This is a genomic window from Kitasatospora sp. NPDC048722, from assembly GCF_040650235.1.
Taxonomy (GTDB): domain Bacteria; phylum Actinomycetota; class Actinomycetes; order Streptomycetales; family Streptomycetaceae; genus Kitasatospora.
In genome coordinates this window covers 1-55,248 of sequence record NZ_JBEZGX010000038.1, presented here as the reverse complement: position 1 = coordinate 55,248, position 55,248 = coordinate 1, and the positions used below count along the sequence as shown (strand labels likewise).

The following is a 55,248-nucleotide window of genomic DNA, read 5'->3' as shown; positions in this document are numbered from 1 at the left end:
CGCGGCAGGTCGGTGATCGGTGCGAGCGCGACCGCGGCGTTGACGAGGCCGGCGGCGGCCGTCAGCAGGGCGAGCTGTCCGCCGGCGGAGTGGCCGACGGCGATCGACGGGAGGTCGGCGAGGGCGGGGCGCACGGCGTGGGCGGCGGCGACCGCGTCGAGGGCGTCGGTGAGGGTGTGCGGCCAGCCTCCGCCGTCGCCGCCGGTGCGGCGGTACTCGATGTTGGCCACGCACCAGCCGCGGCCGGCGAGGTCGGCGGCGAGGGCGTCCATGAGGTGGAGGTCGTGCCGGTCGCGCCACCAGCCGCCGTGCACGGTCACCGCCAGGCCCCGGGCGGGCGGCCCCTGCGGGTCCGCGTCCCACAGCTCGACGAAGTGGCTGGGTGCGCTTCCGTAGCGCACGACCTCACGCTTCTGCATCCGTTTTATCCCTCACCCACATAGACCAACGGCACGTCGGTGGCCAACGGTACCGCTCCTGGCGCGAAGCAGGTGGCGTCACACCACTAGGACGAATGCACGGGGGTTAGTACGATGTGCGGACCGCAAGGCACCAACCTGTAGATGGGAGGAACTACCCGTGACTGCAAGCATGTTGGAGATCCACGACGCCGGCCTGCTGGAGATCGACGAGGCGGGGATCGTGTTCGAAGACGAGTTCGACGCCGATCTCGCCCCGGCGGCCTGCCTCGCCGACCCGTTCGTGACCTGGGTTCCGACGCGGTTCCCGTGCGGGGGCGACTACTGACCCGCACGGCCCGTTCGACGGGACCGAAGCGGTCCGTCTGACCGGACGGGGGCAGCCCGTCCGACCGGACCGGGGCGGTCCGTTTGACCGGCGGGTGAGCGCCGTACTCCGGGTACGGGGGCGCTCACCCGCCCGGCTTTCCAAGGGGGTTCGGTGCGGGAGCACCCGGCGGATCACTTCGCGCAGCTCGCCCGCCTGGTCGCGCGGGTGCCGGAGGGCGGGGGACGGCGTCGTCTGCACGCGGACGGGCAGTGGCTGTACCTGCACGACCCCGCGATGCCCGCGCTCGCCCACGGCTGGAAGCTGCACGTCTCGGCCCGCGCCGCCCAACTCCCGCTCCTGCTGGACGTGGTGGTGCCGGTGCTGCTGCGCCGCACGTGCGACGCGAAGTTCGCGGCGGGCGCGGACGTGCTGGGCGCGACGAACTCCGGGGTGCACGGGGCGGCGGCCGTCGGCAAGGCCGTCACGGTGTATCCGCTTGAGGGTGAAGTCGTCGCTCTGGGTGAGGAGTTGGCGCGGCTGCTGGCGGGGTGGGACGGTCCGCGGGTGGTGAGCGACCGGCAGGTGCGCGCGGGTTCGCCGGTCTACTACCGCTACGGTCCGTTCCGCGCTCCGGAGGACCAGGACGTCGTGCTGATGAGCGGCCCGGACGGGCGGACGTTCCCGGGGCTCGCGCAGCCCTCGTACGCCCAACCGCCCTGGGCGGTGGACCCGTTCACCGCCGCCGCCGTCACCGTCGCCTCGCCGCCGAAGGACACGCGCGTGGGCGAGGGCCGTTACCGGATCACCGCGGGGATCAGCCGCGCGCCCGGTGGTCACGTCTACCGGGGTGTCGAACTGGCGAGCGGGCTGGGGGTGGTGGTCAAGCAGGCGCGGGCGTTCGTCGGGGAGGACGGCGAGGGCGTCGACGCGCGCGGGCGGCTGCGGCACGAGCGGCGGGTGCTGGCGGCGCTGGCGGGCGTGGCGGGGGTGCCGCGGCTGGTCGACTACTTCCGGCACGGCGCGGACGAGTACCTGGTGACGAGCGACTGCGGGCCGCGCGACCTGCGCCGCGACGTCCTCGCCCACGGGCCTTGCCCGGACGACGAGTCGGGCGGGCGCAGCTGGCGGACGGCGGCCCGTGCGCTGCTGCGGGTGCTGGAGGCGGTGCACGCGCGGGGCGTGGTGGTGTGCGACCTGAAGCCCGCGAACGTCGTGCGGGGCGGGGCGGCTTCGTGGTCGCTGGTGGACTTCGGGGTCAGCGCCCTGGACGGTGATCGCCCGGCCGGCGCGACCCCGGGCTACGGTCTGCCCGTCGCCTCGGCGCGTCCCCGGCCCGCCGATGACTACTACGCGTTGGGGACGACCCTGCACTTCGCGCTGACCGGGCTCGACCCGGTGGCGATCGGCCCGGACCCGGCCGCCTGCCGCGACCGCACCCTGGCCTGCCTGGCCGCCGCCCTGCCCGCCCCGGACCACCCGGCCCTCGCGGCGGTGGCGGGCCTGCTGAGCTTCGACGCCGGCGAGCGCACGGCGGCCGCGGCGGCCCTGCGGGAGGGCCGGCGCCCGGCCGTCCGCAAGGTCACCCGCCCCGTCGCCGACGGCCTCGGGGAGCTCGTCGCCCACACCGTCGACACCTGCGTGCGGATGGCCCGCGAGCTGCTCGACTCCCCTCCCGCCGCGCGCCGGCCGCGCACGCTGCTCTCGCTCTACGACGGCGCCGCCGGCCTCGGCCTCGAACTGCTCCAGCACGCCGACCAGCACCCCGACGCCCGCGAGACCGCCGCCGCCCTCGCCCGCTGGACGGCCGCGCACCCGGCGCTCGGGCTGCTCGGGCCCGGCCTGTACGACGGGCGTGCGGGCGTCGACCTGTTCCTCGCCCACGCCGCCGCCCGGCTGGGCACCCCGGAGCCCGGCTTCGCCGACGTCCCGGACCCGGGCGCCCTGGTGCCCACCGACCAGATCTCGGGCGCGGCCGGTATCGGCACCGCCCACCTGCTCATGGCCCGCCTCTGCGACGGCGCCCGTGCACAGCGGCACCTCGCCGTGGCCACCGCGTGCGCCCGCCGACTGATCGACGGCCCGCCGCAGGACCTGAAGGAGGAGCCCAACCCGGGCACCGCCGCCCTCGCCGAGGGTTTCGCCCACGGCCGCGCCGGTCTCGCCCACCTGCTCCTCGCCCTGCCCCGCCCCGACGCGGCGACGCAGGCGGCCGGGTGCGGCATCGTCGAGGGCCTGGCCGCCGAGCTGCCGCGCCTGCTCGCCGAGGCCGCCCGGCCGGGCGCCACCCGCCGCTGGGGCTCGTGGTGCCGCGGCCTGGCCGGGATCGGCACGGTGCTGCTCCAGGCGGGCCTGCGCCTGGGCGAGGACGCGTACGTGGGCCTGGCCGCCGAGGCGGCGGGGGCGTGCCGGGAGCTGGCGCCGCGGATGGGCCAGGTGGTGCAGTGCTGCGGCCTGGCCGGGGTCGGCGAGCTGTTCGTCGACCTGGCCTCGGCCACCGGTGAGGAGCGGCACCGGGAGGCCGCCGGACGGATCGCGGCCCTGGTCCTGTCGCGCGCCGGCGGCCCGCCCCACCGTCCGGTCTTCCCCGGCACGGCCCTGCTGACCGAGTCCTCCGCGTGGGCCACCGGAACGCCGGGCGTGCTCACCTTCCTGCGCCGCCTGCACCGCGGCACCGGCCCCCGCCCGGCCCTGCTGCCCGTCGCCTGACCGTCAGACCGTCAGACCGTCAGACCGCGGGCACGGGCACGGGGTGGACCTGCTGCCATCCGTCAACCGAACGGGTGAAGAAGATCGTCACCCGGTAGACCTCGCGCCGCCAGACCGAAGCGCCCGGCCCGTACTCGTGCAGTTCCTCCAGCGCCTCCTCCTTGGAGTCGTAGGAGTAGTTGCGTCCCTTGGCGTCCATGATCTTCCACTCGACACCCGGCATGCTCTCCAGGCCCATCGCCCGCCCCTTTCGATCTTGCTATCCGAACGCGAGGACCCTAGCGCCCACCGACCCCGGCACCGCACCCGGCTTTTCCACCCCGGCCGAACGCACCCCCCACCGGGCCGATTGTGCACTGACGACGATCACCCCTTAGCGTCGTCGCTGCACGCCGTGCCCACCGGGCCCGGCGGACGATCGCCGGGGGAACGACCTTTGGAGGCAAGACCGTTGGGGGCACGACCGTTGGGCGAAAAGCCGATGACGCGTGGGCGCCGTCCCGCCCGGGCCGCGGCGGCACTGGGCCTGGCCGCCGCACTGCTGGCGACGAGCGCCGGCTGCGCCGCACCGCGGGCCGACGACCGCTCCGAGGAGGCCGCACCCGCGCCCACCGCGCCGGCCGCCGCCCCCGCGAGCGCGGACCCGGCCCACCCCCTCGCCGTCGTCTACCGGGGCCCCGCCGCGTGCGACGGCTGCTCCGAGGCCGCGCAGGACCTGCTGGAGCGCAACGGCTTCACCGTCCGCTTCATCGGCCCCGACGAGGACCTGCGCTTCGGCCCCTCCGCGCTGGCCGGCGCCGCCCTGTACGTCCAGCCGGGCGGCACCAACGGCCAGGAGGTCACCACCGCGTGGGGCCTGCTGCGCCGCACCCCGGGATTCCGCCCCGAGCTGATCCGCGACTACGTGCGCGGCGGCGGCCGCTACCTGGGCATCTGCATGGGCGGCTACCTCGCCGGCGACCCGGGCTACGACCTCCTGCCGGGCGACTCCGGCGAGTACATCAAGACCCCCGGCGCGACCGTCACCGACGACGAGGACCGCCTCGTCGACGTCGCCTGGCGCGGGCAGCGGCAGCCGATGTACTTCCAGGACGGCCCCTACTTCGACGTCGACGGCCCCGGCGCCGACGTCCTGGCCCGCTACACCAACGACCGCATCGCCGCCGCCGTCACCACCTACGGCACCGGCCGCGTCGCCGTCAGCGGTCCCCACCCGGAGGCACCCGCCGACTGGTACCGCAGCTACCACCTGCCCGACGTCTCCGCCACGGGCCTGGGCCTGGGCGACGACCTGCTGAAGACGCTGGTGACTCCTCCCCCACCTGAAGTGGGGACTTCTCGCTAAGCCGGGTTGGCCTTGCGACGGACCAGCCCGGCCCGTAGAACGTTGATGGCTCCCACCGTGTCGGCGTGGTCCTTGTGGCCACAGGCGACGCAGTGGAACTTCTCCTGGGTGGGCCGGTTCTTCCCGGAGACGTGCTCGCATTCGGGACAGCTCCGGGAGGTGTTGCGGGGGTCCACTGCGATCACTTCCCGTCCGGCGCATTCTGCCTTGGCGGTGAGGATCGTGAGGAACACCCCCCATCCGGCGTCGGAGATCGAGCGGTTGAGTCCGGCCTTGGCCGCCGCGCCATCGGGCAGGAAGTTGCCCGGCTGTTCGGGGTCGGCTTTGGGCTTGGGCGCGCTTGTCGGCCGCCTTCCGGCCATGGCGTGGGTTCGGCACGAACTCGCCGTTGGAGTCGGCGAGGAAGTGGGCTATACCCACGTCGATGCCGACCACGGAGCCGGTCGGCTCCAGCGGCTCCGGCCGGGGCTGCTCGGCGGTGAGGATGACGTACCAGCGCTTGCCCCCGCGCTTGACCGCGATCGTCTTGACCGTGCCGGCCACCGGGCGGTGCCGGTGCACTTTGACGTGCCCGACGCCTTGCAACCGGACACGGGTCACCGGGTCGTACGGCGTGGCGTCCCACCGGCAGCCGTCGCCGTCCTTCGGCCACTCCACGGTGTCGAACCGCTTGTGCGAGCGGAAGCGCGGGAGCCGGGTGTCTCACCGGCCTTGACCCGGCGGAAGAACGCCTGGAACGCCTTGTCGAGACGGCGAAGGGTGGTCTGCTGCGAGGAGAACGACCAACGCCCCTGGTCGGGGTCGAAGGCGCGTATGTCCTCGAGCTGCGCGGACTGCCGTCCGTACGTGATGCTCGTCCTGGAGACGTGCCGGTAGGCGTCGCGACGCTCCTGCAACGCGGCGTTGTCCAGGCCGCAGTGGTCCCGCAGCATCGCGGACAGCGCCTGTTCCTGGCCCATGATGGGCCGCATCAGGAACTTGTACGCACGGATCATGCGGCCCACCCCCTCTCGGTGCTTCAAGCAGTACATCGAAGGACAGCAGCAACCCATCTGACCGTCACCCCGGAGCCGCAGCGAACCCCGCCGCTTCGCGGCTCCGGACCAAGGAAGCATTCCCTCCCGGCCAAGGCCGGGGATGCCCTGCAAGATCAGGGATGGTCAGCGCCTGCTGATCCAGCCGGGCGTGGTGGTAGACCTCCCCGACCGCCCACACGGTGCACGGCGTCGGCGCGTCCCACCAGCCCGTCGGTACCGCACGAACGGCGGCGAGCAGGTAGTCGTGCGCCTGGGCGAGCAGTTCGAACCCGTCGGCAGTGCCATCACGGTCCCCCGCTCCCCCGGCTTTCCCGGTTCGTTTCACCTTCCTGCGAAACCTTAACAACCGTCCCTGATACCCCATCAGTGCCGTTCGGCACATTCAGCCCCGATCCTGCCGGCGCCCCACCGGTCTAACGGCACACGTCCTGCTGCTGCCCGGCAACGACGGCCTGCGCGAGCTGGCCGAGGGCGTGGTCGAAGGAGGTGGAATCGGCGTGCGGCTTGGGCCGGATCGCGCCCTGGGCGAGGACGGTGGCGCTGACGATGTCCGTGCTGCTGCCCGCGCAGTACTCGGTGGCGCCGGACCCGCCGCCCCCGGTGATCGGCCCGCGCCCCACGAGGGCCCGCAGGTCGTGCCCGTCGGTGGCGGACGGCAGGTCGGGCCCGAGGCGGAACAGGACGATGCTGAGCGCCTCCTGGCCGTCGACGGAGATCGTGCAGGACGTCTGCGCACCCTGCCCGTTGGCCGCCGCCTGTGCCTTGCGCTCGTCGACGCCCGGACGGCCCTTGGGCAGCAGCGCGCCGAGCGGAGTGCCCTTGGCCCGGGACTGCCCGCACAGGGTCTGCGTGAGGTCGGACTCCCCGGCACCGAACGCCAGCAGGGTACCGCCGGTCCCGAGCCCGGCAACGACGAGCGCCCCGACGCCCAGTACCCAGGGCCGGCGCTCCGCGAGCCTCACCATGTCGCAGTTCCCTCACCGTTCGCACACATGATCGACGCGAAGCTTAAGCACGCTGCCCGCACAGAAGCAACGGCACGGCCCGCCCCGCCAGCGCCTCGGCCACACGGGCCGCCTGCGCGGGCGCCATGACGGCGGACAACTGCTTCACCGGCACGAAGCGCGCCCCCAGCAGCCCGCTGCGCTTCTGCGGCGCAACGACGGGCTGCGCGCCGGTGATCCCGCCGTCGAAAACGAGGCCGAGGCGCTCCAGGTAGCGGTCGGCGGGCGTGTAGTCGACGGCCAGCACGTCGGTGAGCCGCAGGGTGATGCCGGTCTGCTCGGCGAGGTGGCGGCCGGCGGCCAGGTGCGGCGGCTCGTCGGAGCGGGCGGCGCCGCCGGGCAGGATGAGCCCGTCCATGTAGTCGGGGTCGACGAGGAGGACGTCGCCGCGGGGGTTGCGGACGAGGACGAGGCAGCCGAGCCGGCACACGGGAGGCTTGGCGAGGAGGCGGGGGTCGCGCACGGGGTGCTACTTCCTGTTCCAGAAACACCAGTTGATCAGGGCGGCGAAGCCGAGCAGCCAGGCCAGACGGACGGCGAGTTCAGCCGTCATCGGCGGCGAGGCGCTCGAAGTGCAGCCCCTTGCGGAGCAGTTCGACGATCCGGACGACGTCGGAGGTACGGACGGCCCCGAGGGAGATCAGGTAGCACCCGGTGCGGCGCCCGAAGTCCCAGTCCACTTCGAGGGACGGCAACTTGGCCCCACCCAGCGCAAGAACCGCCGCCAAGTCATCAGCGACGAGGGCGGCTTCACGGCGCAGCTCGGCAGTCGCACGGTCGAGGATCGGCCCCATCACTCCCCCAGCCGCTTGTGGACCTCGAACCCCCGCCACGCCGAGAACGCGGCGCAGAACGAGCGGAAGGAGGCGAGTTCACCGGTCGAGCCGCAGCGCAGCCACTCCCCCGTGACCTCGTTCCGCACCCGGTAACACCGGGCATCGGGGTCCCAACGGACCCCGTAGCCATGGGACTTGGCAGGATCGATTGATCTGTCCATGAATGATCACTTTCCTTGCAGACATGCAGTCATGTGCGCCGATCCCGGATCGACTTCACTGTCCGTGTCTCAAGCGTCGCTCACTGCAGGTACGCTGACCAGCGTGGACGTGTGCCACGATCCGGCTGGACACAGTGGAGGGGCGCCATGGCGTTCGTGCCCAACGAGTTGGACCCCGGGCGCTCGGCCCGCGACCTTTTCGGCTGGGAGATGCGCGAGCATCGAAAGCACGCCGACAACATGTCCCTGGACCAACTGACGCAGATCATCGGCTGCATCTCCAAGGGTCACCTGGCTCGGATCGAGCGGGCCGAGTCGATGCCACCACCGGAGCTTCCAGCGCAACTTGACGCCGCCTTCGGAACAGACGGCCGCTTCGGCCGGATCTACCTCCTGGCCCGGAAGGAGAAGTTCCCCGGCAAGTACCGTGAGTGGTCCGAACTCGAAGCCTTGTCAGAAACCATCGAGGAGTACTCGGCCGCCACCATCCCGGGACTCCTGCAAACTCCCGAAGTCGCACGGTTCTCCCTTCTGGCAGGCCACCCACACGCGACCCCGACGGAGATCGACGCGAAGGTCGCAGCGCGGCTCAACCGCCAGAAGCGTCTGGCCTCCTCAGCGCCTCCGCACTGTTGGTTCATCCTTGACGAGTCCACCCTCCGTCGACCGGTCGGCAGCCTCGCGACGATGAGACGACAACTCGACGCCATCGCGATGGACAAGCGACCACACATCACCTTGCAAGTCCTGCCGTTCACCGCCGGAGCGCACGCCGAGATGGGAGGATCCCTCTTCCTCTACACGGTGCCCGGTCGACCGACCGTGGTCTGGGAGGAAGGTGCGAGAAGTGGTGAGCTCATCGCAGACGCCGTGGATGTCGCCGCACGCCGAAGGTCCTACGATCTGCTCAGGGCTATGGCCCTGTCGCCCCGGGAATCCCGGGCGATCATCAGGCGCATCTCGAAGGAGTACGGCCGTGCAGGCGAACCAGCAGGAGAGCTGGCGGAAGAGCAGCCATAGCAACAACGACGGCGGCGCCTGCGTCGAGGTGGATGACACACACCCCGGACGCGTCCGCGACAGCAAGGACCCCGACGGCCCCCGGCTCAATTTCACCCCGGCCGCCTGGCAGTCCTTCATCACCGCCATCCGCGCCGACGAGTTCAACGCCAGCTGACACCCCGGTGTCCAGCCCCGCCGCCCCGAGAGCCTCGGGGCGGCGGGGCCATTGCCACTCCCTGCCGCGCCCACCACAGGAGGTCGACCTCGCCGACTTCCCGCCCGCGGCTGCTGTGACGGTGGGGTCCCGGTGCGGGACCCCCGTGTGGCCGTCACTCCTGGAAGGGGCTCGGTTCCCGCGATACGCACCAACGACCTCGTCCACCGCGGTGCGGTGGCACTGGCGGTGGGCGGGGTCCTGCTGATGTCCTCGGCCTGCGGCGACGGCCAGGGCAAGGCCGCTGACACCGTCGCCTCCGGCATCCCCGGCGGGGCGGCGGCCACCGCGGCGACGCCGAGGACGTCGACCGCGGTGCTGGACGTGGAGCCGAAGGACGGGGCACTGGCAGTCGCACCGACCGGGCTCCACGTGAGCGTCTCCCACGGCAGGCTCACCGCCGTCGACGTGACCGACAAGGACGGCAAGCCCGTCCAGGGCTCGATCACCCCGGACGGCACCGGCTGGAAGCCCACCGCCGCGCTCGCCCCCGGCACGACGTACACGGTGAACGCCCAGGCGAAGGACGCCGACGGCCTGGTATCGGCGGCCACCAGCGCCTTCACCACCGCCTCCCCGGGCAAGCAGGTGTCCACCAACGACAACGTCGCCGACGGCCAGACCTACGGCGTGGGCATGATCGTCAAGGTGGACTTCAGCAGCAGGATCGTGGACAAGGACGCCGTCGCCAAGGCCATCACCTTCGAGAGCGACGACGGCACCGAGGTGAAGGGCCACTGGTTCGGCGACAACCGGATCGACTTCCGCCCGGCGCAGTTCTGGAAGCCGAACACCAAGGTCACCGTCCACTACCGGCTGAAGAACGTCGAAGTCGCCCCCGGCGTCTGGGGTGACGTCGACAAGGACGAGCCGTTCGTCATCGGCCGCTCCCAGGTCTCCACCGCGGACGCCGCCACGCACCGGATGACGATCGTGCGGGACGGCCGGTCCACCACCGTGCCCGCCACCCTCGGCGACGACAAGCACCCCTCCTGGGGCGGAACCATGGTCATCATGTCCAAGGAGAAGGTCACCCACATGAACTCCCAGACCGTCGGCCTGGGCAGCGAGTACGACATCCCCGCCGTCTCGCACGCGATGCGGCTGACGAGGAGGACGCGACCGGTACGAGCGCGGACCAGGTGCTGTGCACGAGCGTCTTCAAGTTCAACGACGGTGCCCAGATCGCCGTCGACGGCGTCATCCCGGTCCCGAAGGCGGGGGCCGACCCCCAGTCGTTCGACGCCATCGTCACCGGCGGCACCCTCAAGTTCGAGGGCATCACCGGCAGCGCCCGCTTCACCCCGCAGTCCGTCGGCGTCTACGACGTGTCCTTCAGCTGACCCCACGCACCGCGTTCGAGCGCCCGCGCACCCGGGCACGGACCTCCGTGCCGGGCGCGCGGGCGCTCACGCGCCGTCGACCAACGCAGCCAGCTCGGCGGCCGATTCGGGCGTCAGGCGGTAGAAGCCCTGGAGGCTGACGGCACGTTCGAGCCGGCCGTCGACGACGTACTTCAGGCCCCGGGTGCGGCCGCGCTGGTTGCGCCAGGTGAGGCGGGGCAGGAGGTCGCCGGGGACGGGCAGGTCGAAGCGCACGGGCGTCGCCTCGACGTGGACCACCTCGGCGCCGCAGCCGCCGAGCAGCGACCAGTCGTGGTGGCCGGGGAAGGGCCGCTCGCGCCAGGCCTGTGGGGCGGGGCCGCAGCACGCGCCCCGTTCGCGGTCGACGATCCGCATGCGGCTGACCACGAACACCTCGCACTGCTTGACCTGCACCGCGTACACCTCGTCCCCGGCGCGGGCGCCCGACCAGGCGGGCAGGGACGTGTGGACGCCGCTGAAAGCGACCGGGGGCCGCCGGCCCTCGAGGCCGGCCTTGCGCAGGTCGTTGCAGGTTCCCTGGGTCCACAGGACCGTGAAAGCGTCTGGCATGGCGGCGATCCTACGAACCGGGACCGACAACGAACTCCCCGATCCGGGCGGGGGTCTCCGCGGTGCCCGTGCGGACGAGGCCCGCCGGGCCCAGGGCGCGGGCCGCCTCGACGTGCCCGGGGATGTCGTCGATGAACAGCGCCTCCTCGGCCCGGGCGCCGGGCAGGCGCAGCGCCTCGGCGTGGAAGCGGGGGTCGGGTTCGGCGCAGCCGGCCCCGCAGGGCAGGACGACGGCGTCGACGGCGTCGAGGAGTCCGGCGCCGGTCATCCGGGTCACGTCATCCGGGTCCGGGCGTGTGGCCAGGCGTTGCCGACGACGGCGGTGCGGGCCGCGGAGCCGCGCAGGGCTTCCACCAGCGCGGTGTTCCAGACCACCCGCGCGTCCGGGTCGCCTACGACCCGGCGGCCCGCGCCGAACTGTGGCGCCGCAGCCTGGACCTGGTCGGCCACCCGGGGCTGTGAGGCGGCCCGCGGGCGGCGGCAGGAAAAATTTCTGCGCGCCCGCCGCGCGCACTAGTGCACCACTCGCCCCGCGCAGCCTGCGCAGCCGCCCCGCGGGCCTCGCCCGAGTGCCCTAGTGCACTAGTGCGGTGCCGCCATAGACCCTGCAGATAGGGCTTGTTGAGGGCGCTGCGTACGCCGTACATTCGAGGCATGGAGAACACCACCGCGCACACCGCGGACACCGACGGCAGCAGCAACGACGTCCTCATCTCCGGCGGCGGCATCGCCGGGCCCGTCCTCGCCCACTGGCTGCGCCGGGGCGGCTTCAACCCCGTCATCGTCGAGCGCGCCCCCGCTCCGCGCCCCGGCGGGCAGAACGTGGACCTGCGCGGTGCGGGCCGCACCGTCATCGAGCGGATGGGGCTCATGGAGCAGGCCCGCGCGCTCAACGTCGACCAGCGCGGGCTCGGACTCGTCGACCGCAAGGGGCGGCTGACGGCCCGGATGCCGGTCGAGCTGTTCGAGGGCGAGGGCATCGTCGCCGAGATCGAGATCCTGCGCGGCGACCTCGCCGACCTGCTGTACCGCTCCACCGCCCACGAGGTGGAGTACCTCTTCGACGACACCGTCACCGCCCTCGCCGAGGACGCGCACGGCGTCACCGTCACCTTCGAGAAGGCCGCCCCTCGGCGCTTCGCCCTGGTCATCGGCGCCGACGGGCTGCACTCGACGGTGCGCCGCCTCGCCTTCGGCGGCGACGACGGCCACTACAGGCCGCTCGGCGGCTACAACGCCTGGTTCACCGTCCGCGACGAGATCGACCTCGACGGCTGGTTCCTCATGTACAACGCGCCCGGCGGCCTGGTCGCCGGCGCCCGGCCCGGACGGCTGCCCGGCGAGATCAAGGCCTCGCTCGGCTTCCGCTCCGCGCCGCTGGGCCTCGACCGGCGCGACAGCGCCGCCCAGCAGCGCCTGCTCGCCGAGCGCTTCGCGGGAGCCGGCTGGGAGGTGGACCGGCTGCTGGCGGGCATGGCCCGCGCCGAGGACTTCTTCTTCGACTCCTACGGCCAGATCCACCTCGACCACTACACCCGCGGGCGCGTCGCCCTCGTCGGCGACGCCGGCTACTGCCCCAGCCCGCTCACCGGCCTGGGCACCAGCCTCGCCCTGGTCGGCGCCTACCTGCTGGCCGGCGAACTCGCCGCCGCCCGCGCCGCCGGCACCGGCCACCGCACCGCGTTCGCCCGCTACGAGGAGCTGATGCGCCCCTACGTCACCCGCTCCCAGGAACTGCCGCCCGGCGGCATGAACGGCTACGCCCCCAACAGCGCCACGATGATCCGCCTGCGCGCCGCCTCGATGCGGATGATGGGCCGCTGGCCGATGCGCACCATCCTGGCCGCCCAGTTCGCCAAGGCCGGCGACATCGACCTGCCCGACTACGCCCTCGCCACCGCCGCCTGATGCCACACCGGCCGGGGACGGACGGGAGCAGCGGAGCGCCGCCGCCACGGGGGTGCGGCGGCGCTCCGGCTCTGGCGAACGGCCCGCGCGCTCAGCCCTGTTCGGGATCTCGACGAAGCAGCCAGGCCCGAGCCTCCTCGCGCTCCACCCGCACCGCGCCCATAAACCACTCTTCCCTCGGGTCCCACACGCGGTTCGCCGCCGCTTCGAGCCTGCCGCGCACGGACTCCGTTTTCCCGGGGTCGGACACCGCGTGGAAGGCGATGCCGCTCTGCTCGGTCGTCCCGAGCACGGTGACGGAGCCGTCGAGGGAGAGCATCGCGAAGCCGGGCAGGCCGGGCCCGAAGCCGAGCAGGCGCTGGGGGTGGCCGAGTTCGTGCGTTCCGACGGTGACCGAGCAGCCGGCGCCCATCAGGTCCCAGCGCTCCAGCAGGCGCACGCGGCGCCACTGCTTGCGCCGGTGCCGGGACGCGGCCCGCGCGCTGGAGCGGTGGACGGGCAGGGCGAGCAGGAACTCGCGGTCGGCGCCGAACAGGCCGCAGGAGAAGGCCAGTTCGTACCAGCCCCGGTTGGCCCGCGCAACCAGGTCCGGTTCGTCGCTCTCGAAGTAGACCAGGCCCAGGTCCTCGGGGCCGGGGTCGCGGTGGAGCGCGAAACCCACCACGGACACCGGCAGGACCGTCTCCGGCACCCCGCCCTCCAGCACCTCCAGGCCCGCCCGCCGCAGCGGCGCGTCAACCGTGCGCCGCATCTCCTGCCTGCCCAACCATCACTCCCCGTCACGCCGTTCGAAGACCAAGACTAGTGGCGCGTCTCGGACCGGTTGGCCGGGCAATTGATCCTCTGCCATCGGACGGCCCGCTGGGCCGAGCCGGCCGACGTCCTACTCGCCGACCTCTCCGTCGATCGCCTCGCGGAGCAGGTCGGCGTGGCCGTTGTGGCGCGCGTACTCCTCGATCATGTGCGTGAGGACATAGCGGACCGAGATGACTTCGCCCCGGAAGTCCACCGTGTCGTCGAGGGACTCGACGGAGTCGGCAGCGGCGCGGGAGGCCTCGCACGCCTCGCGCCAGAACGCGAACGCCTCGTCCACGTCGGCGTCGGTCACCTGGAATTCGGCGAGCTCACCGTTGGTCCCGGGCCAAAGGGCCTTGCAGTCCTCGCCGTTCAGCACCATCCGGAACCAGCTCCGCTCCACCTCGGCCGCATGCCGTACGAGGCCGAGGAGGGACAGACTCGAGGTCGGAACCGCCTGCCGCTTCAGCTGTTCGCCGGTCAGCCCCCGGCACTTCATCGCGAGGGTGGCGCGCTGGTAGTCGAGGAACGCGGTCAGCGACGCACGGTCGCCGGCCACCTTGGACGGGTGCACGCGCTTGTCAGCACTCATCAGAGGATCATGGCAGAGGCCGGTGTCGCGGGCTTCCCCCGCCCGGAAGGTGGACGGGGAAGCGTGCCCGAGGCCACAGGGCCCAGAGGTTCATTCGCGTCACGATGGTGCTCGCCTGGTGTCGAACAGGAGCGATCCATCACCGACCGAGCGTCCGGGCCGAGCCACCAGTCAGCCCTCCGCGCGCCGGGTGCGGTGGGCGGCGACGCGCACCCGGGTCGCGCAGCGCGGGCTGCAGAAGCGGCGGGGGGTGCGGCGGCCGGTGTCGACGAAGTAGCGGCCGCAGCTGTCGGCGGCGCAGCGGCCCCAGGCGCAGCGGCCGCGTTCGGTGAGCCACAGGCCGAGGGCGAGGGCGCCGGTGGACAGCAGCCAGTGGGTGGGGCCGGCGTCGGGGGGTGCCTGGGTGTGCAGGGCCCAGGGGCGGCCGGGCAGGCGGACGAGGCGGGGGCGGGGCGGGTGGCGGTCGAGGAGGGTGTTGATGGCGTCGGCGGCGGTGTCCTGGTCGTCGAGGTCGAGGATGCGGGCCAGGTGGGCGGTGGCGGTGCGCAGTTCGCGGGCGTCGGCGTCGGTGCGGACGAGCGGGGGGCCGCCGTGGCGGGCGAGGAGGGCCCGGAGGTCGGCGGCGGGCAGGTCGGGGTCGTCGCGGACGGCGTTGGCGAGGTCGGCGAGGAAGTACAGGCCGCGGGGGCGGTCGTCCCGGGGGTCGCCGGGGGCGTCCGGGCTATTCGCTTGATCGTTCTCCACGTCACGATGGTAACGTCAAAACAACATGTTAAGCGTTACGAGAGAGCGAGGGTCCCGCATGCGCATCCCCGAGACGACGCCCGTCCTGGTGGTCGGCGGGGGCCCGGTCGGGCTGGCCCTGTCGCTCCTGCTGTCCGGGTACGGCGTGGAGCACCTGCTCGTCGAGGCCCACCCGGGCACTTCGCTGCACCCCAAGGCCCGTGGCGTGTCGGCGCGTTCGATGGAGGTCCTGCGGCGCCTGGGCCTGGAGGAGGAGGTGCGCCGGGCCGGGCTGCCGTCCTCGCACGTGTACTTCTACCGCGGCCGCGACCTGGTCGACCCGGACTTCGTGCGCACCGGCCTCGCCCACGCCGCCGGCGAGGGCGCCGAGCGCACCCCCTCCCCCGGGCTGCTGTGCCCGCAGGACGTGCTGGAGACGATCCTGGCCCGCCGCGCCCGCGAACTCGCCCCCGGCGCCGTCCACTTCGCCACCCGCCTGGTGTCGTTCACCCAGGACGGCGACGGCGTGGACGCGCTCCTGGAGGACCGCGCCGGCGGCGGGCGCCGCACCGTGCGGGCGCAGTGGCTGGTCGGCTGCGACGGCGCCTCCAGCCCGGTGCGCGCCGGGGCCGGGATCGCCATGGAGGGGCTCACGGGCCTGGGCCACTTCCTGAGCGTGCGCTTCGAGGCGCCGCTGGGGCCGGTGGTCGCCGACCGGGCCAGCGCCTCCTACTTCCTCACCGCCCCGGGCCGCGGCGGCTTCCTGGCCGTCGACAACGACCGGCAGTGGATCTACCAGCACCCGTACGACCCCGCCGAGGACGACCCCGCCGAGCTGCGCGCGGACCACCACCGCCTGGCCCGACTGGTGCGCGACGCGGCCGGGTTGGCGGACTTGCCGGTCACCGTCCGCGACACCACGACCTGGCGCTGCGACGCCCGCACCGCCACCGCCTACCGCCGCTCGCGCGTCCTGCTGGCGGGCGACGCCGCCCACGTGATGCCGCCCACCGGCGGGCACGGCATGAACACCGGCATCGGCGACGCGGACAACCTCGCCTGGAAGCTCGCCGCCGTCCTGGACGGCACGGCCGGCCACGCGCTGCTGGACACCTACCAGGACGAGCGCCGCCCCGTCGCCCTCGCCGTCACCGAGCTGTCGCTCGCCAACTCCCGCGCCCGCACCGGCTACCGCATCGACGACGAGCTGCTGCTCACCGCCGCCTACCGCTCCACGGCGGTCGCCGGGGGCCGGGCGCGCCCGCCCGTGGACCCCGAGCGCGCCCACCCCGACGGCGGCCCCGGCGCCCGCCTGCCCCACCGCCCCCTGCCCGGCGCCCGCTCCACGCTCGACCTCGTCGGCCCCGGCTTCACCCTCCTCACCCCGCCCCCGGACGGCGCCTGGCGGCGCCAGGCCGCGGCCGCCACCGCCGCCGGCCTTCCCGTCACCGTCCGCACCGCGCCCCTGGAGCGCGCCGTCCTCGTGCGCCCCGACGGCCACATCGCCTGGCAGGCGTCGAGGACTCCTGCCGACGACACCCACCTGCTCACCGTCCTGCACGGAATCCTCTCCGCGCACACCGCTTGAACCTCACCCGACGTCAGGAGGCACCGTTACGCCATGACCTCCGAGCAGACGTGGAAGGTCGGCCCCCTCGCCGAGGCGAGCGGGCTGACCGTGCGCACCCTCCACCACTGGGACCACATCGGCCTCCTCAGCCCCTCCCGCCGCACCCCCTCCGGACACCGCGAGTACACCGAACAGGACGTGGTGCGCCTCTACCTCGTCCTGGCGCTGCGCCGCCTCGGCCTCGGCCTGGAGACCATCGCCACCTGCCTGGACGCCGGCGTCGACCCGCTGCGCCTGGTCGGCGAACACCTCGTCGGCGTCGACGCCGCCCTCGCCTCCCTGACCGCGCTGCGCGAGCGCCTGGCCCACATCCACGGCGAACTCGCCGCCGAACGCACCCCCGACACCGCCGCCCTCATCCGCGTCCTGCAGGCCATGCGCGGCGCCGGCACCCCCGGCACCGAACCCGCGCTGCGCCGCCACCTCGACGACGACCAGATCGACGCCCTGCGCGACCACGCCGCCGCGCTCGGCCCCGCCGCCCACTACTACCTCGACATCGAGTGGCCCCAGCTCTACCGGCGCGCCGAGGCCCTGCGCCGGGCCGGCGCCGACCCGGCCGGCCAGGAGGTCCAGCGCGTCGTGCGGCGCATCGACGAACTGGGCGCCCTGTTCTCCGGCGGCGACCGATCCCTGTCCGGCGCCGTGCGCGGCGCCTGGCGCGAGGACCCGGCCGCCCTCTCCGGCCAACCCGACGCCCCCGCCGACCAGTGGCGCGCCCTCGCCGACTTCCTCGACCTCGCCCGCCGGGGTGACGCATGAGCGCCGTGCCCGGGCGCGTGCGGGTGCGCGCCGCCGTGGTCTCCGTGCTGCCGGTGCTGTTCCCGGCGCTGCTGCTCCTGACCGTCCTGGCGATGGCCCACGTGGTGCCCTGGCCGGTGGTCCCCGCGGTGGCGGTGGCCCTGGTCGTCCAGGCCCTGGTCACCTACCTGCGCCTGGGCCGCTCCGACGGGCCCGGGAGCTGACCCCCGGGCGGGACGGCCGTCCGCCCCGGCCACAGGGGAGCCGGGGACCCGACCGTCCCACCCGTCCCGACCGTCCCACCCGTGCCGCCCGTGCCGCCCGTGCCGCCCGTGCGTCACAAAGCGGCGACGGCGCCCGCGGCCGCCCGGAGGACCTCCGGCCGCCCCAGGAGGTCCGTGCTGTCGGCCCACTGGTCGACGCCCCCGGTCAGCGGCAGGGCGCGCAGCCCGGGATCGGTGAGCGTCCCGGCCAGGGTCCGGGCGAAGCGTTCGGCGTGCAGGACCAGGAACGGGCGGCCGTGGAAGGGTCTGCGGGTCGGGTCGAGCGGCGGCGTGAGCCCGGTGGCGTTGTGCATCCGGCCCAGCGTCTCGTAGGCGTCGCACAGGTGCCGCTCCCGGCCGGGGTAGCCGGTCGCGGCCAGCGCGCCGCGCAGCGAGGGTGACAGCGCCCCGGCCGCCTCCGAGCGCCCGAAGGCGCTGCCGAGCCACTTGCCGTACGGCGCGTAGCGGCGTTCCAGCAGCAGGGCCAGCCGCATCAGGTCGCGCACCAGGCGGGCGGCGACGACGGCGGAGCCCAGGTCGTCCCCGGCCTCGGCGCAGCGGCCCACGAACGCCTCCTCCTGGGAGATGCGCTGCCACTGGCAGGCCAGCAGGTAGCGCCAGACCTGGTCCGGGTACCAGGCCAACTGCCGCCGGGCCGCGGTGAGTTCGCCGAGGTCGTCGCGGAAGACCGCGCCGGCCGTCACCTCGGCCAGTTTCTGCTGGGGCAGGGCCAGCCAGTCGCCGGCCGTCGGCCCCGCCCGGCCCCAGTCGGCCGCCCGGGGGCCGAGGTGTGCGGCCAGCCAGGACCCCACGTCGTCAACGGTGACCTTGTGGTCGACCGGGCCCGGGGTCGCCTCCATGTGCCGGACCGCCTCGTGCGGGTCGGTGCTGCGGCGGAAGTGCGTGGGCCAGCCGCGCACGTGCTTGGGCAGCCGGTGTGCCAGGAGGTCGCGGATCGGCCCCGCGTGGCGCTCGGCGTCCTCGGGCGACAGGAACAGCTGCAGGCACGGCCCCCAGTCGTGGTCGGTCGAGCGCGCGGTGTCGAATCCCAGGACCTCGGAGCCGGGGCCGACGCGGGCGGCGGCGTAGCGCAGGTCCGGCAGGGCGGCGTCGAGGACCGGGCGCACCCCTTCCTCGTACAGGGCCCTGGCGAGGTCGAGGCCGGGGACGAAGGCGGCGTCGGGTGGGGTCACGGCGTCCACTGTGCCAACGGCCCGGCGCGCGGGTCCACCCGTTGTGCCCGGGCGCGCGTCAGCCCTGCGCCGTCCACTCCGGCAGCGCCTCGCGCCGCTGGAGCCACAGCGGGTCGGCGCCGGACAGGCCGGTGCGGGCGGCGACCGTGCCGGCCGTGATGGCGCAGGTGGTGTCGACGTCGCCGAGGCCCTCCGCCGTGCTCCACAGGGCGTCGGTGAGGCTGTCGAGGTTCATGGCGGCCGACCACAGGGCGAAGGGGACGGTGTCGGCGGCGCTGACGCGCTGCCCGTTGCCGAGCAGGTCGGCGGCGCGCCACGGCCGGGTGTCGGGGCGCACCGCGCAGGCCAGGGCCAGGGTGTTGCGGACCTCGCCCGCGGGGGTGTGCCGCAGGACCTGCTTCAGGAACTCCTCGCCGTCCGGGGCCGGGCCGCCGCGCGAGGCGGCGGCCAGCGACGCGGCGACGGCCACCGCGACCGCGCCGGCCACGCCCTCGGGGTGGGCGTGGGTGACCTCGGCCGACAGCGCCGCCTGCCGGGCGGCCTCCTCGGCGTCGCCGGCGAACCACGCGCCCAGCGGCGCGACCCGCATCGCGGCGCCGTTGCCGAAACTGCCCTGGCCGTCGAAGAGTTCCCGCGTCCGGGTGCGCCAGGAGGGCGGGTCGTCGGCGAGGGCGGGCAGCAGGCGGTGCATGCCGGCGCCGTAGCCGCGGTAGGCGTCGGCGCGGTAGGTGGCGCCGAAGGCGGCGGCCAGGGCGTCCTGGTCGACGGTGCCGTGCACGGTCAGGACCCGGTGGACGGACAGGGCCATCGCCGTGTCGTCCGTCCAGTGCCAGGGCGACTCCTCGGGCGTGCGGCGCGCGCGGATGTCCCGGAAGGCCTCCGGGACGGGGCGGAACAGCGGGAACCACCGCTCTCCGAACGCGTCCCCGAGGGCGAGCCCCTCCAGCGCGTCACGGGCGGCCACGGGCACGGGCGGACGAGTCGTCATGTCCCCATCCTCCCCCGCCCGGCAACGGAACCGGGTCCGTCGCCGGGGCCGCAGGCCGTCAGGAGGGCCGACGGACGGTCCCCGCCCGGCGTCGCACACGGCCGCCCGGACGATCGCCCCGGTCCACTGACCTGCACCGCAGCCCCCGCCCTGCGGGGCCGGGCGGGGACGATCTAGGGTGCTGGCATGATCTCCTCACCGATATCCGGCCCCCGCCACGCCCTGCAGGTGCTGATGGAGGGCAACGCCAGGTTCGTCGCGGGCTCCCCCGAGCACCCCAACCAGGACGCCGGCCGCCGGGCCGCGCTCGCCCCGGCACAGCGCCCGTTCGCGGTGCTGTTCGGCTGCTCGGACTCCCGTCTGGCGGCCGAGATCATCTTCGACCAGGGCCTGGGCGACCTGTTCGTGGTGCGCACGGCGGGGCACGTGGCGGGCCCCGAGGTGCTGGGCAGCATCGAGTACGGCGTGAGCGTGCTGGACTGCCCGCTGGTGATCGTGCTCGGCCACGACTCGTGCGGCGCGGTGGCGGCCGCCCTGGACGCGGTGGACGAGGGCCGGCTGCCGGGCGGTTTCGTGCGCGACGTGGTGGAGCGGGTGACGTCGAGCGTGGTGTCGGCCAAGGCGGCGGGCATCGAGGACCCGGACGCGATCGTCGACGAGCACATCCGCCAGAGCGTGGACCTGCTGCTGGAGCGCTCGCAGCTGCTGGCGGCGAAGGTCGCCGAGGGCAGCGTGGGCGTGGTGGGCCTGTCCTACCGCCTGACCGACGGCCGGGCCCGCACGGTCGCCGCCCACGGCGACATCCTCTAGCAGCCCGCCGAACGCGGCGTCCGATCCCCGCCAGCGCCGCGTGCGGGGCCGGGGCAGAGTCGGGGGCATGCACAAGGTCACCGATCTCAAGGTCCTCTACTTCGGCACCCCGGTGGTGCTGATCGGCTCCCGCAACGCGGACGGCAGCGCGAACCTGGCGCCGATGTCGTCCGCGTGGTGGCTGGGCCATTCGTGCCTGCTGGGGCTGGGCAACAGCGCGCAGACGTCCGCGAACCTGCTGCGCGAGGGCGAGTGCGTGCTCAACCTGCCTTCCTCGGCGATGGTCGATGCCGTCGACCGGCTGGCGCTGCTGACCGGCAATCCGGTCATCGCCGGGTACCGGCGGGAGCAGGGCTACCGCTACGAGCCGCGCAAGTTCGAGGCGGCGGGGCTGACCGAGCTGCCGGGGGAGCTGGTGCGGGCGCCGCGCGCGGCGGAGTGTCCCGTGCAGCTGGAGTGCCGGCTGGCGGCGGCCACGCCGCTGGCGGGCAACGAGCGGTGCACGGCCTTCGAGGTGGAGGTGGTGCGCGCGCACGTGGACGAGCGCCTGCTGGTGCCCGGCAGCGACCACTACGTGGACCCGGTCGGCTGGGACCCGCTGATCATGAAGTTCTGCGAGTTCTTCGGCGACGGGCGGCGCCTTGCGCCCTCGCGCCTGGCGGAGGGCTGGCGGATGCCGGGACGGCTGGCGCCCGCGCGGGCCTGACGGGAGGTGCCCGCCGCCGGGCCCTTCCCGGCGGGGGAGGTCCGGGGCCCGGCACCGGGACCCGGCTTGACTTCAAGCCGTGTTGAAGTTGTCGAATGGGTCCCGGCACCACCGCACGGGCCCCGACGTCGATGCCCGCCCGTGCCGGGGCCGGGGCCGCCTTCCATCCGGTCGTGCCGGAGGCGGCCCCGGCCCCCGCCGCCGTTCCAGGGCCCGCTCAGGCGCCGGCGGTCTCGGCGAGGGTGTGGGCGACGAGGGCGTTGGCGTGTCCGTGGCCCAGGCCGTGCTCGGTCTTGAGCCAGGCGACGAGCTCCATGTGCCTGGTGAGCGGGCAGGAGCGGATGAGGTCCTGCCACTCGGCGACCGGGCGCCCGTACTTCTTCTCGATCGACGGGAAGTAGCTGGCGGGGCCCTTCACGGGTGCTGCGGTCATGGCGGTTTCCCTCTCGAAAAAGCGGTGCGCGGTGCGTTTCACGGGATTGGACCGTGATCGCACCGCGCACTCATCGCTTCACTCGCGTGACCCCCGTCACACCTTCGCGCGGCGCCTTCCCCGGCCGGCGCGGCGGCCGGCGGGCGGGGTGGGGTCGGTGTTCCAGGCGGCGACGGGGTTGCCGAGCCAGCGGGTGGAGCCGGGGACGTTCTCGCCGCGCATGACCAGGGAGGCCGGGCCGACGGTGGTGCCCTCGCCCAGGGCGGAGTTGAGCAGCACGATGGAGTGCGGCCCGGTGGTGGAGCCGGCGCCGAGGTGGACGGTGCCCAGGCGCATGACGCGGTCGTGGAAGAGGTGGGTCTGCAGGACGGTGCCGCGGTTGACGCTGGCGCCGGCCTCGACGGTGACGAGGTCGCTCTCGGGCAGCCAGTGGGTCTCGCACCACACGCCGCGTCCGATGCGCGCGCCCAGGCTGCGCAGCCACAGGTTGAGGTAGGGGGTGCCGGTGATGCTGGAGCCGCCGAAGGGCATGGCGAGTTCCTCGACGAAGGTGTCGTAGAGCTCGTTGCGCCACACGAAGGAGGACCACAGGGGGTGTTCGTCGGTGCGGAAGCGGCCGACGAGCAGCCACTTGGCGGCGGTGGTCAGCGCGCAGGCGATGACGGCGGCCAGGGCGAGGACCAGTCCGCCGGTGGCGATGGCGGTGGGCACGCCGTAGTCGTCGCGGATCTCCTGGAAGGCGGCGAGGACGAAGTCCCCGAGGACGACGGCCAGGACGATCGGCAGCAGGCGGCACAGCTCGACGCCGGCGCGCGCCCACATCAGGCGCCGGGGCGGGTCGTAGGTGCGGGCCTCGCCGCCGGTGTCGGCGACGCGGGGCAGCGCGAAGGCGGGGCGCCCGAGCCAGGAGGAGGCCTCGGGGGCGTGGGCGGGGGTGTCGGACAGGACGCCGACGAGGGAGTTGTCGGGCAGGTGGCGCCCGGGGCCGACGATGCCGGAGTTGCCGACGAAGGAGCGCTTGCCGACATGGGCGGGGCCAAGGTGCAGCCAGCCGGCGCGGACCTCGTAGGGGGCGACGAGGGTGTCGTCGGCGAGGAAGGCGCCGTCGTCCACGCGCATGAGGCCGGGCAGGGACAGGACCGTGGAGGCCTCGACGCGCCGGCCGATCTTCGCCCCGAGCAGGCGCAGCCACAGCGGGGTGAAGAGGCTGGCGTAGAGGGGGAAGAGGGTGCGGCGGGCGGTGTCGGTGAGGCGGTGGACGGCCCAGGCGCAGAAGGCGACCTTGCCGTGGGCGGGGTGGTGGCCGGGGCGCAGGGGGCGGGAGAACAGGCGCACGGCCAGGACTATGAGCGTGGCGTGGCACAGGAGGGTGAGGACGGTCAGGGGGATGGTGAGGGGCAGGAGCTGGAGGATGGCCTGGCCCAGGGTGCGGTCGGCGTCGATCAGCGGGTAGATGATCATGAGGGCCGGGGCGGCGGCGATCAGCGGCAGGAGGCCGAAGAAGGTCAGGCCGGCGCCGTAGGCGAGGTTCCAGGCGCGCGAGCGCGCGCGGGGGGCGGGGTGGGCGGGCCAGCCGGCGGGTGCCTCGGGGGCGGGGCGGGCCGGGGAGCCGTGCCAGTGTTCGCGGGCGGGGACGGTGCCGGTGACGCAGGAGCCGGGGGCGATGTCGGCGCCGGCGCCGACGCGGGCGCCGGGCATGAGGGTGGAGCGGGTGGCGACGCGGGCGCCTTCGCCGACCTCGACGTGGCCGAGGTGGAGGATGTCGCCGTCCAGCCACCAGCCGGCGATGTCGGCCTCGGATTCGAGGACGGCGCCGGCGCCGATGCGGGCGAGGCCGGTGACGGGGGGCAGGGTGTGCAGGTGGACGTCCTTGCCGACGCGGCAGCCCAGGGCGCGCGCGTAGCGGGCGGCCCAGGGGGTGCCGGGCAGGGCGCCGACGCCGAAGAGGGCGACGGTGCGTTCGGCGAGCCACAGGCGCAGGTGCACGTGGCCGCCGCGGGGGTGGCTGCCGGGGCGGATGCCGGCGGTGATGACGCGGGCGCCGGCGGCGGCGAGCAGGGTGCGGCCCGGGGAGCTGTAGAAGAGGAGGAGGCCGGCGAGGACGGGCCACCAGGAGGAGTGGGGGGCCCAGGGCAGGTGGGCGCCGGTGAGGTTGTCGAGGGCGGTGAGGACCAGGACCCAGCGCAGGCCGGCGAGGGTGAACAGGCCGAACAGGGCGATGGTCTGCCACAGGCCGGCGCTGGCGGGGGTGCGGCGCACGTGGCGCCGGCGGGGCTCGGGGGCCTCGGCGGTGCGGGCGCCGGCGTGCGGCGGCGCGAGGGAGTCGAGGTGGGCGGCCATCGCGCTCAGGCCGGGGTGGGCGTAGAGGTCGGCCACGGACACGCCGGGGTGGCGGGTGCGCAGTTCGGAGACGAGGCGGGCGGCGGTGAGGCTGGAGCCGCCGAGGGCGAAGAAGTCGTCGCCGGCGCCGGGGGCCATGCCGAGCAGGGCCTCCCAGAGGCCGGCGAGCCAGCCGGCGGTGCCCTCCAGGGGGCCGGCGGCTGCGGCGTCCTGGCGGCCGGTGGTGGCCAGCGGCCAGGGCAGCGCGTTGCGGTCGACCTTGCCGGAGGTCTTGGTGGGCAGGGACTCGACGAGGGCGAGGACGGGCACGAGCGGGGCGGGCAGGCGCTCCAGCAGCAGCTGACGGGCGGCGGCGAGGTCGGGGTGGGTGCCGGGACGGGCGACGAGGTAGCCGACGAGCAGGTCGGCGCCGGCGGGGGTCTTGCGGACGGCGGCGGCCGCGGCGCGCACGTCGGGCAGAGCCTGGAGGGCGGCGTCGATCTCACCGAGTTCGATGCGCCGGCCGCCGAGCTTGACCTGGTCGTCGGCGCGGCCGACGAAGACGAGGCCTTCGGGGTCGTTGCGCACGAGGTCGCCGCTGCGGTAGACGCGGGGGGAGGCGAAGACGGGGTGGGGGCTGAACTTCTCGGCGTCCTTGGCGGGGTCGAGGTAGCGGGCGGTGCCGACGCCGGTGATGAGCAGTTCGCCGGTCTCGTACCAGGGCACGGGCTGGCCGGCCTGGTCGACGACGGCGATCTCCCAGCCGTCCAGGGGGGCGCCGATGCGCACGGGCTGGCCGGGCAGCATGCGGGCGGCGGTGGCGACGACGGTGGTCTCGGTGGGGCCGTAGGTGTTCCAGAACTCACGCCGGCCGGTGGCCAGGCGCTCGACGAGTTCGGCGGGGCAGGCCTCGCCGCCGACGATGATCAGGCGCACCGCGTCCAGGCACTCCTGGGGCCACAGGGCGAGCAGGGTGGGGACGGTGGAGACGGCGGTGATGCGGCGCTCGACGAGCCAGGGGCCGAGGTCGGTGCCGGCCTTGACGAGGGAGCGGGGGGCGGGGACCAGGCAGGCGCCGTGGCGCCAGGCGATCCACATCTCCTCGCAGGAGGCGTCGAAGGCCACCGACAGACCGGCCAGGACGCGGTCACCGGGGCCCAGTGGCTGCTGCTGGAGGAACAGGCGGGCCTCGGCGTCGACGAAGGCGGCGGCGCTGCGGTGGGTGACGGCGACGCCCTTGGGGCGGCCGGTGGTGCCGGAGGTGAAGATGATCCAGGCGTCGTCGGCGGGCGAGGGCCAGGCGGGGCGGCCCGAGGGGCGGGCCTGGGGGCCGGCGCTCAGGTGGTGCCCGGCGCCGATGACGGCGCACACCTGGGCGTCGTGCCAGATCATGTCGGCGCGCTCGTCGGGGTCGTCGGCGTCCACCGGCACGTAGGCGGCGCCGCAGCGCAGGACGGCGAGGACGGCGACGTACAGGTCGGCGGTGCCGGAGGGGATGCGCACGCCGACGCGGTCGCCGCAGCCGATGCCGTGGCCGGCCAGGGTGCCGGCGAGGGCGTCGACCTCCTGCAGGAGGGTGCGGTAGTCGAGCACCCGGGTGCCGGTGTCCAGTGCGGGCGCGTGGGGGTGGGCGTCCGCGGTGGCGGCGATGATGTCGAACAGGCTGCGCGGGTGGGCGGGCGGGGCCACCGGCCAGGCGGCCGCGTACCCGGGGTGGGGGCGGTGCAGCGTGCCTGGGCCGGCCGTGTCCTGACGTGCGTCCATGGGGGGTGTTTCCTCGGCTCCGGTTCCTGGGGTCAGGTCTGTTGGCTCGGGTGCGGCGTCACCCGCGGGGTGGGCGGGTGCGAACGCGCACGGGCGTCACTCGGGGTGACGCCCGCGGAAGCACGTTCTTTCACCATGACTCGGTGGGGAGTCCGGCGGATGCAGACGGAGCGTGGTCAAAGGAAATTCTCACGATCTGTGCCGCGCGGGGCGGCAGGGGAACGATTCGAATGTCATTTCGGTCTTTATGGGGTGTTTTCGCTGGTGAAGGGTAGCGGCTGCGGGAAGACGGCGCCGTGACGGGAGGGATGGGAGTGATGAACGCCATGCGATCGGAACGCTACCGGCTGCGGCGGGGGCGCCGCCGCCCCAGGGGTGTGCGAACCGTCCACCCGGACGACACACCGTGACGGCGGCGTTGACCTGGGCGGACTCTTCGGGAACGCACCGGGGCGCTCCCCCGGGCCCGGGTGAGGGGTTGGTGAGGGAAGCGCGGGGGCCGGGGCCCAGGCGCACACGCATTCGACGTAGGAGGTGCCGGGGGCGCCGTGGACCGGCCCGGGCCTTTCTCCCGGACATCCCCCCGAACCCCCCACCGGGCGTCCCCGGACCGCCCGCCCCGGACTTCCCTGCTTCCCCGGACTCCCCCGCCGCTCTTGCTAGCGTCGTCGTCCGTGAGCCTGGTCTGGTACGCGGCGTACGGGTCGAACCTGGACGCCGCCCGCATGTCCTGCTACCTCGCCGGCGGGCGCCCCGAGGGCGCCGCACGCCACTACCCCGGATGCCGCGACCCGCACCCGCCACGGCGCGACACCGCGACCGTCCTGCCCGGAACGCTCTACTTCGCCACCCACTCACCGGTGTGGGGCGGCGGCAGGGGCTTCTACGACCCGGACGCCGACGGCGAGATGCCGTGCCGCGCCTACCTCCTGACAGCCGGCCAGTTCAGCGACGTCGCCGCGCAGGAGATGTACCGCTCCCCGGGAACCGACCTCGACCTCACCCGCGTCCTCGCCCACGGCCGCGACCGCCTCGGCCCCGGCCGCTACGAGACCCTCGTCCACGCGGGGACGCTCGACGGCCTGCCGCTGCTCACCTTCACCGCCCCCGGCGGCCTCGCCGCCGCCCGCCTCGACCCGCCCTCCGCGCCCTACCTGCGCACCCTGGCCGCCGGCCTCGCGCAGTCCCACGCCTGGAGCGCCCGCCGCTGCGCCGCCTACCTCGCCGCCCGCCCAGGCGCGGCCGGGCACTGGAGCGAGCGGGACGTGCTGGCCGCCCTCGGCTGACGGCGGCCGCCCGCCCGTCCCGCCCGCCCGCCCGTCCCGCCCGTCCGTCTCGGCCGTCGGCCTCCCGGCCCTGAAGGCGTTCGGCCTGCGGCCGGTCGGCGCGCAGGGACGGAAAAGGGGTTGCGAGCAGCTGCGTGCGGACTGCTAACCTCCGTTCCCGTAACCGTGACCGCACGTCAGGAGGTGAGACCCGTGAACGCAGTAACCACGTGGGTGCTCCCTCTTCCCGTCACGGCATAGGTGTTTCGCCGGGAGCGCCGAGAACGACGCAATTCCCGGAAGGTGATTCCCATGTCCTCTCTTCGTTTCATTTCCGACACCGCCTCCGCCGGTGTCCGCGAGCGCGACTTCCTCCTCGGTGAGGTCCCCGGCGTCCTGTGGTCGCCCGAAGCCGGCTGCCGGCAGGCGCCGTTGGTGCTGATGGGCCACGGCGGCGGACTGCACAAGAAGACCCCGGCCCAGGCCGACCGCGCCCGACACCTCGTGCGGACCTGCGGGTACACGGTCGTGGCCATCGACGCGCCCGGTCACGGGGAGCGCCCCCGCACGGCCGTCGACGACCGGGCCCGGGCCGACATGATCCGGGCCCGCCACGACGGCGAGCCGCTGGGCCCGATCGTCGCCGCCTACGGCACCCACCTCGCCGAACTCGCCGTCCCCGAATGGCGGGCCACGCTCGACGCCCTCCAGCGGCTGCCCGAGATCGGACCGGAGGCGCCGATCGGCTACGGCGGCGGCATCACCCTCGGCACCGCGATCGGCATCCCGCTGGCGGCCGCCGAGCCGAGGATCAGGGCCGCGATCTTCGGCGGCGGGTTCATCCCCCACGAGGGACTGCTGGCGGCGGCCCGGCAGGTCACCGTCCCGGTGGAGTTCCTGCTCCAGTGGGACGACGCCGAGGTCCCGCGCGAGCTGGCCCTGGGCCTGTTCGACGCCTTCGCCTCCAAGGAGAAGACCCTGCACGCCAACCCCGGCGGCCACGGCGACGTCCCGCCCTTCGAGGACCCGGCCCTCTTCCTGAGCCGCCACCTCGGCACAGGGTCTGATGTTCGCGCCGCTGGCGCAGGGTGTGCCGGCGCAGAAGGCGGACCGGTCCCGGTGAGGCGTCCTCACTGGCGGCCGTACTGGTGGCGGCTGCTGTTCCGGGCGGACGGCGGGCCCGGGTGGACGGCGGTGGGTCCCGGGGAGTTCACCCGGGTCCCGGAGGCCGCACTGAGGGAGTCCTCCCTCGACGGGTGGGCGGATGCCCTGCTGGCGCAGGCGCCCGGCGAACTCGACGACGTGCGCGGTGACTTGCTCCTTGAGTGCTTCGCGGAGCCCGCTCCCGCTGCCGGCGCCGTGCCGGTGTACTCGCGCCGGGTGCGGCTGCCCGGGCCGCGCTCCCGCGGCCGGGGCCCGTCGACCGGGTGTTGACGACTCGTTGACGGGCGGCTGGTGGACTGCGGGTGTCGGCCGGAGCGGCCGGGCGTCCACCGGAACGGGGAGTGTCGTGATCCTGACGGACCGGCTGCGGCTGCGGCGCTTTCGCCTCGACGACGCGCCCGCGCTGGCGCGCTACCGCAGCGACCCCGAGGTGGCCCGCTTCCAGAGCTGGCGCTCGCCGATCGGCCCGGCGCAGGCGGCGGCGATCGTGGCGGGCTACCGGGCGGAGTCGCCGGAGGTGCCCGGGTTCTTCCAGTGGGCGATCGAGCTGCGGGAGCAGCCGGGGCTGATCGGCGACCTGGCGGTGGGGACCGTGACGGCCGGCAACGGTGGTCTGCGGGCGCTGCTGGGGATCACGGTGGCGCCCGAGCACCAGCGCCGCGGCTACGCCGGCGAGGCGATGGGCGCCGTCGCCGCGCACCTGCGGGCGCGGGGCGTGCGGCGGGTGGCGGCCGAGTGCGACGTGCGCAACACCGCGTCGGCGCGGATGCTGCGGCGGGCGGGGTTCCGGGAGACGGGCCGCGCGAGCCGGTTCGTCGGGCACCGGGGCCGGCGGGCCGAGTTCCTGCTGTTCGGGATGCCGGCCGAGGAGGCGTGCCGCACCGTGAGGGGCGCGGCGCAGATGGAGGAGGAAGAGATGGTGGATCCAGGGCGTGTGAGCCCCCGCGTCGCCCCTGCCGGGGACGTGGCCGAGAACGTGGCCGGGGACGAGACCGAGCAGTCGGCACAGCCGGCGCAGCCGGAACAGCCGCAGGACGCCGACGGGTTCGAGGAGGGTGAGGCGTAGGGGCGATCACGCACGAGCGAGCGCCCCGGGTCCGCCGCCCGGGGCGCCGCGCGCGGCTGCCGCTTCCTGACCGGAAAGGGCGGGACGGAAGCGGCCGCGCAGCCCCGTGATCACCTGATTCGACGTCAGTTCCCCCGCCTGCGCGGGTTCCGTCGGGATGCCGGGTGGCCGGCTTGTGGTCGCGGAGCACGTACCCGGCCTTCTCCTCGCCGCGCTGGGCGGCGGTGCAGTAGTACGACACTTCGACGTCGGACGGCGCCGTGGTCTCGAAACTGCTGGGCGGCCCGGGCGGCGTGCGGCGCCTGGCCGCGGCCGCTTGAGACCGGTGAGCAGGGGTCTAGAGGGCGGCCGGCGGCGTCGCGGCGATGACCTCCAGGAGGCGTTCGTTGACGGGTTCCGGGCGTTCCAGGCTGCGATGCTGTCCGGCATCGAAACGATCACAAGCTGTCCGTCCGTCCCGACCTGAGCGACGCCTCGCTGAACGAGCTGATCGCCGTCTCCTGGCCCGGCCACCGGCCCACGTCCTTCGCGCCCGTACTGGCCCGCAGCCTCGCCTGGGTCGCGGCACACCGGGACGGGCGGCTGGTCGGGTTCGTGAACGTGGCCGGGGACGGCACCCTGCACGCGTTCGTCCTGGACACCACGGTGCATCCGCAGGAGCGCCACCGGGGCCTGGGGGTGCGACTGGTGCGGGCAGCGGCCGCCGAGGCGCGGGCGCGCGGGGCGCAGTGGCTGCACGTCGACTTCGAGCCGCACCTGGGGGCCTTCTACGAGCGATGCGGGTTCCGGCCGACGGCGGCGGGGCTGATGGCGCTGTGAGACGGAGGGCGGGCAGGCGATGGGCCGACAGGCGGCGGCGGGCGGACGGCGGGGGCCCCTTGCGCGATAGTCGTCGCGGAGATAATCTCTGCGTAGAATATTTCGAGCGATCGGGAGAGCGCGACATGTGGAGCCACGAGTACACCGGTGAGACGACGGCGGCGCCCGAGGCGGTCTGGGCGGTGCTGAAGGACATCGACAACTGGCCGCGGTGGGACACTTCGATGGAGTCGGTCACCCTGCTCGGCCCGTTCGAGGTGGGCGCCAAGGTGTCGATGACGCCCTCCGGCCAGGACCCGATCACCTCGGTGATCACCGCGATCGAGGAGAACGCCCACTACGCGGACGAGACCGCGTTCGCCGGCGTGGTGCTGCGCTTCAGCCACCGGCTCAGCCCGCGCGGCGACGGCGGCACCACGGTGGTGCACCGCCTGGAGATCGACGGGCCGGCCGCCGGCGAGATGGGCCCGCAGCTGGGCCCGGCCATCACCGAGGACTTCCCCGAGGCGATGGAGGCCCTGTTCACCCACGCGGGCGGCTCCGCCTTGTGAGCCCCCGCGTGAGACCGCCGACGGCAGGCCCGCGCCACCGGATGTGCCACCGGATGCGCCAACGGCCGCGGCACGGAACGGGATTCCGACCGTGGCAGGCGGCGCTGCGCCGGCGACGGGCGGTGAAGGCGGCGCCGGCGCCCCACGGTCTGACGCACGGCCAGTTCGTGCCGCCGGCCCGCGCGTGGCACTCCGGCGGGCGCGGCGAGGTGCCCAGCCGGCGGGTGCCGGCCCGCCGGGCGGACGGCCTCGCAGGTGGTGCGCCACCTGGAGGCCAAGGGGCTGATGGAGCGGGGGCCGACTCGCGCGACGCCCGGGCCCGGCGCCTGCGGGTCACCGGCCGGGGCGCGGAGGTGGCGCGCGCGGCCGTCACGGCGGCGGAGCGGGCGGACGCGGCGTTCTTCACCCCGGCCGCCCGCCTCGACGCCCGCGCGCCGGAGGCCCTGCCGCGCGCCCCGGCGGCCACCGCACAGCCCCTCCCCGTCCACCCCTCCGATTCCCGGTTGATCGCACACCGTCGCACTGTCAAGATCATTTGATGCCACGACAGCGAACCGACGGGAGAGGCGTTTTGCGCAGAACAACGGGCATCGGCCGCGCGGGGGCGGCGACCCTGGCGGCGCTGGGGATCCTCGCCGCCGCGTGCGGCAACGGGGACACAGGGACGCTTCCCGGGACGGCCCCGGTGCCGGCCGGGGTGGACTTCGCCACCGTCCTGAACGACAAGGCGAAGATCCAGGCGGCCCTGCCCGACCCGGACTCGATGCACGGCTGGACACCCCGGGGCGGCAAGGCCGACGTCGCCGCGACGCCGCCCAGCGCCACCGACTGCGCCGAGGACGGCTCCTGGGACTGCGCCGCCCTCGCCGACGGCCGGGCCCGCTTCGAGGCCGAGGGCGAGCGGGCCACCTTCACCCTGCAGGCCTTCGCCGACCGCCCCGCCGCCCAGGACGCGTGCCGCAAGGAGGCCGCCTGGTCGGCGAAGTACACCAGGGCCGACGTCCCGCCGGTCGCGGGCACCGCCGGCGGCCACGCCTACCGCCGCAACGCCGGCGGCCTGGACGGCATCCACCTGACCATGTGCCTGGGCACCGTCGTGGCCACCACGACCCTGGAACGCGGCGGCCTCGACCCGGCCGAACTCCACCGCCTGGCCGAGCTGTTCGCCACCCGCATCCAGAAGGCCGCCGCCCCCTGACGGCCCCCGACGCCCCCGGGCGGGCGTCACCGCGCGCCGGGCACCACCCGCCTGAGGAGGCCGGACCCGGCTCGCGCAGTGAGGAAGTGGACGTTGTCGTCGCCGCCGGGACGGCTCACGCACAGCCGCTCGACCCGAAGGCCCGGCAGCGCCCGCCGCGCACCGGGCGCCGTCGAGCACCTCGCCCAGGGGCCGCCGGTGCGCTCGGCGGGCCCCCGCTCCCCCGCCCGCTTGCCCGCTTGCCCGCCGTGCGACCGGAATCCTCCGCCGCCCCGGACCGGCCTTGACGGACCCCTGACGCCCCCCGGCCGGGGCCTGGTGTCGCCGCCGCGTTCCGCGCCCGTACCGTGGTGGCCAGTTGACCGTGTCCCATCAGGAGGGGTTATCGCGATGGACAACGACCGTACGACCACCTGGCGCAAGAGCACCCACAGCGGCGATTCCAACGGCTGCGTGGAGGTCGCCGACGGGTTCACCGGGGTCATGCCCGTGCGGGACTCCAAGGACCCGCACGGCCCGGTGCTGCGCTTCCGGTCCTCGGCCTGGCAGGCCTTCGTGACGGCCGTGCGCGGCGGGGAGTTCGACCGCCCGGCATAGCGCGGCCGCGTCAGAGCGCCAGCACCGCGCCTTCCTCGGCGGCGAGGACCTCGCCGCCGGGGAAGGCGGCCCGGGCCTCGGCGACGGGGCGGGTGCGGTCGGTGCCGGGCCAGAAGTGGGTCAGCAGGAGGCGGCGGGCCGCGGCGCGGGCGGCGCAGGCGGCGGCCTGGGCGGGGCCGAGGAGGCGGGGGTCGGCTTCGGTGCCGCTCAGGGTGGTGCCGGCGATGAACAGGTCGGCGCCGGCGGCGAGTTGGTCCAGGGCCGGGCAGGGGCCCGCGTCGCCGCTGTAGGCGAGGGTGAGGCCGGGGGCGGTGAGGCGCACGCCCGCGTGGGGGACGTGGTGGGGCAGCGGGGCGGTTTCCAGGCGCAGCGGGCCGACCTGGAGGGTGCCGGCGGCCAGCAGGGGGTGGACGTCGAAGACGTCGTGGAGGTCCTCGGTGGGCTCCATCGCCTGGACGCGGGTGAGGACGCCGGGCGGGCAGTACAGGGGCAGGCGTGGGCCGCGCCGGGGGGCGAAGTAGCGGGCGCGGGCGAGGGCGCTGAGGTCGGCGCAGTGGTCGGGGTGTTCGTGGGTGATGACGACGGCGTCCGGCTCGGCCCCGAGGGCGGCCAGGCGGGGGTAGGTGCCGTAGCCGAGGTCGAGGACGAGGCGGTGGCCGTCGTGGTCGAGGAGGAAGCCGCTGGCGGCGCGGTGGGCCTCGGGCCAGGCGCCGCAGGTTCCGAGGACGGTGAGTTGGCTCGGCATGCGGACGATCATCGCACGCCCCTCCCCCGCCCGGGGCGGGGAAGGAGGGTAACGGCCTTGGACGTCGGTGGCGTTGGCGTTTGCCGGAACGCGGATGGCCGGACGCGTGCGGAAGCCGACCGGGCCCTCATCGGCGCCGCATGGCGCCGGGCGGCCGGGGCGGCACCGGTTTCCCGCCGGCCGGGCACGGGGTTCGTCCTCCTCCACTCCACCGTGCCCGGTCCGGTCCTGGCACGGTCCGGGCGCGGTGGAGTGGGTCAGCGTGCTGTGACGGGCCGCCAGGTGTCGTGCAGGAGGGCGGCGGCGGGAGCGGCCTGGGTGTGGCCGGCCCGGTAGGCGGCCTGCCAGGTGGTGAGGTCGGCGGGGCCGGTGGTGTCCAGGAGGCGGGCGGCGTCCGGGTCGGGGGCGAGGGTGAGGGCGCCGGGCGGGGCTTCGGCGCCGGGGTGGCGGTGGGCGAGCGGGTCGACGACGACCAGGGTGCGGGCGCCGGCGGCGAGGTCGGCGTTGGTGCCGGCGCGCAGCGCGCCGTCGATGTGGTGGCGGCCGTCGACGGTGACGGGTGCCTCGATGCCGGGGAAGGCGCTGGAGGCGGCGACGGCGCGGGCCAGGGGCACGCCGCGGGCGGCGTCCCAGACGACGGGTTCGCCGGTCTCCGCGCACACGGCGGTGATGAGCAGGCGCTGCTCGGGCCAGGTGTCGGTGGCGATCAGTGCCGCGCGGCGTCGGAGGAGGTCGGCCTCGGCCTCGGGGTCGGCGGTGTCCAGGGCGAGGCGGCCCACGCGGCGGCGGGCCTCGGCGGGGTCCAGGCCCTGGCCGAGGAGGGCGAAGACGGCGCCGGTGACGGCGGCGTCGGGGCGCCGGGCGGGGCCGGCGCCGGAGGGGGTGGCGAGGCGGGCGGGGTCCTGTCCGGCCGTCAGGACCGCGGCGGCGATGGCGCCGGCGGAGGTGCCCACCGTCAGGTCGGCCTCGGCGAGGTCGACGCCGGCTTCGCGCAGGCCGGCGGCCAGGCCGGCCGTCCAGGCGGTGCCCAGGTAGCCGCCGGGGCCCAGCACCAGGGCGCGGTCGGCAGCACGGTCGTCATCGGTCCGCATGGCGGTTCCCCCCGTTGTCGAAGACACCGTTGTTGAAACGGCTGTTTCATATACTGGCACACCCGAAGACCCGGAAGAGGAGGGCGGCGGCGATGGGACGACCGGCCGATCCGCACCGGCGCGAGCGCACCGTGGCGCTGGCCGCCGACCACGTGCTGGCCCACGGGCTGGCCGGGCTGAGCCTGCGTCCGCTGGCCGAGGCGCTCGCCACCAGTCCGCGGATGCTGCTCTACGACTTCGGCAGCAAGCAGGAGCTGGTGGCGGCGGTGCTCGCCGAGGCGCGCCGGCGCGGGGCCGCGCGGCTGGCCGAGGGGCTGCCGGCGGCGCGCGGGGCGAGTGCGGCGCAGCGGCTGCGCGGGATCTGGCGGTGGCTGAGCGCGCCGGAGCGGGCGCCGTTCGTGCGGCTGGCCTTCGAGGTGCACGCCGACCACCTGGCCCATCCGGAGCGCCATCCCGAGGGGCGGCGGGCCGTCACCGACTGGCTCGCCGTGCTGCGCGCCCATCTCGCGGACGTGTGCGCCGGGCCGCAGGACGCCGTCACGCCGACGCTGGTGATGGCCGTGCTGCGGGGCCTGCTGTTCGACCTGACGCTGACCGGCGACCGCGAGCGCACCGCCCTGGCGGTGGAACGCCTGGCCGCGCTCCTGGAAGCGCAGGAGACGCAGGAGCCCCGGGAGACACCGCAAGCGCGGGAGACGCGAGGGTCGTAACGCGCCCGGGCCCGTGCCATCCCCTCGGATGGCACGGGCCCGGGCGGCCGGACCGGCCGGTCAGGTGCGGCTGTTGGTGGCGCGGGTGCGCCGGGAGACGGAGTCCAGGACCACGGCGGCGAGCAGGACGGCGCCGGTGATCATGTACTGGATGGCCTGGGCTGCGTGGACCATGTCGAGTCCGGTGGTGATGGACTGGATGACGAGGATGCCCAGCAGCGCCGACCAGGTCTTGCCGCGTCCGCCGAAGAGGCTGGTGCCGCCGATGACGGCGGCGGCGATCGCGCTCATCAGGACGTTGCCGCCGCCGAGCTGCTTGTCGGCGGAGCCCTGCTGGGAGGCGATGAACAGGCCGCCGAGGCCGGCGAGGGTGGCGGAGGTCATGTAGACGGAGATGCGCACCCAGGCGACGTTGATGCCCGCGCGGCGGGCGGCCTCGACGCCGCCGCCGACCGCGAAGACCTGGCGGCCGTAGGCGGTGCGGCGCAGCACGAAGTCGGTGGCGAGGACGACGCCGAGCAGGACGACGAGGGGCAGGGGCAGGCCGCGGTCCTGGTTGAGGGCGTAGGCCAGGGGCAGGGCGAGGACGGCGAGGGCGCCGGTGCGCAGGGCGATGTCGGTGGTGGGGCGGGCGGTGAGGCCGAGCGCCCGGCGGCGCTGGGCGGTGCGCAGTTGGGTGGCGAGGTAGAGGGCGGGGGCGAGGACGGCCAGGGCCCAGGCGTAGACGATGTCGCCGTCGCCGAGGAAGTGGGTGTCGAGGGTGGCGATGAGGCCGTCGTGGCGGTTGTTGACGGTGCCGAGGTCGCCGAGGACGTAGTCCTGCAGGCCGCTCCAGGCGAGCATGCCGGCGAGGGTGACGACGAAGGCGGGGACGCCGATGCGGGCGAAGAAGAAGCCGTGCAGGGCGCCGATGGCACAGGCGGTGGCGAGGGCGATGAGGACGGCTTGCCATTCGTCGAGGCCTTCGCGCACGGCGAGGACGGAGGCGATGGCGGCGCAGACGCCGGCGACGGAGCCCAGGGAGAGGTCGATCTCGCCGAGGAGGAGGACGAAGACGACGCCGACGGCGATGAGGCCGGGTCCGGCGATGTACTTGGTGATGTTGGTGAGGTTGTCGGCCTGGAGGAAGTGGCCGGTGGCGGACTGGAAGATGACGGCGATGAGGATGAGGCCGAGGACGACCGGGGTGGAGCCGAGTTCGCCGCTGGTGAGCCGGCGGCGGGCCTCGTCGAGGTAGCCGTTGAGGCCGGTGGAGCGCACCAGCAGGCGCGGGTCGGCGGCGGGGGTCTGGGCGGCCGGGGTGTCGGCGCCGGTGTCGGTGGGGGTGCTCATGCGGCGTCCTCCTGCGAGGCTCGGCGGGCCTGGCGGCGGGTGACCGCGTTGTCGGTGGCGCCGGTGATGGCGGAGACGATCTGTTCCTGGGTGGTGTCGGCGACGGTGAAGACGCCGTTGTTGCGGCCCAGGCGCAGGACGGCGACGGTGTCGGCGACCGCGCGCACGTCGGCCATGTTGTGGCTGATGAGGATGACGCCCAGGCCGCGTTCGCGCAGGCGCTCGACGAGGTCGAGGACCTGGGCGGTCTGTTCGACGCCGAGGGCGGCGGTGGGTTCGTCGAGGATGACGACGGCGGGCTCGCCGACCAGGGCGCGGGCGATGGCGACGACCTGGCGCTGGCCGCCGGAGAGGGCGGCGACGGGGATGCGCACGTCGGGGATGCGGATGGACAGGGTGTCCAGGAGCTCGCGGGCCTGCTGTTCCATGGCGACCTCGTCGAGGAGGCCGTTTCGGCGCTTCTCGCGGCCGAGGAAGAGGTTGGCGACGACATCGAGGTTGTCGCACAGGGCGAGGTCCTGGTAGACGGTGGCGATGCCGAGGGCCTGGGCGTCCTGGGGGCGGGTCAGGCGTACCGCCTCGCTGCGCCAGGTGATGGTGCCCTCGTCGACGGGGTGGACCCCGGCGATGGTCTTGACGAGGGTGGACTTGCCGGCGCCGTTGTCGCCGACGAGGGCGAGGACCTCGCCGGCGTGGACGTCGAGGTCGACGTCGGTGAGGGCCTGGACGGCGCCGAAGCGCTTGGAGACCGCGCGCAGTTGGAGGACGGGTGCGCCTGTCACGTGAACCTTCTCGTGTGGTGGGGTGCTTGAGGCGGGACGCAGGCCGGAGGGCCTGGTGCGGGCGCTGCTACTGGAGGCCGGCGGCGGCGCAGGCGGCGGCGTAGTCGGCGGTGCAGATGTCGGCGACCTTGTAGAGGCCGTCGGCGACGACGGTGTCCTTGATGTTGGCCTTGGTGACGACCTTGGCGTCCAGGAGCTTGGCGGGGATGGCCTTGTCCGTGGCGCTGTCGACGCTGGCGGTGGCGAGGGACTTGACGTCCTTGCCCTTGAGGAGGTCGACGGCCAGTTCGGCGGCGGAGTCGGCGAGGGGGCGGTAGGCCTTGTAGATGGTGTAGGCCTGGTCGCCGGTGACGATGCGCTGGATGGCGTCGAGGCCGGCGTCCTGGCCGCCGACGGGGACCTTGATGCCGGAGCTCTGGAGCTGGGTGATGATCGCGCCGGCCATGCCGTCGTTGGCGGAGTAGACGGCCTGGAAGCCGGTCTTGCCGAGCTGGGTGACGGCGGCGCCGATCTTCTGGGAGGCGACGGTGGGCTTCCACTCACCGGACTGCTCGTAGACGACCTTCTTGACCTTGCCGTCGAGGACCTTGTGGGCGCCGGCCTTGAACTGGGCGGCGTTGGGGTCGGCCTCGTCGCCGTTGATCATGACGATGTTCGCGTCGGAGGACTGCGAGCCGATCGCGTCGAGCAGGGCCTGGCCCTGGAGTTCGCCGACCTTCTCGTTGTCGAAGGAGACGTAGGCGGCGACCGGGCCGGTGGCCAGGCGGTCGTAGGCGACGACCTTGACGCCCTTGGCGGCGGCCTCCTGCACCCAGCCCTGGGTGGACTTGGCGTCGTAGGCGTCCAGGACGATCACCTTCACGCCCTGGGCTATCAGGGTGTCGAACTGCTGCTTCTGCTTGGCGGCGCTGCCTTCGGCGTTGTTGTAGAGCACCTTGCAGTCCGCGCACAGGGACTTGACCTTGGCCTCGATGAAGGGGCGGTCGAAGGACTCGTAGCGCGTGGAGGAGGCGTTCTCGGGCAGCAGCAGGCCGATGGAGGTGCTGTCACCGGAGGCGGCGGAGTCCTTCTTGTCGCCGCCGGCCTTGCCGCACGCGGCCATGGACAGGGCCATCGCGACAGCGGTGGTGGCGATGAGGGCGCGACGCGTCATTGCGTTCATGGGTGGGGTGCCTCTCGTGGACGTCGCCGCGGCGCAGCGGCGGAGTGGGGGGAGTTAAACCTGCCCACGCGTATGGCGTCAATAAGTAAATCCAGGCTCCCCGGAATCGGCCATCATTCGTTATCTTCGTGAACGCTTGCCCGGGATCGAAACCTGGAGGATTCTCCAAGGGCCAGGTCAGGGCGGCGGGCGCGGCGGCGGGGGTCCGGACCTGATCCATCTGACGAAGTGTCAGGTCACGGTCAGGTCGTTCCTGGTCAGGGGCGGGGTGCCGGCCGTAAACGCGCAAGGGGATGCCCGCTGTCCCCCCGTGACAGCGGGCATCCCTGCTTCTTGACGTGGCGTCAGGGGCGGTCGAGGGTGATCGAGTTGATCGGTCCCAGGTCGTACCAGACGCCGTTCTGGGCGGCGATGTCGTAGACGCAGTCGGCGCCGCCCGCGCCGCGGCACAGGTGGGCGTGGGCGCCGCCGGTCTGGTTGTTGAGCACCCAGTGGTTGCCGTACTGGCCGCTGAGGTTGTGGGCGCCGTAGCTCCAGAACACGTCGCTGGGGGCGGAGGCGGGGTTCTGGTTCTGCGGGTAGATGCAGACGGCGCCGGACGGGCAGCCGGCCCAGGAGCCGTCGGCGGCGCCGGCGCTGCCGGCGGTCAGGGTGGTCAGGGCGGCGGTCGTCAGGGCGAGTGCGGCGGCGGCGTAGGTGATCCTGCGCATCAGATGGTTCTCCCTTGCTGGTGTGCGCTGGTCTGGCCAGTGCCGTCAGCGTAGGAAGGAGGCGGCGGCGGCGGTCCCTGACAGGTGACAGGGTCCGCCCCGCCACGCGGGCGCCCGGCGCCCGGAGTCCGGGGTCCGGGGTCCGGGGTCCGGGGGCCGGGGGCCGGGGGCCGACGGCTGGAGCTCGACGGCTAGAGCTTGGCGGCGGAGAAGGTGTCGCACTGGGTCATGTCACCGCTGCGGTAGCCGGTGGTGAACCAGGTCTTGCGCTGGTCGGAGGAGCCGTGGGTCCAGCTCTCCGGGTTGACCTTGCCGGTGGCCTGCTTCTGGATGCGGTCGTCGCCGACGGCCGCGGCCGCGTCCAGGCCCTGGGCGATGTCCTGGTCGGTGATCGAGGTGATCAGCGGGCGGCCGGTGGAGGGCTGCTTGGTGGTGGTCGCGTAGTGCGCCCACACCCCGGCGTAGCAGTCGGCCTGGAGCTCCAGGCGCACCGAGGCGCTGGTGGCGCCCTGGCGGTCGCCGCCGACCTTCTGCATGGCGCCGGTGAGGGTCTGGATGTGGTGGCCGTACTCGTGGGCGACGACGTAGGACTCGGCGAAGGGGCCGCCCTTGGCGCCGAAGCGGCTGGACAGCTCGTCGAAGAAGCCGAGGTCGAAGTAGGCCTTCTGGTCGCCGGGGCAGTAGAACGGGCCGACCGCGGAGGTCGCGGGGCCGCAGGCGGTGCTGACGCGGCCGGTGAACAGCACCGTCTCGGCGCTCTTGTAGGGGGTGCCGCGCCGGGGCAGCTCGGTGCGCCAGAAGTCCTGGAGGCTGTTGGTGACGGCGACGATGCGGCAGTCCTGGCGCTTGTTGGCGTCGGCGCCGGTCCTGCAGGCCTGCTGCACCTCGCCGGCGGTGCGGGTGCCGGTGGAGGACGTGGAGCCGCCGCCCGAGGACAGGCCCAGCAGCTTGGGGTCCACGCCCAGCAGGACGGCGAACAGCACGGCGACCAGGCCCACCGCCCCGCCGCCGATGGCGACCTTCCCACCGGGGATGCCGCGCCGGTCGTCGACCTGTGAGGTGTCGAGATCGCCCTGGTCGTCGAACTGCATGCCTGTGCCCGCTTCTGTCTCGTCGTCGTACGCGTGTGCCCGCCTGCGCGGCGGGCCGCACCAGCCTACGGGGGCGGGCGGCCGCGGCCCGCCCCCGAGCCGGACTCACGCGCGGGCGGCGAGCCCGGCGCCGCCCACCACGCGCAGCAGCTCCAGGCGCCCGGCGCTGTCACTGCCCGGCGCGGCGCTGTGCACCACCAGCACCTGGTCCGTTCCCCCGGCGACCAGCACCTCGCACTCCAGCTCCAGGCGCCCCACCTGCGGGTGCAGCACCGTCTTGCGGCTGCTGCGCCGCACGGCGACCTCGTGGCGTTCCCAGTAGAAGGCGAACTCCGCTCCGGTGGCGTGGAGTTGTGCGAGCAGTTCGGCCACGCGCGGATCGCCCGGGCGGGCGGCGTGGGCGGCGCGCAGGTGGGCGACGTGGCCGCGGGCGAGGTCCTCGTGCTCCTCGGGCGCGAACAGCGCGCGCGTGGCGGGTTCGGCGAACCAGCGCAGCACGATGTTGCGCCGCCCGGGCGGGTGCGCGGCGACGTCGCCCAGGAGGGCGGCGGCCATCGCGTTCTGGACGAGGACGTCGCCGAGGTCGGACAGCACCTGGGCGGGGGTGTCGTGGAGACGGTCGAGGATGAGCAGCAGGCCGGGGCGCACGTGGGTGAGCGGGCTGTGGCGGCGCGGCGGTTCGTGGCCGGAGAGGTGGAAGAGGTGGTCGTGCTCGTCCTCGCTCAGGCGCAGGGCGCGGGCGAGGGCGGCCAGGAGCTGGGGCGAGGGCTGGGGGCCGCGGGCCTGTTCGAGGCGGGCGTAGTAGTCGACGGACAGGCCGGCGAGGTGGGCGACCTCCTCGCGGCGTAGTCCGGGGGTGCGGCGGCGGGCGGTGGGGGCCAGGCCGCAGTCGGCGGGGGTGAGGCGGGCGCGGGAGCGGGTGAGGAAGTCGGCGAGGGCCGGTCGGTCGATCATGCGGTCAAGGATGACCCGGCGCGGCGAGGTGGCCAACTGTTGTCGATTTCATCAGCGTTCCTCTGTGGTTCGGGCGTTTCGTCCGGTCGTCGGTGATGGGCGGTACGGTCGCCTGGTGGTCGCGGCGCAGGCGTACCGCTTCGCGCTCGACCCGACACGGCGTCAGGTCGTTGCACTGCTGCGGCATGCCGGGGCGTGGTCGAAGACCTCGACGTCGCCGGGGTGGCCACGAAGCGTCAACCCTGCACTGGCCCTCCAAGCCGGATCGGACAGGGACCTTTGCCCGGCAATGGGCGAATCCCTGAGGATCACTGCTCTCTCAAGGAGCGGCGCATCCAGGGATCGGCGGTCCGTGGTTGGAGAGGTCTCTGCCGCGCCGGGGCGCGAGCGGGCACGGTTTCTTCCGTCAGCGGTGAACGGCTGTGAACGGAGAAGGCTGTGACGAGGATCTTGGTGACGGGTGCGACGGGCAAGGTCGGGCGGCGGCTGGTGCCGCGGCTGGTGCGGTGGGCCGGCGCCGGGCGGGTACGGGTGCTGGTGCGCGATCCTGCCCGGGCGGGCGACCTGGCCGCCCTGGGGGTCGACGTGGTCAGCGGGGACCTGCGCGAGGCGGGCGACCGGGCGCGGGCCCTGGACGGCGCGTCGGTGGTGGTGAACGTGGCGGCGGCCTTCCGCGGGGTGCCCGAGGAGGAGGTGTGGGCGGTCAACCGGGACGCGGCCGTGGCGCTGGGGCGCGAGGCCGCGGCGGCCGGGGTGCGGCGGTTCGTCCAGGCGAGCACGACGCTGGTGTACGGGCGGGGGCTGGGGCGTCCGGCCGTGGAGGAGGACCGGCTCGCCCCCGACCCGGCGTGGGGGGTGTACCCGGTGTCCAAGGCCGGGGCGGAGGCGGGGCTGCGGGAGCTGGGCGGGCGGCTGGCGCTGGTGGTGGCGCGCCTGGCGTTCGTCTACGGGGAGGGCGATCCGCACCTGGCGGACTCCCTGCACTGGGCCGGCTCCTGGCCCGCGCACCAGCGGCTGGCGACGGTGCACCACGCGGACGTGTCGCAGGCGCTGTGGCGGGCGGCGGTGACCCCGGGGATCGCCGGGCGCACCTACAACGTGTGCGACGACGCGCCGCTGACGGCCTGGGACCTGCACGTCCTGAACGGGGCCGTGCACCCGGGCGCCGGCGCGGGCGCGCAGCCGGCGGAGTTCGACCCGTGGGAGGGGATCGGCTCGACGGCGGCGGCGCGCCGGGACCTGGGGTGGCGTCCGCAGTACCCGTCGGCGTGGGCCGCGCTGGAGGCGGGGGCGCTGTAGCGGGGCGGTGCAGCGGGAGCCCCCGGGGCCGCCCCTGCCGGGTGGCAGGGGCGGCCGGGTGGCTCACGCCGTGGGCACCGGTGCGGGTGCGGGGGCGTAGCCGGCCGGGCGGGTGGTGAAGGTGCCGCGGCCCTGGGTGCGCGAGCGCAGGCGGCTCGCGTAGCCGAAGAGTTCGGCCAGCGGCACCACGGCCGTCACCTGGGCGCTGGTCCGGGTGGTGTCGGTGGCCTGGACCTGCCCGCGGCGGGCGGCGAGGTCGCCGAGGACGGTGCCCAGCGCGTCCTCGGGCACGCTGACCGTCACCTGGGCGACGGGCTCCAGGAGGTGCAGGCGCCCGGCGCGCAGGGCCTCGCGCACACCGTTGCGGGCGGCGGTGCGGAAGGCGAGCTCGGAGGAGTCCTTGGGGTGGGTGGCGCCGTCGGTGAGGGTGACGCGCACGCCGGTGACGGGGTGGCCGCCGAGCGGGCCCTCGGCGAGGGCGTCGCGGCAGCCGGCCTCGACGGCCTGCACGTACTCGCGCGGGACCCGTCCGCCGGTGACGGTGGACGTGAACACGAACTCCTCCTCACTCGTGTCCTCCAGGGGCTGGACGTCGAGCACCAGGTGCGCGAACTGGCCGGCGCCGCCGTCCTGTTTGACGTGCCGGTGGACGAAGCCGCTCACCCCGGCGGCCAGGCGTTCGCGGTGGGCCACGCGCGGGCGGCCCACCACGGTGTCGATGCCGTGCTCGCGGCGGATCTTCTCCGCCGCGACCTCCAGGTGCAGTTCCCCCAGCCCGGCCAGCGTGCGCTGTCCGGTCTCGGGGTCGGTGCGCACCCGCAGCGACGGGTCCTCCTCGGCGAGGCGGGCCAGCGCGGTGGCGAGCCTGTCGGTGTCGGCGGCGCGGCGGGCCTCGACGGCGACGGTGACGACGGGCTCGGCGCTGACCGGGGCCTCCAGCAGGATCGGGGCGCCGGGCGCGCACAGGGTGGCGCCGGCGCGGGCGGCCTTGGGGCCGATCACGGCGACGATGTCCCCGGCGAGCGCGCAGGCGGTCTCGGTGCGGCGGTCGGCCTGGACGCGCAGGATGCGCGCGACGCGTTCGGTGCGGCCGGTGGCGGTGTCCAGCACGAGGTCTCCCTTCTCCAGTCGGCCGGCGTAGACGCGCAGGTAGGTCAGGCGTCCGGTGGGGGCGGCGCTCACCTTGAACGCCAGGGCGGTGAACGGCTGCCCGGGGTCGGCGGCGCGTTCGAGGACGGTGTCGTCGCCGGGGCCGGCGGTGCCGCGCACGGCGGGCACGTCCAGCGGGGAGGGCAGGTAGGCGCAGACCGCGTCCAGGAGCGGTTCGATGCCGCGGTTGCGGTAGGCGGAGCCGCACAGCACCACCACCGCCTCGCCGGCGGCGGTCAGGTCGCGCAGGGCGGCCGTCAGGGTGGCGGCGCCGAGGGCGCCGTCGGTGCAGAACTCCTCCAGGGCGCCGGGGTGCAGGGCGGCCACCTCCTCCTCCAGGGCGCGCCGGCGCTCGGCGGCCTCGTCGGCGAGGTGCGCGGGCACCGGGCCCTCGCGCATCCCGTCCTCCTCGCTCCAGGTCAGGGCGCGCAGGCGGACCAGGTCGACGACGCCGGTGAACGCGTCCTCGGCGCCGACGGGCAGCTGCACGGCCAGCGGGTGCGGGTGCAGGCGCTCGCGGATGGAGGCGACGGCGGTGTCCAGGTCGGCGCCGGCGCGGTCCAGCTTGTTGACGAACGCGATCCTGGGCACGCGGTGGCGCTCGGCCTGGCGCCACACCGACTCGCTCTGCGGCTCGACGCCGGCCACCGCGTCGAACACCGCGACCGCGCCGTCCAGGACGCGCAGCGAGCGCTCGACCTCGTCGGCGAAGTCGACGTGACCGGGGGTGTCGATGAGGTTGATCCGGTGCCCGGCCCAGGCACAGCTGACGGCGGCGGCGAAGATGGTGATGCCGCGGTCGCGTTCCTGGGGGTCGAAGTCGGTGACGGTGGTGCCGTCGTGGACCTCGCCGCGCTTGTGGGTGGTGCCGGTGAGGTAGAGGACCCGCTCGGTGACGGTGGTCTTGCCGGCGTCGACGTGGGCGAGGATGCCGAGGTTGCGGACGGCGGCGATCGCGGTCGTGGCGGCGGCGGTGGTGACGGTGGTGGTGGTCTCGGTGCGCATGGCCCGGCCTTTCGGAGGTGATCCGCGGGTGGATGGGCGCGCGATTCGACGGGTGCTGACGTGGCGTCACATGCGATGGCGTGTACGGCTCTCGGCCGTTCTGGACGGCCTTGTTCAGGCGTTCGTCGCACTCGTCCCCCGGTGCCGGCCGCGCAGCGGGCACCGGAAGGACGGGGACACCAGGATCACCTCGTACCGGGACGCGGGAGAGGCGGCAGGAGCCGTGGAGGGGGTGGTGGTGCGCTGGGCGGTCATGGCCACTCCCCTCCCCTCACTGCTGGTCTCGGCGTCACGGGCGTGACTGCCCGGCGAGTCTAGGGAAGGCGGGCGGCGCGGCGCGACGGGATTTCCCGCGTCCCGGTGCGGGGGCCGGTTCTTGACCTCGTGCCAGGCGGTGGCCGTGAGAGCGAGGGTGCGGGAGGGGCCCTTGACGGGGGTGCCTGCGAGGGCGCCGGTGGCGGTGAGTTGGGTGGCGCCGGCGCGCCGGGCGATCCCGACGTCGCAGAGCTGGGCCCGTCCGCCGTCCAGCAGGACCAGGTCGGCGGGTTTGATGTCGCGGTGGGCGATGCCGTGCGTGTGGGCGGCGGCCCGGGCCTCCAGGACCTGGGCGGCGGGGTCGAGGGGCTGGTCCGGGGGCAGCGCGTCGGGGTGGCGCAGCGCCGGCGGCCCGGCCCGGTGCGGTTCCCGGGCCCCGTGCGTGCGTTCCCGGACGGCCGGTGGCGCGGGCGGCCGCCGGGACCGGCGCTCCCCCGGAGGGTTCCGCAAGGCCGCCCGGGGTGCCGACGGCAGGCGCTCTCCGCCCGGCGGCCGGGACCGGGGGGCCTGCCGCCGGGAGCGGCGGACGTCAGTCGAAGAGGCGGCGGTGGTGGGCCAGGGCGGCGGCCTCCGTGCGGGAGGTGACGGCGAGTTTGGCGAGGATGTTGGAGACGTGGACGCCGGCGGTCTTGGCGGAGATGAACAGGGCCTCGCCGATGGCGCGGTTGCTGTGGCCCTGGGCGACCAGGCGCAGCACGTCGGTCTCGCGCGGGGTCAGGCCCAGGCGCTGGGCGCCTTCGGGGGCGGTGGTGGTCAGGCGGTGGCGGGTGGCCAGGCGGGCGGCGTGGCGGGAGAGGGCGGGGGCGGGCAGGGCGGTGGCGAGGGCGTCGGCCTCGCGCAGGAACTCCTCGGCGGCGGTGCGCTCGCCGGTGGCCAGGGCGGCGTCGGCGGCGCGCAGCAGGGCTTCGGCGAGGGGGTGGGGGTGGGCGAGGGCGCGCCAGGCGGTGACGGCGGCGTGCTGGGCGGTGGCCTCGGTGCTCAGGCGGGCGCGGCAGGAGGCGCGGTGGGCCTGTTGGAGGGGGCCGGGGGCGGGCAGGCGCTCGACGAGGGCGGTGAGGGTGGTGGTGAGGTCGGCGGCCGCCGGGTCGGGGTGCAGGGCCTGGGCGGTGAGCAGGCCGGTGTGGGCCAGCGGCCAGGCGAGGGCGGGGTGGTCGGCCAGGTGCGGGTCCGCGAGGGCGGTGCGCAGCAGGTGGGCGGCGCGGGTGTGGTCGCCGGTGGCGAGGGCGGTGCGCAGTTGGAGGTCGTGCAGCGGGAGGAGGAATTCGCGGCCGGTGTAGTGGGGGGTCAGGAGGCGCTCGGCGTGGGCGGCGGCCTCGGTGGCGGTGGCGGTGTCGTCCGCGGTGAGGGCGAGGGTGCCCAGGCAGGTGAGCAGGACGGCCCGGTACAGGGGCGCGGGGTCGAGGGCGAGGGCGTCCTCGGCGGCGGTGCGGGCCTGGTCGTGGTGGCCGAGGTGGGTGAGGGCGTCGGCGAGGACGGCGGCCAGGACGGCGCCGCGGCTGCCGGCCAGTCCGGCCCGGTGGGCGGCGTCCAGGCCGTGGCGGGCGGCGGTGGCGGCGTCCTCGTAGCGGCCGTCGGCCTTGTGGGTGACGCAGGCGACGACGGCGACGAGGGCGGCGGTGTCGTCGTCGCCGGCTTCGGCGGCCAGGCGGGCGGCGGTGTCGCAGTGGGCGCGGGCCTGGCCGGGGTTTCCGGTGTGGGAGGCGTGGGCGGCGAGGGTGGCCAGGGCGAGGGCCTGGACGCCGGGGTCGCCGGCCCGGCGGGCGAGGCCGAGGGCGGTTTCGGCGTGGCCGAGGGCCTCGTGGTGGTGGGTCAGGACCCACAGGCGGCTGGCGAGGGTGGCGAGCAGGCGGGCGCGGACGGCGGAGGTGTCCGATGCGGTGGGGGTGTCGGGCAGGGTGCGGACGGCTTCGCGCAGGTCGTCCAGGCCCTCCTGGCCGGCGCGGTGCTTGAGCAGGCTGCGGGTCTCCAGCAGCAGGGCGCGGCGGGCGGCTGCGGCCGGGCCCGTGGGGGTGGCGTCGAGGGCGGTGGTGGCGTGGGCGATGCCGCGCAGGGCCTGGCCGGCGTCCAGGGCGGCGCGGGCGGCGGCGGCCGCCACGTCGGCGCGCTCGGGCGGGGCGGGGGCGTCGGTGCCTGGGGCGTCGGTGCCTGGGGCGTCGGTGCCTGGGGCGTCGGTGCCTGGGGCGTCGGTGCCTGGGGCGTCGGGGCGGCCGTCGGGGGGCCAGAGGTCCAGGACCCTTTCCAGCAGGGCGAGTTGCTCGGCGTAGGCGTGGGCGCGCCGGGCCCGGTCGGCGGCGCGGGCGGCGGCGGCCAGCGCGCGGGGGCGGTCGCCGGCGGCGTGCCAGTGGGCGGCCAGGGCCGCGTCGAGCCGGTCGGGCGCGGCGAGGGCGGGGTCGGCGGCCAGTGCGCGGGCGTAGGCGGCGTGCAGGCGGGCGCGTTCGCCGGGCAGCAGGTCCTCGTGGACGGCGGCGCGCAGCAGGGCGTGGCGGAAACGGTAGCCGTCGCCGTCGGGCTGCAGCAGGCGGCGTTCGACGGCCTGGCGCAGCCACTGGTCCAGGTCCGCGTGTTCGGGCAGGACGGCGGCGAGCAGGCGGTGGCCGACGGTGTCCTCGACGGCGCAGGCGGCCGAGGCGGCGCGCACCACCTGCCGTGCGGCGTCGGGCAGTTCGCGCAGGGCGGTGAGCAGCAGGTCGCGCAGGGGGACGGGGGTGGCGGGGCCGCCGGCCTCGGCGAGGGCCTCGACGAACAGGGGGTTGCCCTGGCTGCGGCGGTGGATCTCCTCGGCGCGGGCGGGGTCGAGTCCGTGGTCGGCCAGCCAGCGGGCGACGTCGGCGCGGCGCAGCGGGGCGGGGTCGACGCGGCGTACGGGGCCCAGGCGGGTGAGGGCGGTGAGCAGGGGGTGCAGGGGGTGGTCGTCGGGCAGGTCGGTGGAGCGGTGGGTGGCCAGGAGGAGGACGCCGGGGCGGGTGAGGGTGCGGGCGAGGTAGAGCAGGAGGTCGCGGCTGGAGGTGTCGGCCCAGTGGAGGTCCTCGACGACCAGGACGACGGGGTGGTGTGCGGCGGCGGCCTCGACGAGGGTGCGGACGGCGTCGAAGAGGCGGGAGCGTCCGTGGGGGTCGGGTGCGGGCGGTATTCGGGGTTCATCGAGGGCGTCCGGGTGGGGGGTGCCGTCGAGTTCGGGCAGCCAGGGGGCGAGGGCGCGGCGCCCGGCGGGGCCGAGGACCCCGGCCGTCCACGGGGTGTCGAACTCGCGCACCAGGGCGCGCAGCAGGGCGGCGAACGGGGCGTAGGGGAGGCTGTCGGCGCCCAGGGCCAGGCAGCCGCCGAGGTAGGCGCGGGTGTCGGTGTGCGCGGCGAGGTGGGTGGTGAACTCCTCGACGAGGCGGGTCTTGCCGATCCCGGCCTCCCCGCCGACGAGGACCGTCAGCGGGCCGGCGGCGGACGCGTGGGCGTGGGCGTCGGCGAGGGCGCGCAGCTCGGCGCTGCGGGCCAGCAGGGGCGCGGGGCGGGACGGCGTGATCACCGGCGGCATCCTACTCAGGGCCGCCCGGGGTGCGCCGAGGTGCTCGGGGCGGGTTGAGATCCTTGCCGACGCCCTGGTCGCGGGCCTGGTTGTGGGCCGTTCGGCAGGGTTCAGGGCGCCGGGGCAGCGGATCTGAAGAGGTGCCTAGGCAATCCGCCCCATGTGCGGGGCGGGTGTGCGGAGCGAGGCTCTTCCCAGCGGTGATCGACACCGCCGCGCACCACGCGGTGCGCCGACGAAGTCCGCTGATGAAAGGCCCCTTCCGTGCACGCCGTTCTTCCCGATCCGCGCCGCTGGCGCACGCTGCCGGTGATCCTGCTGGCGACCTTCATGGCCGCCTTCGACTACATGGTCGTCAACGTCGCCGCGCCCTCCCTGGCCCGCGACCTGGGGGCGGGCCCGGCCGCGCTCGAACTGGTCGTCGGCGGCTACGGGTTCACCTACGCTGCGGGCCTGGTCACCGGCGGCAAGCTGGGCGACCTGTTCGGCCACCGCCGTCTGTTCCTGCTCGGCATGGCGGGCTTCACCGCCGCGTCCCTGCTGTGCGGGCTGGCCGCCGGCGCCCCCGAGCTGATCGCCGCACGTCTCGCGCAGGGCCTGGCGGCGGCGGCGATGGCCCCGCAGGTCCTCGCCCTGATCGCGGCCGCCTTCCCGGCCGGGGAGCGCCCGCGCGCCCTCGCCTGGTTCGGGCTGACGATCAGTCTGGGCGGCATAGCCGGGCAGGTGCTGGGCGGAGCGCTGCTGCAGGCCGACGTGTTCGGCCTGGGCTGGCGGGTGATCTTCCTGGTCAACGGGCCGGTCGGCGTCGCTGCCCTCGCCGCGGGCGCCCGTCTGCTGCCCCGGCGCACCCCCGCCGCCCGCCCCGGCCTGGACCCGGTCGGCGCGCTCGCCCTGACCCTCGCCCTCGCGCTCGCCCTGGTGCCGCTGGTGGTCGGACGCGAGGAGGGCTGGCCGCTGTGGAGCGTGCTGTCGCTGGTGGCCGCCGTGCCCGCGCTGGCCGCGGCCCTGGCCTGGATGCGCCGCCTGGCCGCGCGCGGCGGCGAGCCGCTGCTCGACCTCGCCCTGTTCGCCTCCCGCCCGCTGCGCATCGGACTGCTCGTCAACGTCGCCGTCATGGCCTCCTTCGGCGGCCTGATGCTCACCACCACCCTGCTCCTGCAGGGCGGACTCGGCCTGGACGCCGCCCACGCCGGGCTGGTGTTCGTGCCGCTGGGCGCCGGCACCATGACCGCCGCCCTGCTCGGCCGGCACCTGGCCGCCCGCCTGGGCCCGCGCGCCCTGCTGGCCGGCAACGCCCTGGGCACCGCCGGCATCGCCCTGCTCGCCCTCGAACTGCACCTGGCCGGCGCCGCGGCCGGCGCCCCGCTGATCGCCGCGCCGCTGGCCCTGGTGGGCCTGGGCAGCGGGCTGACCATGCCCGCCCTGACCGGCACCGTGCTGGGCGGCGTGCGCCCCGAGCGGGCCGGCGCCGCCTCCGGGATCCTGACGACCACCCAGCAGTTCTCCACCGCCACCGGCGTGGCCGTCCTCGGCGCCGTCTTCTTCTCCGCCCTGGGCCACCACCCCACCCCGGCCGGCTACGCGGACGCCGCCGAACACGCCCTGTGGCTCGCCGCGCTGCTGTACGCGGCGGCGACCGCCCTGGTCACGCGGCTGCCCCGGCCCCAGGCACCCGCCGGCGCGCCCGTCTCCGCCGCGGCCCCGGCCGCCAAGACCCCCGTCTCCTCCTGACCCCCTTCTCCTCCCCCTTGTGCCCTCCCTCCCCTTTTTCCCTCCCTCCCTTTTTTGCCCTCCCCCTGAAGGACTGATCACGATGCGCGGCTTCATCACCGACCCCACCGCCCCGGCCGGCCTGCGCCTGGCCGACACCCTGCCCGAACCCGAGCCCGCCGACGGCGAGTTCCTCATGGCCGTCCACGCCTACGCCCTCAACCGCGACGAGCTCAACCTCATCCGCCGCCGCCCCGACGGCTGGCGCCCCGGCCAGGACGTCGCCGGCACCGTGCTGCGCGCCGCCGCCGACGGCACCGGCCCCGCCGCCGGCACCCGCGTGCTGGCGCGCCTCGACGAGCACGGCTGGGCCGAGCGCGCGGCCGCGCCCGTCCACAGCGCCGCCGCACTGGAGGACGCCGTCACCTTCACGCAGGCGGCGACCCTGCCCATCGCGGGCGTCACCGTGCTGCGCGCCCTGCGCCAGGGCGGCCCGCTCCTGGGCGCGAACGTCCTGGTCACGGGCGCCACCGGCGGCGTCGGCCAGTTCGCCGTCCAGCTCGCGGCGGCCGCCGGCGCCCGCGTCACCGCCCACGTCAGCCGGCCTGAACGGGCCGAGGCCGCCCGGGCCCTGGGCGCCCGCCACACCGTCACCGGCCTCGCGGACGCCGCCGCCCACGGCCCCTACCACCTGGTCCTGGACGGCGTCGGCGGCCCCGTCCTCACCGACGCCGTCCGCCTCCTCGCCCCCGGCGCCACCGCCGTCCTGTACGGCAACGTCGGCGGGCCCTCCCAGCTGTCCATCGGCGACTTCTACGCCCAGGGCTGGAACGCCCGCCTCGTCGGCCTGATCAGCGCCGACCCCACCGGTGCCGCCGGCGAGGCCGGGCCGGGCATGGCGGCCGACCTCGCCACCCTGGTGCGCCTGGTCGCCGACGGCCGGCTCACCCCCCACACCACCCTCACCGCCGACTGGACCCGCACCCCCGACGCCCTCACCGCCCTGGCCCGCCGCGACATCCGCGGCAAGGCCGTCCTGACCCTGCCCCCGGCCGGCACGGACCCCGCCCTCGACCGCCACCTGTGACCCACCCGGCAGCAGGGCCACCGCCCCCGCTCCCCCGCGCAGGCCCGGCCGGACCCCGGTCTGCCCGGCCCCCCGACTCCCGCACCGCGCAACCCGATCGCGCCCAGCCGCCCCTACCACCCGGCCGCGCCGGCCCCGTCGCCCGCCTCCCCCTGCCGCCCCGCTGCCCCTGCCGCCCCTGCCGCTGCCGCGCCGTGAAAACGGTCCGCACACAACGGGGGGCGGCTGCCGGAGCGGCTGCTGACCGCCTGGCAGCAGCACCTGGAGACGGGCCGCCCGGACGGCGGCCACTGACCCGCGCGGGCCGCACAATGTGACGCATGACCAGCACCCCGTCGCCGCAACCCCCGTCCGGCACCCCCTCCCCCGCGCCGCCCTTCTTCACCGAGAGCCCGGCGGCGCGGGCGGACCGGAGGCTGATCGAGCTGCTGCAGGAGCTGCGGGTGCTGCAGACCGGGGTGCAGATCGTGTTCGCGTTCCTGCTCGGGGTGGCCTTCACCCCGCGGTTCGCCGAGCTCAGCGACCTGCAGCAGGACGTGTACGTCACCACGCTGCTGCTGGCGGTGCTGGCCTCCGCGGTGTTCGCGACGCCGGTGGCACTGCACCGCGGGTTGTTCCGCCATCCGGGCAAGGCCCGGATCGTCAGGGTGTCGGTGCGCATCGCCCAGCTCGGCCTGGTGCTGCTGGCCTCGGCGCTGAGCGGCGCGGTGCTGCTGGTGCTGGACGTCATCCTCGGCACGCCGCTGGCGCTGGTGATCTCCGGGGTGGTGGCGCTGGTCTTCGCGGGCCTGTGGTTCGTCCTGCCGTGGGCGGTGCGGCGCCCGCTGGAACGGGAGGCCACGCCCACCGGAGCAACGGTGATCAAGCCGTGACCTGCACGAACTTCAGTTCGCCCGCGACCGGCCACTAGCGTTCGCCTGTGAACAGCAGTGACAGCAGCAACAGCAGTGACGACCGCGGCGGCGGGCTGCCCCGGGTCTGGCCGCGCAATCTGGCGTACGCGGCGGGCGCGGCAGCGGTCGCCTTCGCGGTGATGCGGGTCCTCCAGCCGGCCGGCGACGACGGCGCCCCGGCCGCGAAGCCCGCCCCGGCGCCCGCCGCCTCCACCCCCGCACCCTCCACCCCCGCACCCTCCGCCTCCGCTTCGGCCTCGCCGGGCGCACTGGCACCGATCGCGCTGGAGGACGCGTACCCGGCGGAGGTGAAGGCCGGCGGCATCGTCTACACCCGGGTCGGCTCGAAGACGCTGACCACGTGCACGAGCCCGGACTCGGTGGGACCGCGCCTGATCGCACTGGTGAAGCAGGGTCACGGCTGCCTGAACCACCAGATCGCCCTGTACAAGGACGAACGAAGCAACCAGTACAACCTGTCGGTGTTCACCTTCAGCGACCCCGCCGACACCGCCCACGTGCTCACCCGGCTGGCCGCGGACGTCACCGACTACCAGGTCGGCGCCCAGGCCCCACCCCCGGGCGCGGGCCTGCCCGTCCTGCCGGCCGACAGCGGGATGGTGCAGTCCTTCGCCGGCGCCGGCCGCGCGATGATCGTCGGCCTCGGCCAGTGGTCCGACGGCCACGCCACCGACTACCAGCGCCTGACCGACCGTCTGAGCCCGCTGCTCGACGCGGTCTCCAAGAAGGCCCTGGCCCACGAGACCGGCAAGCCCCCCGCCGGCGCGAGCTGACCCGAGGCCACCAGCGGACGCCCGGCACCACCCCGGCACCGCACGCACACGTCCACACACCCAGGCCCTGCCGTCCCCGTGACACCGGGAACGGCAGGGCCTCGACGTTCCTCGGACAGCACCCCCCTTGCGACCGGCGGAAGAAAAAGCGGAATTCCGGCACCCTCCCCCGAGACCGTGTCCACCGCCCGCCGGCGGCGGAACCGGCCGGTCGCCCTTCCCCGTCAATTGACTTCCCATCAGTCCGTCGCATGCGCTTCCCGGCCGAACGGGCGGCAGGGCGCGGCCCGCTCCGGGCGGCCGGTCAGCCCGTCCCGCCGCGCATCCACGGCCGCTCCCCCGGCGGCCCGCCCGACTGCGCCCGCCACGGCGGGACCCCGACGACCATTCCCGCGAATTGGAACGTCCCACACCTTCCATTTGACATCCCTTTACTATCGGCAGCTGACACCGGGTCGCTTGGCCGGGAAAGGGGGGACCATGATGTCTCGCATGCAAACCGTCCCGCCGATCGGCAGCGGCTCCACCCGGACGCGGAGCGGGTCCTCGGCACGCGGATCCGCGGCAGGCGTGGTGACGGACCGGCCCGGGCGGCGAGCTCACCACCGGCCCCCTCCCCGCACAACCGGCACACCCGGCACACCCGGCACCCCGCGCACCGGAATGTCCGGGAAAGGTGCCCTTGACCATCCTTCGTCCACGCTTCATCCGGGTGCGCAGGGAACGGACAGCACACGATGTGAACCACCCGGAGAACGGAGCGAAGAATTCCGGACGGTGGCGCGAACCGGCTCTTCAGGTTTCCGCAGCGGCCCCCCGGCGCCCCGGCGCGCGCCGGGCGGCAGGGCCCCGGCACCCCTCCCGGCCGGCGGGGAAGCCTGCACGATCATGCAGATCGCCGAGGATTTCCGGCCAAGATCCCCAAGGGCGCAGCCGTTTCTCCACGTCCTGTGATCTCCTGTTCTTTGGCTTTGCCTTACTCCTCCATAACCTTCGGCCAGGGTGTCCCGGGGGAACGGCGCGGGCCGTCCCGGGAGCTTTGTACCGCAACGTCCGCATGTGCTGCGGAGCCGTAGAAAAGGGGGGATGGGTGCAAGGGGCGAGGACTCCTGCACGGCAGGATGCCGACGCCCCGCCCGGCGCCGTCCGCGCCTTCGCCGCCGTCACGGCCTTCACAGCCAACGCTGCCACCACCATCACCACTGCCGCCGGCTGATCCCGGCCTTTCCCAGGGGGGGGAACGTTCCCATGTCCCACAGCAGTTCGTCCCGTTCGCGCCGCGCGGGCATACTCTCCGTCGCGGTCGCCGCGGCCGCCGGTGCGCTGAGCACCTTCGCCTCCGCCCCGGCCGGGGCCGTCGTCGGCGACGCGGCGGCGGACGGGGCGTACGCCTACACCGCGAAGCTGTCGATCGGGGACGGCCTGCGCGCCTGCACCGGCGCGCTGGTGGACCGCAACTGGGTGATCACGGCGGCCAGTTGCTTCTCCGACGACCCCGCGCAGCCGCAGGCGCTCACCGCCGGCGCGCCGAAGTGGAAGACCACCGCCGTCATCGGGCGCACCGACCTGGCCGGGACGGCCGGGCGGGAGGTGCAGGTGACGCAGCTGGTGCCGCGGGCCGACCGGGACCTGGTGCTGGCGCGGCTGAGCACGCCGGTGGACGGCATCGCGCCGCTGGCGGTGGCGGCGGGTGTCCCGGTGGCGGGCGAGAAGCTGCGGGTGGCGGGGTACGGGCGCACCAAGGACGAGTGGGTGCCGGGCAAGCTGCACTCGGGGGTGTTCGCCCTGGACGCCGTGCAGGCGACGACGCTCGCCACGACCGGTACGAACGGGGCGGCGGTGTGCAAGGGCGACACCGGTGCGCCCACGGTCCGTGAGACCAACGGCCGGGCCGAGCTGGTGGCGGTGGCGTCGCGTTCGTGGCAGGGCGGGTGCCTGGGGGTGGCCGAGACCAGGACCGGGGTGTCCTCCAGCCGCGTGGACGACGTGGCCGGGTGGGTCGACGGGGTCGTGCACAAGCGCGGCGTGCGCGGTGACACGGACGGTGACGGGCGTGCGGACGCGCTCATGGCGTACTACCACGCGGACGGGCGGATCGGCTTCTACACCGCGCCGGGCGACGCGAACGGGCTGCTGGGCGACTTCACGGCCGGGTACGTGGTGCCGGCCGAGGGCCGCTGGGACCGCGGCGCCATGAAGCTCGTCGCCGGGGACTTCAACGGCGACGGCCGCACCGACCTCGCCATGCTCTACCACCGCCCCGACGGCTCGATCGACTTCTACACCGCGCTGGCGGACACCGCCGGGCACGTCGGCGCGTTCACGTCCTCCCCCAAGTCGGTTCCGGCGAGCGGCAACTGGGACTGGAACGCGATCCAGCTGTTCGCGGGCGACACCAACGGCGAC

At 74.9% G+C, this 55,248-nt stretch carries 54 protein-coding genes and 1 pseudogene (1 of these 55 only partly in view); 27 read left to right on the top strand and 28 right to left on the bottom strand.

Features of this window, described 5'->3' with window-relative positions:
* Nucleotides 1–419: the 5' portion of a prolyl oligopeptidase family serine peptidase gene (locus AB0C76_RS26030; RefSeq protein ID WP_359970027.1), read on the bottom strand. 316 nt of this gene lie to the left of the window's left edge; only the first 419 of its 735 coding nucleotides appear in the window; the start codon lies at nucleotides 417–419; its stop codon lies off the left edge, out of view.
* 160 nt (nucleotides 420–579) lie between these two features.
* On the opposite strand from AB0C76_RS26030, the gene AB0C76_RS26025 reads away from it, so the two are divergent.
* Nucleotides 580–747, top strand: coding sequence for an SflA family class IV lanthipeptide (locus tag AB0C76_RS26025; RefSeq protein WP_359970024.1), 168 nt, complete (start codon nucleotides 580–582; stop codon nucleotides 745–747).
* A 153-nt stretch (nucleotides 748–900) separates the two neighbouring features.
* On the top strand, nucleotides 901–3,435 hold the full coding sequence (gene lanL, locus AB0C76_RS26020; RefSeq protein WP_359970021.1) for a class IV lanthionine synthetase LanL: 2,535 nt from the start codon (nucleotides 901–903) through the stop codon (nucleotides 3,433–3,435).
* 19 nt (nucleotides 3,436–3,454) lie between these two features.
* On the opposite strand, the gene AB0C76_RS26015 is transcribed toward lanL, so the two are convergent.
* Nucleotides 3,455–3,673 (bottom strand): hypothetical protein, encoded by a 219-nt coding sequence (locus AB0C76_RS26015; RefSeq protein WP_359970018.1) that lies wholly within the window; start codon nucleotides 3,671–3,673, stop codon nucleotides 3,455–3,457.
* Between the two features lie 243 nt (nucleotides 3,674–3,916).
* Between AB0C76_RS26015 and AB0C76_RS26010 the strand changes: the two genes are divergently transcribed.
* Nucleotides 3,917–4,780: a BPL-N domain-containing protein gene (locus AB0C76_RS26010; RefSeq protein ID WP_359970015.1), complete on the top strand. Its 864-nt coding sequence runs from the start codon at nucleotides 3,917–3,919 to the stop codon at nucleotides 4,778–4,780.
* Here AB0C76_RS26010 and AB0C76_RS26005 read toward each other — a convergent pair.
* The 6 genes and pseudogenes from AB0C76_RS26005 to AB0C76_RS25980 all read right to left on the bottom strand — a co-directional run bounded on the left by AB0C76_RS26005 (nucleotide 4,777) and on the right by AB0C76_RS25980 (nucleotide 7,818).
* Nucleotides 4,777–5,775, bottom strand: a pseudogene (locus tag AB0C76_RS26005) (transposase). The gene AB0C76_RS26010 and the pseudogene AB0C76_RS26005 sit on opposite strands and share 4 nt — an antisense overlap.
* Nucleotides 5,776–5,839: 64 nt before the next feature.
* Nucleotides 5,840–6,181, bottom strand: a complete 342-nt coding sequence (locus tag AB0C76_RS26000; RefSeq protein WP_359970134.1) for a maleylpyruvate isomerase N-terminal domain-containing protein — start codon at nucleotides 6,179–6,181, stop codon at nucleotides 5,840–5,842.
* A 49-nt stretch (nucleotides 6,182–6,230) separates the two neighbouring features.
* A complete protein-coding gene (locus AB0C76_RS25995) occupies nucleotides 6,231–6,782 on the bottom strand; it encodes a hypothetical protein (protein ID WP_359970012.1) in 552 nt (183 codons plus the stop codon).
* Nucleotides 6,783–6,825: 43 nt separating this feature from the next.
* On the bottom strand, nucleotides 6,826–7,284 hold the full coding sequence (locus tag AB0C76_RS25990) for an NUDIX domain-containing protein (RefSeq protein ID WP_359970009.1): 459 nt from the start codon (nucleotides 7,282–7,284) through the stop codon (nucleotides 6,826–6,828).
* Between the two features lie 79 nt (nucleotides 7,285–7,363).
* A complete protein-coding gene (locus AB0C76_RS25985) occupies nucleotides 7,364–7,516 on the bottom strand; it encodes a hypothetical protein (RefSeq protein WP_359970007.1) in 153 nt (50 codons plus the stop codon).
* Nucleotides 7,517–7,614: 98 nt separating this feature from the next.
* Nucleotides 7,615–7,818: a hypothetical protein gene (locus tag AB0C76_RS25980; protein WP_359970004.1), complete on the bottom strand. Its 204-nt coding sequence runs from the start codon at nucleotides 7,816–7,818 to the stop codon at nucleotides 7,615–7,617.
* 147 nt (nucleotides 7,819–7,965) lie between these two features.
* On the opposite strand from AB0C76_RS25980, the gene AB0C76_RS25975 reads away from it, so the two are divergent.
* The 3 genes from AB0C76_RS25975 to AB0C76_RS25965 all read left to right on the top strand — a co-directional run bounded on the left by AB0C76_RS25975 (nucleotide 7,966) and on the right by AB0C76_RS25965 (nucleotide 10,501).
* A complete protein-coding gene (locus AB0C76_RS25975) occupies nucleotides 7,966–8,838 on the top strand; it encodes a helix-turn-helix transcriptional regulator (protein ID WP_359970001.1) in 873 nt (290 codons plus the stop codon).
* Nucleotides 8,795–8,995 (top strand): DUF397 domain-containing protein, encoded by a 201-nt coding sequence (locus tag AB0C76_RS25970; RefSeq protein WP_359969998.1) that lies wholly within the window; start codon nucleotides 8,795–8,797, stop codon nucleotides 8,993–8,995. Before AB0C76_RS25975 ends, AB0C76_RS25970 begins: the two co-directional genes overlap by 44 nt.
* A gap of 132 nt (nucleotides 8,996–9,127) precedes the next feature.
* The gene (locus tag AB0C76_RS25965; RefSeq protein ID WP_359969995.1) at nucleotides 9,128–10,501 is read left to right on the top strand and encodes an Ig-like domain-containing protein; all 1,374 of its coding nucleotides are present in this window, start codon (nucleotides 9,128–9,130) and stop codon (nucleotides 10,499–10,501) included.
* Here the strand turns inward: AB0C76_RS25965 and AB0C76_RS25960 are convergent.
* Nucleotides 10,444–10,968 (bottom strand): hypothetical protein, encoded by a 525-nt coding sequence (locus AB0C76_RS25960; RefSeq protein WP_359969992.1) that lies wholly within the window; start codon nucleotides 10,966–10,968, stop codon nucleotides 10,444–10,446. The two genes, AB0C76_RS25965 and AB0C76_RS25960, sit on opposite strands and share 58 nt — an antisense overlap.
* Nucleotides 10,969–10,978: 10 nt before the next feature.
* Nucleotides 10,979–11,245 (bottom strand): hypothetical protein, encoded by a 267-nt coding sequence (locus AB0C76_RS25955; RefSeq protein ID WP_359969990.1) that lies wholly within the window; start codon nucleotides 11,243–11,245, stop codon nucleotides 10,979–10,981.
* A 17-nt stretch (nucleotides 11,246–11,262) separates the two neighbouring features.
* Between AB0C76_RS25955 and AB0C76_RS25950 the strand changes: the two genes are divergently transcribed.
* Together AB0C76_RS25950 and AB0C76_RS25945 are read left to right on the top strand one after the other, a co-directional pair.
* Entirely contained in the window at nucleotides 11,263–11,430 is a 168-nt protein-coding gene (locus AB0C76_RS25950) for a hypothetical protein (RefSeq protein WP_359969987.1), read from the top strand.
* Nucleotides 11,431–11,622: 192 nt separating this feature from the next.
* A complete protein-coding gene (locus AB0C76_RS25945) occupies nucleotides 11,623–12,876 on the top strand; it encodes an FAD-dependent monooxygenase (protein WP_359969984.1) in 1,254 nt (417 codons plus the stop codon).
* Between the two features lie 91 nt (nucleotides 12,877–12,967).
* Here AB0C76_RS25945 and AB0C76_RS25940 read toward each other — a convergent pair whose 3' ends face one another.
* The 3 genes from AB0C76_RS25940 to AB0C76_RS25930 form a co-directional block, all read right to left on the bottom strand.
* Nucleotides 12,968–13,627 (bottom strand): hypothetical protein, encoded by a 660-nt coding sequence (locus AB0C76_RS25940; protein ID WP_359969981.1) that lies wholly within the window; start codon nucleotides 13,625–13,627, stop codon nucleotides 12,968–12,970.
* A gap of 132 nt (nucleotides 13,628–13,759) precedes the next feature.
* Complete coding sequence (locus AB0C76_RS25935) at nucleotides 13,760–14,263, bottom strand: DinB family protein (protein WP_359969978.1); 504 nt, start codon at nucleotides 14,261–14,263, stop codon at nucleotides 13,760–13,762.
* Between the two features lie 171 nt (nucleotides 14,264–14,434).
* Nucleotides 14,435–15,007 (bottom strand): CGNR zinc finger domain-containing protein, encoded by a 573-nt coding sequence (locus AB0C76_RS25930; RefSeq protein WP_359969975.1) that lies wholly within the window; start codon nucleotides 15,005–15,007, stop codon nucleotides 14,435–14,437.
* A 58-nt stretch (nucleotides 15,008–15,065) separates the two neighbouring features.
* Here AB0C76_RS25930 and AB0C76_RS25925 point away from each other — a divergent pair, with 58 nt between their 5' ends.
* From AB0C76_RS25925 to AB0C76_RS25915, 3 genes are read left to right on the top strand one after another with little or no spacing between them, the layout of a single operon-like run.
* Nucleotides 15,066–16,574: an FAD-dependent monooxygenase gene (locus tag AB0C76_RS25925; RefSeq protein ID WP_359969972.1), complete on the top strand. Its 1,509-nt coding sequence runs from the start codon at nucleotides 15,066–15,068 to the stop codon at nucleotides 16,572–16,574.
* Nucleotides 16,575–16,607: 33 nt separating this feature from the next.
* A complete protein-coding gene (locus tag AB0C76_RS25920) occupies nucleotides 16,608–17,378 on the top strand; it encodes a MerR family transcriptional regulator (RefSeq protein ID WP_359969970.1) in 771 nt (256 codons plus the stop codon).
* Nucleotides 17,375–17,581, top strand: coding sequence for a hypothetical protein (locus AB0C76_RS25915; RefSeq protein ID WP_359969967.1), 207 nt, complete (start codon nucleotides 17,375–17,377; stop codon nucleotides 17,579–17,581). Before AB0C76_RS25920 ends, AB0C76_RS25915 begins: the two co-directional genes overlap by 4 nt.
* A gap of 113 nt (nucleotides 17,582–17,694) precedes the next feature.
* Here the strand turns inward: AB0C76_RS25915 and AB0C76_RS25910 are convergent, their stop codons facing one another.
* Both AB0C76_RS25910 and AB0C76_RS25905 read right to left on the bottom strand, forming a co-directional pair.
* Complete coding sequence (locus tag AB0C76_RS25910; protein WP_359969964.1) at nucleotides 17,695–18,813, bottom strand: DUF4037 domain-containing protein; 1,119 nt, start codon at nucleotides 18,811–18,813, stop codon at nucleotides 17,695–17,697.
* A gap of 58 nt (nucleotides 18,814–18,871) precedes the next feature.
* Complete coding sequence (locus tag AB0C76_RS25905; protein ID WP_359969961.1) at nucleotides 18,872–19,801, bottom strand: ADP-ribosylglycohydrolase family protein; 930 nt, start codon at nucleotides 19,799–19,801, stop codon at nucleotides 18,872–18,874.
* A gap of 186 nt (nucleotides 19,802–19,987) precedes the next feature.
* Here AB0C76_RS25905 and AB0C76_RS25900 point away from each other — a divergent pair, with 186 nt between their 5' ends.
* Complete coding sequence (locus AB0C76_RS25900) at nucleotides 19,988–20,611, top strand: carbonic anhydrase (protein ID WP_359969959.1); 624 nt, start codon at nucleotides 19,988–19,990, stop codon at nucleotides 20,609–20,611.
* Between the two features lie 67 nt (nucleotides 20,612–20,678).
* Nucleotides 20,679–21,317, top strand: coding sequence for a flavin reductase family protein (locus AB0C76_RS25895; RefSeq protein WP_359969957.1), 639 nt, complete (start codon nucleotides 20,679–20,681; stop codon nucleotides 21,315–21,317).
* Nucleotides 21,318–21,534: 217 nt separating this feature from the next.
* On the opposite strand, the gene AB0C76_RS25890 is transcribed toward AB0C76_RS25895, so the two are convergent.
* Both AB0C76_RS25890 and AB0C76_RS25885 read right to left on the bottom strand, forming a co-directional pair.
* Nucleotides 21,535–21,750, bottom strand: a complete 216-nt coding sequence (locus AB0C76_RS25890; protein WP_359969954.1) for a DUF4287 domain-containing protein — start codon at nucleotides 21,748–21,750, stop codon at nucleotides 21,535–21,537.
* A 96-nt stretch (nucleotides 21,751–21,846) separates the two neighbouring features.
* Complete coding sequence (locus AB0C76_RS25885; RefSeq protein ID WP_359969951.1) at nucleotides 21,847–25,833, bottom strand: Pls/PosA family non-ribosomal peptide synthetase; 3,987 nt, start codon at nucleotides 25,831–25,833, stop codon at nucleotides 21,847–21,849.
* Nucleotides 25,834–26,507: 674 nt separating this feature from the next.
* Here AB0C76_RS25885 and AB0C76_RS25880 point away from each other — a divergent pair.
* The 7 genes from AB0C76_RS25880 to AB0C76_RS25850 all read left to right on the top strand — a co-directional run bounded on the left by AB0C76_RS25880 (nucleotide 26,508) and on the right by AB0C76_RS25850 (nucleotide 32,493).
* Nucleotides 26,508–27,119, top strand: coding sequence for a histone deacetylase (locus AB0C76_RS25880; protein ID WP_359969948.1), 612 nt, complete (start codon nucleotides 26,508–26,510; stop codon nucleotides 27,117–27,119).
* Nucleotides 27,120–27,410: 291 nt separating this feature from the next.
* Complete coding sequence (locus tag AB0C76_RS25875) at nucleotides 27,411–28,532, top strand: alpha/beta hydrolase (protein ID WP_359969946.1); 1,122 nt, start codon at nucleotides 27,411–27,413, stop codon at nucleotides 28,530–28,532.
* A gap of 76 nt (nucleotides 28,533–28,608) precedes the next feature.
* Entirely contained in the window at nucleotides 28,609–29,328 is a 720-nt protein-coding gene (locus tag AB0C76_RS25870; protein WP_359969943.1) for a GNAT family protein, read from the top strand.
* Between the two features lie 486 nt (nucleotides 29,329–29,814).
* Nucleotides 29,815–30,147 carry a GNAT family N-acetyltransferase gene (locus tag AB0C76_RS25865; protein WP_359970131.1) on the top strand — a complete coding sequence of 111 codons (333 nt, stop codon included), beginning with the start codon at nucleotides 29,815–29,817 and terminating at the stop codon, nucleotides 30,145–30,147.
* Nucleotides 30,148–30,272: 125 nt separating this feature from the next.
* Complete coding sequence (locus AB0C76_RS25860) at nucleotides 30,273–30,698, top strand: SRPBCC family protein (protein WP_359969940.1); 426 nt, start codon at nucleotides 30,273–30,275, stop codon at nucleotides 30,696–30,698.
* Between the two features lie 571 nt (nucleotides 30,699–31,269).
* Nucleotides 31,270–31,896, top strand: coding sequence for a hypothetical protein (locus tag AB0C76_RS25855; RefSeq protein ID WP_359969937.1), 627 nt, complete (start codon nucleotides 31,270–31,272; stop codon nucleotides 31,894–31,896).
* Between the two features lie 390 nt (nucleotides 31,897–32,286).
* Complete coding sequence (locus AB0C76_RS25850) at nucleotides 32,287–32,493, top strand: DUF397 domain-containing protein (RefSeq protein ID WP_359969935.1); 207 nt, start codon at nucleotides 32,287–32,289, stop codon at nucleotides 32,491–32,493.
* 10 nt (nucleotides 32,494–32,503) lie between these two features.
* Here AB0C76_RS25850 and AB0C76_RS25845 read toward each other — a convergent pair whose 3' ends face one another.
* Both AB0C76_RS25845 and AB0C76_RS25840 read right to left on the bottom strand, forming a co-directional pair.
* On the bottom strand, nucleotides 32,504–33,238 hold the full coding sequence (locus tag AB0C76_RS25845; RefSeq protein WP_359969932.1) for an MBL fold metallo-hydrolase: 735 nt from the start codon (nucleotides 33,236–33,238) through the stop codon (nucleotides 32,504–32,506).
* 257 nt (nucleotides 33,239–33,495) lie between these two features.
* Nucleotides 33,496–34,329 carry a patatin-like phospholipase family protein gene (locus AB0C76_RS25840; RefSeq protein ID WP_359969930.1) on the bottom strand — a complete coding sequence of 278 codons (834 nt, stop codon included), beginning with the start codon at nucleotides 34,327–34,329 and terminating at the stop codon, nucleotides 33,496–33,498.
* 92 nt (nucleotides 34,330–34,421) lie between these two features.
* Between AB0C76_RS25840 and AB0C76_RS25835 the strand changes: the two genes are divergently transcribed.
* Nucleotides 34,422–35,039 carry a TetR/AcrR family transcriptional regulator gene (locus AB0C76_RS25835; RefSeq protein WP_359969927.1) on the top strand — a complete coding sequence of 206 codons (618 nt, stop codon included), beginning with the start codon at nucleotides 34,422–34,424 and terminating at the stop codon, nucleotides 35,037–35,039.
* 60 nt (nucleotides 35,040–35,099) lie between these two features.
* Here AB0C76_RS25835 and AB0C76_RS25830 read toward each other — a convergent pair whose 3' ends face one another.
* The 6 genes from AB0C76_RS25830 to AB0C76_RS25805 all read right to left on the bottom strand — a co-directional run bounded on the left by AB0C76_RS25830 (nucleotide 35,100) and on the right by AB0C76_RS25805 (nucleotide 41,067).
* Nucleotides 35,100–36,371, bottom strand: coding sequence for a sugar ABC transporter permease (locus AB0C76_RS25830; RefSeq protein WP_359969924.1), 1,272 nt, complete (start codon nucleotides 36,369–36,371; stop codon nucleotides 35,100–35,102).
* Nucleotides 36,368–37,153, bottom strand: a complete 786-nt coding sequence (locus tag AB0C76_RS25825; RefSeq protein ID WP_359969922.1) for an ATP-binding cassette domain-containing protein — start codon at nucleotides 37,151–37,153, stop codon at nucleotides 36,368–36,370. Before AB0C76_RS25825 ends, AB0C76_RS25830 begins: the two co-directional genes overlap by 4 nt.
* A 67-nt stretch (nucleotides 37,154–37,220) precedes the next feature.
* On the bottom strand, nucleotides 37,221–38,315 hold the full coding sequence (locus AB0C76_RS25820; protein ID WP_359969919.1) for a substrate-binding domain-containing protein: 1,095 nt from the start codon (nucleotides 38,313–38,315) through the stop codon (nucleotides 37,221–37,223).
* Nucleotides 38,316–38,659: 344 nt separating this feature from the next.
* The gene (locus AB0C76_RS25815) at nucleotides 38,660–39,025 is read right to left on the bottom strand and encodes a hypothetical protein (RefSeq protein WP_359969916.1); all 366 of its coding nucleotides are present in this window, start codon (nucleotides 39,023–39,025) and stop codon (nucleotides 38,660–38,662) included.
* A gap of 191 nt (nucleotides 39,026–39,216) precedes the next feature.
* Nucleotides 39,217–40,116, bottom strand: coding sequence for a neutral zinc metallopeptidase (locus AB0C76_RS25810; protein ID WP_359969913.1), 900 nt, complete (start codon nucleotides 40,114–40,116; stop codon nucleotides 39,217–39,219).
* A 105-nt stretch (nucleotides 40,117–40,221) separates the two neighbouring features.
* Nucleotides 40,222–41,067: a helix-turn-helix transcriptional regulator gene (locus AB0C76_RS25805; protein WP_359970128.1), complete on the bottom strand. Its 846-nt coding sequence runs from the start codon at nucleotides 41,065–41,067 to the stop codon at nucleotides 40,222–40,224.
* 441 nt (nucleotides 41,068–41,508) lie between these two features.
* Here AB0C76_RS25805 and AB0C76_RS25800 point away from each other — a divergent pair, with 441 nt between their 5' ends.
* Nucleotides 41,509–42,369, top strand: coding sequence for an NAD(P)-dependent oxidoreductase (locus tag AB0C76_RS25800; protein WP_359969910.1), 861 nt, complete (start codon nucleotides 41,509–41,511; stop codon nucleotides 42,367–42,369).
* 63 nt (nucleotides 42,370–42,432) lie between these two features.
* Here the strand turns inward: AB0C76_RS25800 and fusA are convergent, their stop codons facing one another.
* The 3 genes from fusA to AB0C76_RS25785 form a co-directional block, all read right to left on the bottom strand.
* Complete coding sequence (gene fusA, locus AB0C76_RS25795; RefSeq protein WP_359969907.1) at nucleotides 42,433–44,523, bottom strand: elongation factor G; 2,091 nt, start codon at nucleotides 44,521–44,523, stop codon at nucleotides 42,433–42,435.
* A 114-nt stretch (nucleotides 44,524–44,637) separates the two neighbouring features.
* Nucleotides 44,638–45,288 carry a hypothetical protein gene (locus tag AB0C76_RS25790; protein WP_359969904.1) on the bottom strand — a complete coding sequence of 217 codons (651 nt, stop codon included), beginning with the start codon at nucleotides 45,286–45,288 and terminating at the stop codon, nucleotides 44,638–44,640.
* Nucleotides 45,289–45,367: 79 nt separating this feature from the next.
* Nucleotides 45,368–48,358: an AAA family ATPase gene (locus AB0C76_RS25785; protein ID WP_359969901.1), complete on the bottom strand. Its 2,991-nt coding sequence runs from the start codon at nucleotides 48,356–48,358 to the stop codon at nucleotides 45,368–45,370.
* Nucleotides 48,359–48,622: 264 nt separating this feature from the next.
* On the opposite strand from AB0C76_RS25785, the gene AB0C76_RS25780 reads away from it, so the two are divergent.
* From AB0C76_RS25780 to AB0C76_RS25760, 5 genes are all read left to right on the top strand, one after another.
* Complete coding sequence (locus AB0C76_RS25780) at nucleotides 48,623–50,089, top strand: MFS transporter (protein ID WP_359969898.1); 1,467 nt, start codon at nucleotides 48,623–48,625, stop codon at nucleotides 50,087–50,089.
* Between the two features lie 82 nt (nucleotides 50,090–50,171).
* Nucleotides 50,172–51,155, top strand: coding sequence for a zinc-binding dehydrogenase (locus AB0C76_RS25775; protein ID WP_359969896.1), 984 nt, complete (start codon nucleotides 50,172–50,174; stop codon nucleotides 51,153–51,155).
* 320 nt (nucleotides 51,156–51,475) lie between these two features.
* Entirely contained in the window at nucleotides 51,476–52,027 is a 552-nt protein-coding gene (locus AB0C76_RS25770; protein WP_359969894.1) for a DUF6328 family protein, read from the top strand.
* A 47-nt stretch (nucleotides 52,028–52,074) separates the two neighbouring features.
* Nucleotides 52,075–52,842 (top strand): hypothetical protein, encoded by a 768-nt coding sequence (locus AB0C76_RS25765; RefSeq protein WP_359969891.1) that lies wholly within the window; start codon nucleotides 52,075–52,077, stop codon nucleotides 52,840–52,842.
* Nucleotides 52,843–54,090: 1,248 nt separating this feature from the next.
* Nucleotides 54,091–55,248, top strand: a 1,158-nt coding sequence (locus AB0C76_RS25760) for a trypsin-like serine protease (protein WP_359969888.1), incomplete at its 3' end; no start/stop codon positions are given.

Excerpts from the sequence above, each read along its gene's own strand:
- AB0C76_RS26015 (WP_359970018.1), bottom strand. The coding sequence starts at position 3,673 with ATGGGCCTGGAGAGCATGCCGGGTGTCGAGTGGAAGATCATGGACGCC.
- AB0C76_RS25920 (WP_359969970.1), top strand. The coding sequence starts at position 16,608 with ATGACCTCCGAGCAGACGTGGAAGGTCGGCCCCCTCGCCGAGGCGAGC.
- AB0C76_RS25810 (WP_359969913.1), bottom strand. The coding sequence starts at position 40,116 with ATGCAGTTCGACGACCAGGGCGATCTCGACACCTCACAGGTCGACGAC.
- AB0C76_RS25975 (WP_359970001.1), top strand. The coding sequence starts at position 7,966 with ATGGCGTTCGTGCCCAACGAGTTGGACCCCGGGCGCTCGGCCCGCGAC.
- AB0C76_RS25925 (WP_359969972.1), top strand. The coding sequence starts at position 15,066 with ATGCGCATCCCCGAGACGACGCCCGTCCTGGTGGTCGGCGGGGGCCCG.
- AB0C76_RS25960 (WP_359969992.1), bottom strand. The coding sequence starts at position 10,968 with ATGCCAGACGCTTTCACGGTCCTGTGGACCCAGGGAACCTGCAACGAC.
- AB0C76_RS25830 (WP_359969924.1), bottom strand. The coding sequence starts at position 36,371 with ATGAGCACCCCCACCGACACCGGCGCCGACACCCCGGCCGCCCAGACC.
- AB0C76_RS25945 (WP_359969984.1), top strand. The coding sequence starts at position 11,623 with ATGGAGAACACCACCGCGCACACCGCGGACACCGACGGCAGCAGCAAC.
- AB0C76_RS25895 (WP_359969957.1), top strand. The coding sequence starts at position 20,679 with ATGCACAAGGTCACCGATCTCAAGGTCCTCTACTTCGGCACCCCGGTG.
- AB0C76_RS25995 (WP_359970012.1), bottom strand. The coding sequence starts at position 6,782 with ATGGTGAGGCTCGCGGAGCGCCGGCCCTGGGTACTGGGCGTCGGGGCG.
- AB0C76_RS25890 (WP_359969954.1), bottom strand. The coding sequence starts at position 21,750 with ATGACCGCAGCACCCGTGAAGGGCCCCGCCAGCTACTTCCCGTCGATC.
- AB0C76_RS25835 (WP_359969927.1), top strand. The coding sequence starts at position 34,422 with ATGGGACGACCGGCCGATCCGCACCGGCGCGAGCGCACCGTGGCGCTG.
- AB0C76_RS25840 (WP_359969930.1), bottom strand. The coding sequence starts at position 34,329 with ATGCGGACCGATGACGACCGTGCTGCCGACCGCGCCCTGGTGCTGGGC.
- AB0C76_RS25915 (WP_359969967.1), top strand. The coding sequence starts at position 17,375 with ATGAGCGCCGTGCCCGGGCGCGTGCGGGTGCGCGCCGCCGTGGTCTCC.
- AB0C76_RS25770 (WP_359969894.1), top strand. The coding sequence starts at position 51,476 with ATGACCAGCACCCCGTCGCCGCAACCCCCGTCCGGCACCCCCTCCCCC.
- AB0C76_RS25875 (WP_359969946.1), top strand. The coding sequence starts at position 27,411 with ATGTCCTCTCTTCGTTTCATTTCCGACACCGCCTCCGCCGGTGTCCGC.
- AB0C76_RS25860 (WP_359969940.1), top strand. The coding sequence starts at position 30,273 with ATGTGGAGCCACGAGTACACCGGTGAGACGACGGCGGCGCCCGAGGCG.
- AB0C76_RS25775 (WP_359969896.1), top strand. The coding sequence starts at position 50,172 with ATGCGCGGCTTCATCACCGACCCCACCGCCCCGGCCGGCCTGCGCCTG.
- AB0C76_RS26000 (WP_359970134.1), bottom strand. The coding sequence starts at position 6,181 with ATGGGGTATCAGGGACGGTTGTTAAGGTTTCGCAGGAAGGTGAAACGA.
- AB0C76_RS25885 (WP_359969951.1), bottom strand. The coding sequence starts at position 25,833 with ATGGACGCACGTCAGGACACGGCCGGCCCAGGCACGCTGCACCGCCCC.
- fusA (WP_359969907.1), bottom strand. The coding sequence starts at position 44,523 with ATGCGCACCGAGACCACCACCACCGTCACCACCGCCGCCGCCACGACC.
- AB0C76_RS25850 (WP_359969935.1), top strand. The coding sequence starts at position 32,287 with ATGGACAACGACCGTACGACCACCTGGCGCAAGAGCACCCACAGCGGC.
- AB0C76_RS25905 (WP_359969961.1), bottom strand. The coding sequence starts at position 19,801 with ATGACGACTCGTCCGCCCGTGCCCGTGGCCGCCCGTGACGCGCTGGAG.
- AB0C76_RS25980 (WP_359970004.1), bottom strand. The coding sequence starts at position 7,818 with ATGGACAGATCAATCGATCCTGCCAAGTCCCATGGCTACGGGGTCCGT.
- AB0C76_RS25900 (WP_359969959.1), top strand. The coding sequence starts at position 19,988 with ATGATCTCCTCACCGATATCCGGCCCCCGCCACGCCCTGCAGGTGCTG.
- AB0C76_RS25935 (WP_359969978.1), bottom strand. The coding sequence starts at position 14,263 with ATGAGTGCTGACAAGCGCGTGCACCCGTCCAAGGTGGCCGGCGACCGT.
- AB0C76_RS25820 (WP_359969919.1), bottom strand. The coding sequence starts at position 38,315 with ATGAACGCAATGACGCGTCGCGCCCTCATCGCCACCACCGCTGTCGCG.
- AB0C76_RS26010 (WP_359970015.1), top strand. The coding sequence starts at position 3,917 with ATGACGCGTGGGCGCCGTCCCGCCCGGGCCGCGGCGGCACTGGGCCTG.
- AB0C76_RS25940 (WP_359969981.1), bottom strand. The coding sequence starts at position 13,627 with ATGCGGCGCACGGTTGACGCGCCGCTGCGGCGGGCGGGCCTGGAGGTG.
- AB0C76_RS25815 (WP_359969916.1), bottom strand. The coding sequence starts at position 39,025 with ATGCGCAGGATCACCTACGCCGCCGCCGCACTCGCCCTGACGACCGCC.
- AB0C76_RS25845 (WP_359969932.1), bottom strand. The coding sequence starts at position 33,238 with ATGCCGAGCCAACTCACCGTCCTCGGAACCTGCGGCGCCTGGCCCGAG.